The following is a 57,299-nucleotide window of genomic DNA, read 5'->3' on the forward strand; positions in this document are numbered from 1 at the left end:
GTCATGGTCGCCCGCGGTGACCTGGGCGTCGAGCTTCCGCTGGAGCAGGTGCCGCTGGTGCAGAAGCGCGCGATCCAGATCGCGCGGGAGAACGCCAAGCCGGTCATCGTGGCCACCCAGATGCTGGACTCGATGATCAACAACTCGCGTCCGACGCGCGCGGAAGCCTCCGACGTGGCGAATGCGGTGCTCGACGGCGCCGACGCCGTGATGCTCTCCGGCGAGACGAGCGTGGGCCGCTATCCGATCGAGACGGTTCAGACGATGGGCCGGATCGTGGAGGCGGTCGAGACCGATTCACCCACCGTGCCGCCGCTGTCGCACGTGCCGCGCACGAAGCGGGGCGTCATCTCCTACGCGGCGCGGGACATCGGCGAGCGGCTCAACGCCAAGGCGCTGGTGGCGTTCACGCAGTCCGGCGACACGGTGCGCCGTCTGGCGCGGTTGCACACGCGGCTGCCGCTGCTGGCGTTCACGCCCGAGGAGAGCGTGCGCAGCCAGCTGTCGATGACCTGGGGCACGACGACGCACATCGTGGCGAAGGTCGGCTCGACCGACCAGATGATCCAGCAGGTCGACCACGCGATGCTGGAGATGGGCCGCTACCAGCCGGGTGACCTGGTGGTCATCGTGGCCGGTTCGCCCCCGGGCACCGTCGGGTCGACCAACCTCATCCGGGTGCACCGCCTCGGTGAGGACGACCACGCCTGATGCGGGTGGTTAGTCTTCCCGCATGACTGAGCTGGCGAGGGACGCGGCCGCCGGGCTGGACACCTCGGAAGGTGCCGGTGGTCAGCCCGTGCTCGACCGTCTTGTCGCGCTGCTGGACCTGGAGAAGATCGACGAGAACATCTTCCGTGGGGTGAGCCCGGCGCAGTCGCCGGTGCGCGTGTTCGGTGGGCAGGTGGCCGGGCAGGCGCTGGTGGCCGCCGGGCGCACCGTGCCGGATGAACGGAAGGTGCACTCGCTGCACGCCTACTTCATCCGTGGCGGTGACCCCCGCATCCCCATCGTGTACGAGGTCGACCGCATTCGTGACGGCCGTTCCTTCACGACGCGCCGCGTGACGGCCGTGCAACATGGGAAGGCGATCTTCGCGCTGTCGGCGTCGTTCCAGAAGGTGGAGACGGGCATCGACCACGCCGACGAGATGCCGGACGTGCCCGCACCCGAGACCCTGCCGACGTACACCGAGCGCATGGAGGGTTACCCCGAACTGGCGGAAGCGCGACGCCGTCCCCGGCCGATCGACATCCGCTACGTGAACGACCCGCCCTGGGTGACGAGGAAGCACGGCCCGGCGGGCCCGAACAACCGGGTGTGGATGCGCGCGGACGGCACCCTGCCGGACGAGGACCTGCTGCATGTGTGCGTGCTGACCTACGCGTCGGACATGACGCTGCTCGACTCGCCACTGGCGCGGCACGGCGTGTACTGGGACGTCGATCCTGTGATCGGTGCGAGCCTGGACCACGCATTGTGGTTCCACCGCCCTTTCCGCGCCGACGAGTGGTTCCTCTACGACACGGCGTCCCCATCGGCCTCGGGCGGGCGCGGTCTGGCGACCGGCAGGTTCTTCGCCCGGGACGGCACCCTGATCGCGACCGTCGTGCAGGAAGGCCTACTGCGGCTGAGGAAGCAGTAAGGCGAGCGGCGCCGAACACCCAAGCGACGCAACCGGGCCGGGCAGCAGCACCATAGGGCAGCAGCACCGTAGGGCACGCGGCGGACGACGATGGCGAAGCCGAGTGAACGCCAGACCTCCCCCGCCCCGATCCCCAGCCGAACAACGCCGTGCGCTGCCCGAGCGCGGCGTAAAGATGCCTCCCCGGCGGGCAGGCTCCGGGATGACCCACACCTGGCGGCTTCGTTTGTTCGATGGGTGCTGAGCGCTGGGTTCTGTTTCGCTGGTACGCGGGCTCTTACCCGACCGAGTGCAGGTGGGTGGGCCTGCGGTGGCGGCTCTGCTTGCGGTGAGTGACCGCGTCTTCGATGGTGCCAAGGCGAAGTTGCACCGCGAGATAAGCGCGGCACGGGAGGCGACTGCGGCGGCGGAAGAGGAGCTTCGACCCGCGATCACGGCAGACGCGGCAGCGGCCCCGGGCGTCGGGTTCGTGTGCGGCCAGTGCTGCCCGCAAGGCGTCCGCGAGTAAGGGAATTTCGCGGCGGGCGAGGTCGGCTGCGTGGTCGGTGTCGCACAGACCAGCCGAACGGGTGAGAGTTTCAAGTCGCTGGTGTACAGAAGTCTGTAATGGGCCGACCATTGTGTCGTGTTCGAGCACGGCCGTCCTTCCGCGAATCCCTCGAAATGGTGAGGTGCTGAGCGTCGCCAGTCGACGCACGATGCAGCTTACAACCGCAATCTGCAAATTGCAGGGGCCAGTAAGTGAAACTAACCCGTTCGGGTAGGTCAGGCAGCGTCCGAACGCCGAACCGGCTGGTTAGATAGAGCGCGTCGCTGACACGACGAGCCGGGGGAATTGCGCGGACGAACGCGGAGGTGCAACACGTGAAACGGGGTCAGGGACCCACCATTCGCCGCCGCCGGCTCGCTAGCGAGTTGCGCAGGCTGCGCGAGGCCGCCGATCTGACGATCGACGAGGTCGGTGAGAAGCTCGAGTGTTCGGCATCCAAGATCAGCCGTATCGAGACCGGGCATGTCGGGGTCACTCCGCGTGACGCCAGGGACATGCTCGAGCTCTACGGCCTCACCGGCGACGAACGGGAAGCTCTGGTGCAGCTGGCCCGCGAGGCTCGCAAGCCCGGCTGGTGGCACGCGTACAAGGAAGTGTTCACCGGCACCTTCGTGGGGCTGGAGGCCGACGCGAGTTCGCTGCGCGCGTTCCAGGCGCTGCTCGTGCCCGGCTTGCTGCAAACCGAAACCTATGCACGTGCGGTGATCCGCGCGATGCGCCCGGACGCGGACGAATCGGACATCCAACGCCGTGTGGCCGCCCGCACCGCCCGCCAGGAACTGCTTTCGGACGCCAGCCCGCCCCAGTACTGGGCGGTGATCGACGAGGCCGTGTTGCACCGCGAGGTCGGCGGTCCCGAGGTGATGGCGAAGCAGGCCAACCGCCTGCTCGAACTCGGGCAGCTCACGCACGTCACCATTCAGGTGGTGCCGTTCGCGGCGGGTGCGCATCCCGGAATGGAGGGCCCGTTCCTCCTTCTCGGATTCCCCGAGCCTGCCGATCCCGACGTTGTTTATGTGGACAGCACTTCCGGCGGGTTCTTCTTGGAAGCGCCCCCCGATGTCGAGCGCTACACGTACATGTTCGATCATTTGCGTGCCGCGGCACTCAAGCCTGACGACTCGCTGGACGTCATCGCGGCGGCCGCGGAACGTTACTCACGTTGAAAAGAACCATTCAACAAGCATTGGCCGCGAGAAAGTAAGGAGCGGGGAGAATGGCGAAAACCGAATCGTCCATCGGCATCTGGCGTAAGAGCAGCTACAGCGGTGGCGGCAACGACTGTGTCGAGGTCGCGCTCTTCGCACAGCACGTGGGCGTGCGTGACTCGAAGAACCCGGACTCGGGCGCGCTGAGCGTGTCCGTGCGGGGCTGGCAGGGCCTGCTCAGCATCGTCGGCCGCGACTGACCACCCTCACGAAGGCCCCTTACACCCGCCGAGCAGGGGCAAGGCGGGAGTAAGGGGCCTTCGCGCGTCCGGGTCCACGTGATCTTCCGATGCCTGGAGTGCCCCCTCAGGACGAACCTGAGGTTCGCGGCAATGCGAACCGAGGAAGAGGGGAACTCCATGCGAAACGACTGGATCTTCGACGCCGTGCAGGCCGAGGTGGTCTACCGGACGGAGGAGCTCTACAAGGCCGGACAGGGGACCCGGCCGCTGCGGCGGCGCCGGTGGCGGCTGGGCAGGAAGCACGCGGAGATCAAGATCCCGGAACAACGGCGGCCGAGCCGGGACGAGTCGCCGTCCCGGGTCTCGGCACAGTGAGCCATGACGCTGAGCGCAAAAACAGTGGCGGAACTGTCGGTGGGGTAGGCCAGAATGCGTCTTGTGCCCCGATTAGGTTCCGGAATCCCGTTGGTCGCGCGTGTCGACGAGATACGCAGGCTCCGAGCCGGCTTCACCCGCGCCGAGCGTGGTGAGGCCGGCGCGGTGCTGTTGTCCGGGGACGCGGGGGTCGGCAAGACGCGGCTGCTGTCGGAGGTGGCCGAGTTCGCGACGGGGCGGGGCGCGCTGGTGCTCACCGGCCGGTGCCTCGACGTGCGGGAAGGCGGTCTGCCTTATCTCCCGTTCGCCGAGGCGCTCGGCCCGCTGGCCACGGCCGAGGAACCGGTGATCGCCGAGGCGGTGCGCACCCGCCCGGCGCTGGGCCGCCTGCTGCCGCTGGCCCAGGCCGGGGTGCCCGCCAGCACCGAGTACGTGGCGGTCAGCTCCGAGCACGAGGTGCCGCACCGGGCCCGGCCCGAACAGGACCTCGGTCAGCTGCAGCTGTTCGACGCGGTGCTGAGCGTGCTCACCGAGATCGCCGTGCACCAGCCCGTGTTGCTCGTGCTCGAAGACCTGCACTGGGGAGACGGTTCCACCCGCAACCTGCTGTCGTTCCTGCTGTCCCGGCTGCGGGCGCAGCGCCTGTTCGTCGTGGCGAGCTACCGCGAGGAGGACGTCTACCGGCGGCATCCGCTGCGCGGGCTGCTCGCCGAACTGGTCCGGCTGCCCGCCATCACGAGGATCGACCTGGCGCCGCTGGGCGACGCGGACGCACGGGCGTTCGTGGAGGCGCTGGCAGACGGGCCGCTCGCGCCCGAGGTCGTGGCCAGCGTCGTCGAGCGGTCCGAGGGCAACCCGTTCTTCGCCGAAGAGCTGCTGGCTTCGTGCGCCGACACCACGGATCTGCCCGCCGGGCTGGCCGAGGTGCTGCTGGCCAGGCTCGAACGGCTTTCGCCGGACGCGCGGCGCGTGCTGCGCGTCATCTCCGTCGCCGGGGAGTCGGTGTCGCACGGCGCGCTGGCCGAGGTGTCCGGCCTCGGTGAGGACGAACTGGACGAGGCGCTGCGGGAGGCCGTGCAGCATTACGTGCTGGTGGTGGAGAAGGGCGCGTACACCTTCCGGCACGCACTGCTGCAGGAGGCCGTGTACGGCGATCTGCTGCCCGGCGAGCGCACCAGGATGCACGCCGGGTACGCGGCCCGCATCCTGCGCACCCCGCAGGGCCGCGGGCACGACGCCAAGCTGGCCTACCACAGCCTGCAGAGCAAGGACCTGACCACGGCGCTGCCCGCCCTGCTCCGCGCCGCCGACGAGGCCGAGCGGCTCGGTGCGCCGGGCGCGGCGTTGCGTCATGTCGAGCAGGCCCTGGAGATCTGGGACGCGGTGCCCGAGGCCGCGCGCCCCGCCGACGTGGACGAGGGGCGGTTGCTGCACGAGGCCTCGTACTTCGCCGGCACGTCGGGTGAGCCGGAGCGGGCGATCGCGTACGCGCGCTCGGCGGTGCAGGCCCTCGGGCCCGACATCGATCCCGAACGCGCGGCGCAGAAATGGCGCAGGCTGGCCGAGGCGCTGATGAACGTCGAGGGCACCATCGACCAGGCCGTCGAGGCCATCGGCCGCGCGTGGGATCTGGTGGCCGAGCGCGCGGTGAGCAAGCCGAGGGTCTGGGTGCTGGCCACGAGGGCGGCCATCCTGCGCGGAATCGGGCGCAGGGAGGACGCGCTGTGGAGTGCGCGCACGGCGGTCGAGGACGCGCGGGCCGTGGGCACCGTCGGTGGCGAGGCCGCCGCCCTGATCACGCTGGGCGCGCTCGCCGACAACGCGGGCGACTTCACCGAGGCCCGGGCCCGGCTGCGGGAGGCCGAACGCAAGGCGCGCGAGGCGGATTCGCTCAACGTCGAGTTGCGGGCGCTGTGTTTCCTCGGCTTCAGCTACGAGGACCAGGCCCAGATCGACGAGGCCATCGAGGTTTTCGAACGCGGCATCGAGCGCGCGGAGCAGACGGGGCTGACGTGGAGCACGTACGGGCTCGAACTCCGCGCCCGGCACCTGTCGCTGCGCTATGCCAGCGGGGACTGGCCGGACGAGACGCTCACCGGCGTGCCCGCGCGCGGCGTGTCCAGCGTGCTCGCGGCGAGGATGACGGCGGCCGCGTTGCCGATCGTGGTGGCGCGCGGCCGGTTCACCGAGGCCGCGAAGCTGCTGGCGGAGCTGCGTCCGCACTGGCGCGCGGAGCCGCTGACGGCGCTCGCGGCGGGCGCGGCCGCGTCGGAGATCGCGTACTGGCAGGCGGAATACGCGACGGCGACCAAACGGCAGGCGGAGGCCTTCGACTTCCTGCGTTCCCTGGACGACGACTACCTGCTCAGCGGAATCCGGCTCGGCGCGCTGGGCATCGCGGGCGCGGTGGCGCAGGCGAAGGCCGCCCGGATCCGCAGTGACGAGAAGGCGGCGCGGGAGAGCGTCGAATCGGGAGAGGCGCTGCTCGTACTCGTGCGGCACTCTGCCGAGCACGGCCGCCCGCGGTCGAGCGCGCTAGGGCCCGAGGGCCGGGCGTGGCTGGCCAGGGCCGAGGCGGAGGCGAGCGGCCTCGGCGGTGCGGCCGATCCGGCGCGGTGGGCCGAAGCGGTGCGTGCGTTCGACTACGGCGCGGTGTACCAGCAGGCCGTGTGCCGCTGGCAGTACGCCGAGGCGCTGCTGGCCGCCTCCGCCGACCCGGACCTCGCGGCCGCCGAGCTGACCAAGGCACATGAGGTCGCGCAGCGGCTCCGGGCGATCCCCTTACGCGACGCGGTGCGCGATGTCGCCCGCCGGGCGCGCGTTTCGCTCGAGGGCGCACCGGAACCGGCGCGGGACACGGCGGTCGTCGATCCGCTGACCGACCGCGAGCGCGCGGTGCTGGAGCGCGTGGCGCTGGGACGCACCAACCGCCAGGTCGGGGACGAACTGTTCATCAGCGAGAAGACGGTCAGCGTGCACCTGTCGCGCGTGATGGCCAAACTGGGCGCGGCCCGCCGGGCGGAGGCGGTCGCGATCGCCTACGACCGCGGCCTGCTCACGAGACCCTCGAACGCCCCGGCCATGCGGATCTGACCGCGGATCCCGGTGGGCGGCCTGCCCTCGCTCCGCCCCACCGCCAGACCTACTGGACCCTGCGCAGCAGCCGCAGCCCCGTGGTCATCACGCGCGCCCACAGGCGGGGCGGCACGACCCGCGGCGGGCGCAGGCGCAGGCCGCGTTGCACGGCGATGGCCTGGGTTTCGGTGTACTTGAGCAGGCCTTCGGGGCCGTTGCGGCGGCCGTAGCCGGACTCCTTCATCCCGCCCATCGGCAGGCCGACGGTGCCGAACGTGGCCGCGTAGCCCTCGTTGACGTTCACGGTTCCCGCCTTGATCCGCGCCGCGACCGCCACACCCGCGTCGGTGTCGCCGCTCCATACGCTCGCGTTCAAGCCGTAGCTGGTGTCGTTGGCCCGCGCGATCGCGTCCTCGACGTCGGTGTAGCCGTAGATCGACACGACCGGGCCGAAGGTCTCGTCGGCGAACAGATCCATCTCCGGCGTCACGCCGGTCAGCACGGTCGGCTCGTAGAACCACGGCCCGAGATCCGGCCGCGCCCGCCCGCCGGTGAGCACCTTCGCGCCCTTCGCCCGCGCGTCCTCCACGTGCGCGGACACCGTCGCGAGCTGGTCTTCCGACGTCAGCGAGCCCATGTCCGCCCCGTACCCCAGCTCGCCGCCGAGCCGCAGCGCCTCGGTCTTGGCCACGAACGCGCGCGTGAACTCCTCCTGGATGCTCTCGTGCACGTAGATCCGCTCGACCGACACGCAGAGCTGCCCCGCGGAGGAGAAGCACGCCGCCACCGCACCCGCGGCGGCCTTCGCCACCGGCGCGTCCGGCAGCACGACCATCGGGTTCTTCCCGCCCAGCTCCATCGAGTACCCGGTCAGCCGCCCGGCGACCTGCTGCGCGAGCGACTTGCCGGTCGGCGTGGACCCCGTGAAACACAGGTAGTCCGACTCCTCCACGAGCGCGTCGCCGATCTTCGACCCGCGTCCCAGCACGATCCGCCACAGTCCGGCGGGCAGCCCGGCCTCCTCGGCCAGTTCGTGCAGCCACAACGCCGACAGCGCGGTCTGGTTGTCCGGCTTCTGCACGACCGCGTTCCCGGCCACCAGCGCGGGAAGCACGTCCATCGCGGTCAGCGCGAGGGGGTAGTTCCACGGCGAGATGATCGCTACGACGCCTTTGGGGTGTCGCAGGCGCGTGGCCTTCGTCAGCACCGGGAGCACACCGGCGACCCGTTTCGCGCCGAGAATGCGTGCGCTGTGCTTGCCGTAGTAGCCCGCGACCAGCGCCGTGGCGCTGACCTCGTCGAACGCGTCGAGGCGCGCCTTGCCGGCCTCCAGCTGCACCAGGTCGAGGATCTCGTCCTGCCGTTCCAGGATCAGCCCGTGCAGCCGGGTGAGCACCTGCTGCCGCTCCCGTGCCGGACGCGATGCCCAGGCGCGCTGGGCATCGCGTGCCTCGTCGAAGGCCTTGCGCACGTCGGCGTCGGTGGCCTGCGGCAGCGTGGCCGAGACCAGACCGGTGAACGGCGCGACGATCTCGACGGGCGCGGAGTCCTGGCCGCCGGTCGCACGGCGCACCAGCTGCGCGGCCCGCGCCGCGGATGGTGCACCGACGAATCCGCCGACGGTGGTCGGTTTGCTCGCTCCGTGGCCGGTGCTCGCGGTCGTACTCGTCATGGCCCCTCCGTTGGCGCGGCTACGTTACCGACGAGTACAGCATACCGGCGGTATGTGAGGCCAGGAGTCAGTCGCGCTGCCCCGGCGGCTCCGGCGGCCACACCGGCGGCCGCGATTCGGTGGATTCCTCGTCGGGCAGCGTTCCTTTGTACGGCGTGTCCTGCCGCGGCGGTGGCCCGTACCCCGGCGGGGGATAGGGCTGCGCGGGCGGCGGATACGCCTGCACCGGCCGCCCGTAACCGGAGGCCGCCGGCGAGATGAACCCTTGCGGGGGAGTCGCGTCGTCCGCCCGCGAGCCGCGGCCGATCGCGAGCAGACCCGCGATCAGTGCGAGCAGACCCGCTCCGCCGAGGATCCAGCCGCCGGTGCCGACATCGTAGGAGGTGAAGGCCTGCCGGGTGCTGCCCTCGGCCCCCTCGTAGCTCAGCGACGACTCCACGTCCATCGCCAGCATGAACACGGCCGCGACGGCGGCGGACGCGGCGGCGATCAGCGCGACGCGCGCGCCCGGACGCCGGGACACCATGATCGCGATGGCCGCCGCGACCAGCCCGGCCGCGATGACGCTGAGCGGAATGCCGTACAGCGCGACATGGCTGTTGGCGTAGAACTGGCCGATCGCTCCCGTCGGCTGCGGATCGAACGTGCGGCCCCACGCGGTGATGGTCATCGTCTGTTCGAGCGTGCTGCCGGAGAAGGCCCGGATCCGCAGCGACGGCAGCAGCGTGCCCACGACGATGGCCGCGGCGGTGAGCACCGCGAGCACGGCGGCGACAAGGGGACGGGCGCTGCGGCTGCGGCCCACCGGCCGCGCATGGGGCGGCGGGAAACCGGGATAGTGCGGCTGGGGAAATGGTCCTGTGCTCATCAGGGACTCCTTCGCCTTCTTCCTGCGAGGACGGCGAATCCCTGCCCGGTGTTCCACGACCGGGGTGAGCGAGATCTCTTCGTAAACAATCGTCACGGACAGCAGACGGCTTCGTCCCTGTGGGTGTCGGGGACCGGCCCGTGTGAGGGCCGGGCCGGCTCCCCGCTCAGCTCGCGTGCCGGACCGCGATCCGCTTCCACTCTTCGAGCAGCTGCTTGCGCCGGGCGGGCGCACCGCCGAGTTCGGCGTCCAGTGCGAGCCCCCGTGCGAGGTTCACGGTGAGCCAGAACAGGGTTTCCACCTGGTCGCCGGGCAGGTCCGAGGCGATCTCCAGTATGTGCGCGAGCGCGGTACGGCCCAGCGCGCGGTCGACCGGCCGGATCGCCGAGCGCAACGCCGGGTCGGTGCGGGCGGCGATCCACAGTTCGGTCGACGCGGTGGCGAGCGTGCCCGAGTAACCGGCCCACAGCATGTCGACCGCCGCCGGAATCGCGTCCACGCCACGAGGCAGCGCGCCGAGCGATTCGGCGAGCGCGTCCATCCGCTTCTTCGTCAGGTGCTCGACCGCGGCCGCCATCAGATCCGCCTTGTCCGCGAAGTGATGCTGGGCGGCACCCTTCGACACTCCGGCACGCGCACAGATCTCCTGCATCGACGACCGCGCATAGCCGAGCTCGACCAGGCACTCGACGGTCGCGTCGAGCAACGCGGTCCTGGTCTGTTCCCGGCGTTCCGCCTGTGTGCGGTGCCCTCTGGCCATTGCGCTCTCCCGGATGTACATTCCACACAGAACTTACCTTCCATTCGTAATGTTTTCTAGGAGGCCACGCCGTGCCGCTGCCGCAGCAGAAGAGTGCCTGGGCCGAGGATCTGGGCGATTTCCGTGACCTGGCCAGGACTTTCTGCCAGAAGGAGCTCGCCCCGCACCAGGACCGCTGGGCCCAGCAGAAGCACCTGGACCGCGAGGTGTGGAACAAGGCGGGCGAAATCGGCCTGCTCGCGCTGTCGATCCCCGAGGAGTACGGCGGTGGCGGCGGCACGTTCGCGCACGAGGCCGTGCTGTACGAGGAGCAGGCGCGCTCCGGTGACGGCGCGTGGGGCGTCAGCGTGCACAACGGGATCGTGGCGCACTACCTGCTCGCCTACGCCTCCGAAGAGAAGAAGAAGGAGTTCCTGCCGAAGTTCGCCAGCGGCGAGATGGTCGGCGCGATCGGCATGACCGAACCGGGCACCGGTTCGGACCTGCAGAACATCCAGACCCGCGCGGTGCGCGACGGCGACTACTACGTCATCAACGGCGCGAAGACCTTCATCACCAACGGCGGGCTCGCCGACCTCGTCGTGCTGGCCGTGAAGACGGATCCGGACGCGGGCGCACAGGGCGTCTCGCTGATCGCCGTGCCGACCGACACGCCCGGCTTCCGCCGTGGCCGGCTGCTGGACAAGGTCGGCCTGCGCGGACAGGACACCGCCGAGCTGTTCTTCGACGACGTGCGCGTGCCCGCCGCGAACCTCCTCGGTGAGCAGGAGGGGCAGGGCTTCATCCAGATGATGATGCAGCTGCCGCAGGAGCGGCTGATCATCGCGGTCACCGCCGTGGCCGGCATGGAGGCCGCGGTCGAGGCGACGATCGACTACACCAAGGAGCGCAAGGCCTTCGGCAAGCCGGTGTTCAACTTCCAGAACACCAAGTTCAAGCTCGCCGAGGCCGCCACCGAGGCCGCCGTCGCGCGGGCGTTCCTCGACCAGTGCATCGAGCGGCACCTCAAGGGCGAGCTGGACGTGCAGGGCGCCGCGATGGCGAAACTGTGGACCACCGAGCGGGTCAACAAGGTCATCGACGACTGCGTGCAGCTCTTCGGCGGCTACGGCTACATGACCGAGTACCCCATCGCGCGTGCCTGGGCCGACGTCCGGATCAGCCGGATCTTCGGCGGCACCAGCGAAATCATGAAGGAAATCATCTCCCGCACGCTGTGAGGAACGACCACATGAAGCCAGGGCCGCTTTCCGGGCTCAAGGTCGTCGAACTGGCCGGACTGGCGCCGGCCCCGTTCGCCGCGACCATGCTCGCCGACCTCGGCGCCGACGTGATCCGGGTCGACCGGGCCAAGCCCGGGCACGACGTGCTCTCCCTGCCCAACGATCCGCTGACCCGTGGCCGCCGCTGGATCGGGGTGGACACCAAGAAACCCGAGGGCGTCGAGCTCGTGCTGCGCCTGGCCGAGCGGGCCGACGTGCTGATCGAGGGTTTCCGTCCCGGGGTGGCCGAGCGCATGGGGCTGGGACCGGAGCAGGTGCACGCCCGCAACCCGCGCGTCGTCTACGGCCGGGTGACCGGCTGGGGCCAGGACGGACCGATGGCCCCGGCCGCCGGGCACGACATCAACTACATCGGCCTGTCCGGCGCGCTCGAGCCGATCGGTCGCGCCGGAGGCAAGCCGGTGCCGCCGCTGAACCTCGTCGCGGACTTCGCGGGCGGCGGGATGCTGCTGGCGATGGGCGTGCTGGCGGCGTTGCACGAACGCACGTCCTCCGGGCGCGGGCAGGTCGTGGACGCGGCCATGGTGGACGGCGCCGCGTTGCTGACCACCCAGCTGCACGGCATGCATGCCGCGGGCCTGTGGCCGGGCGAGCGGGGCACGAACCTGCTCGACACGGGCGCGCCGTTCTACGACACGTACGAGACCGCGGACGGCAAGTACGTGGCGGTCGGCGCGATCGAGATGCGGTTCTGGGGTGAGCTGGTCAAGGTGCTCGGCCTCGAAGGCGAGGACCTGCCGGCGCACCTCGACGCGCGCGAATGGCCGCGGCTGCGCGAGACCCTCGCGGCCGCGATCGGCAAGCGCACCCGCGACGAACTGGTCGCGCTCGCCGGAGGCACCGACTCGTGCCTGACGCCCGTGCTCAGTCCCTGGGAGGCCGCCGAGCATCCGCACAACGCGGCACGCGGCACGTTCGTCGACGTGGGCGGTGTCGTGCAGCCCGCGCCGGCGCCGCGCTTCGACCGGACGCCGCCGGCGACGCCCGAACCGCCACGCGAGCGGGGCGCCGACACCGAGGAAGTTCTCACCGAACTCGGTCTCGGAGCCGGGGAACTCGCCTTCCTGCGCGAGTCCGCCGTGATCGCCTGAAATGCCGGGAGGGACCCTTCGCCTGCCGTGAAGGGTCCCTCGCGGCACGCGGACTCTGCGTGTCACACGGCGGCCTCGCGCTGGTGTGGTTAGGGTGGTGAGGCCTCCCTGCCGGGTACGCAGAGTCGCGGAGCACAGCCACACGGGTGAAGTTCCAGCGAAACGCCGACGCGCCGGGCAGGATTGCGGGTATCCCTGGGGCGTACGGGCCGACCAGGCCAGCCAAGCGGACGGATGGAGCGTATGTCGGCGAACGTCAAGAAGATCCTTATCGTCGCCGTCGTCGCGCTCGTGCTCTTCTTCCTGATCACCAAGCCGAACCAGTCGGCCGACGTCGTGCGCAACGCGCTGGGCTGGCTCCGTGACGGCGCCGAGGCGATCGTGACTTTCGTACGCGCTCTGTTCTCCTGACCCCACATCGCGGCTCCCGGCACCCGCTCGGCAGGTGTCGGGTAAAGGTGCGCGTGCCCGAATATGCGCTACTCAGCGTCACCATTTCCCGGTAATTCCCCCTTGATTCGACCATCCGGGTGGATTGGCGTGATTAAACCGCTGGTCACCGAATTCGTCGTCATAAGGGTCTGGCGTCCGAACGCGAATTCCCCCTACGGTGCTCACATTGCGTGACCAGCTGGTTCTGGCACGTTCGATCAGTCGATCATCGCGGTTTCGAAGTCAAGACTTGTCAGTTGGGGCACAAGGAGGCAGGGATGACCGGAGATCCTGGAGTTGATGCGGTCATTGCGCAGTGGGCAGCCGAGCGCGAGCAGACGGCCGAGGAGCAGGAGATCAATCGTATCGCCTCCGCCTGGCTTGCCGAGGCGCCGCCACAGCCACCAGGCATTCCCGGTCAGCGCGGCCGCGGCGGCGCCCGCGGTTTCGCACCGGTGTCCACCGCCGACCCCGACTACCTCGACGCGATGCGCAAGAGGCTGCCGGAGGTCCCCCACGAGCTCCTGGTCGCCGCCGCGGGCTGGTGGCAGATGATCGGGGACGTTTCCGAGGCCGAGCAGTGGTGGGACGCGGGTATCAGCCCGCTCGACCAGCGCGCGCTCGACTACCGCGCCGCGGGCCTGACCCCCGGCGACCTTTCCCGCAGGCTCGGTCCGATGACCGTGCTGCAGCACCTGCGCCGCGGCAGTGCCGCCGCCTGGTGTGTCGCACGTCTCGCCCGGCAGCAACGCGCCAGCTGAGTCCGGCGACCTCGTTGGCGTAACGTAAGCCCGAGTGCCGTCGTTGGTTGACTAGACGTTGTCGCCGGAAGGGCTTTGGTTTTGGGCACGGAGCAGGTCGAGCAGGATGTCGCAGAAGTGCCCGCGACCGAGCCGGCGGACAACGACGAAGTCACCACCCCGCCCCGGCGCGCGGCCGGACTGGCGGTACTCGGGCGGCTCGGCATCGTGTTCGCGGTGCTGACGCTGGCGGTCGCCGGCGTGTGGATCACCAGTCGGGTGAGCACTCCCACCGCGAGCCCGACCACGACGGAGATCCCCGCACTGCAGGTGCAGGCGGCGGACGTGCAACCGGGGTCGAGCGCCCCGGTCGGCGCCACGGTGGAGGGTGACCCGGTGGCGTCCACCCAGCAGCCCGCGCAACAACCACAGCAACAGCAGCCGGGCGGGAACCTGCTCCAGAAGTGGGCGGCCAAGGTCGCCGACGTGACCGGCATCCCGGCCCGCGCGCTCGTGGCGTACGGCAACGCCGAACTCGCTCTGCGGGACACCCAGCCGAAATGCCGGATCTCGTGGGCCACGCTCGCCGGGATCGGGCGCATCGAGTCCAACCACGGGCAGTACGGCGGCGCCGTGCTGCTGGACAACGGCATGCCGTCAAAGCCGATCATCGGTGTTCCGCTCGACGGATCGGCCGGTGTCCGCGCCATCCCCGACACCGACGGCGGCCGCTTCGACGGTGACCCGACGGTCGACCGGGCGGTCGGGCCGATGCAGTTCATCCCCAGCACGTGGGTCAAGTGGGGCGGCGGCTACAACCCGCAGCAGATCGACGCGGCCGCGCTCGCCGCCGCGAAGTACCTGTGCGCGGGCGGCCGCGACATGGGCAGCGCGCAGGGCTGGTGGGCCGGTGTGATGTCGTACAACAACTCGGTCGAGTACGGCCAGAAGGTCTTCGGCCTCGCGGACTCCTATGCGAAGGCCGCCCAGGTCGTCAAGGTGTCTTAACAACCCGGGTGCTAGCGTCGGTGGTGTGCCAGCCGGGTTCCTCACGCCACGACGCATCGCGATCGGGACGCTCTGCCTGATCGCCCTGATCGTGTCCTGCGGCCTCGCGTGGTGGCAGTGGGACCGCTTCGAATCGGCCAGCGGCACCTTCCAGAACCTCGGCTACGTCCTGCAGTGGCCGCTGTTCGGCCTGTTCCCGGCGTTCATGGTGTGGCGTATCCGCAAGCTGCGCCGTGAGGCCGCGGCCGAAGACGCGCAGCGGCCCGCGCCGGACGACAACCGGGCGACGTGGGGACACAAGCCCGTCTCCGAGGTGCCCAGGCCGAGGCCGGCGCGGATCGTCGCCGATGACGAGGACGACGAACTGGCCGCCTACAACCGCTATCTCGCCGAGTTGAACGCGCGAGACCAGGAGAACAGCTAGAAAGAGAGCTCGAATGGTGAGCACGGAAGAACGCGACGGTGCGGCGAAGGTCGCGGCCCCGCTCAAGGGCCCGCTGGTGCGCTACCGGGTGCTGGCCTACGTCACCGGTGTCGCCCTGCTGCTGCTGACCGTCGCGTTCATCCTGAAATACGGGTTCGACTCGGCGGGCATGATGAGCTGGGCCGGTGTCACGCACGGCGTGTTCTACATGATCTACCTGGTGCTGGCCGTCGACCTCGCGCTCAAGGCCCGCTGGTCGATCAAGGGCACCGTTCTCGTGCTGCTCGCCGGCACGATCCCGTTCCTGTCCTTCGTCGCCGAGCGCGTGGTCACGCACCGCGTCGAGGTCGGCCGGAAGCTCTGACCCGCAGCGGCGGGATCGTCGAGGCACGCAGGCTGTCCGCGTCCACCGTCTCCGGACGGCGGGGCGCGGCGGCCAGGCGTCCAATCATGCCGCCCACCGGGTCGCCGACCTCGTCGAGCCGCCCGGACAGGAAAGCCCACTCGTGCTCGGCGGAGCCGTAGTACACCGGCGTGCCGAACAGCTCGCCGAAGCGCCGCCACGCCGCGATCAGCGTGTCGTCGCGCCACATCGTCGGGCAGCCGGCCTGGCTGCAGACCACCCCGCCCGGTGCGAGCAGATCGGCGCAGCGGCGCAGGAAGTCCTTGCCGTACAGGCGGTTGTGCTGCGCTTCGGCGTCGTCGTTCTCGTCCGGCAGGTCGATCACCACGACGTCGTAGCCGGGTTCGGCGCCGGCGAGGAACTCCCACCCGTCGCGGTAGTGCAGCCGCACCAGGCCATCGCCGCGCTCGGCGGCCGCCAGCTCGTCGGGGGTGTAGCCGTAGGGCAGGTACCCGGCGCAGGCCCGTACCGCCTCGCGGTCGATGTCGACGTGATCGACCACCGACGCGCCGTGCGCCACCGCGAGCTGGCTCGCGACACCTTCGCTGGACCCGATGATGAGCACCCGTCGCACCTCGTCGGCCAGCAGCAGCGGCGGCACCATCAGCGCCTCGTGGTAGGTGAGCTGGGTGGCCTCGGTGCTCTGCCGCTCACCGTCGCAGAACAGCGAGATGCCCTGCGCGGTCCGCCCGATGAGCAGGTCCTGGAAGCCGGTGCGCGTGCTGAACAACACCTCCGGCACGTCCCAGGAGCGGGTCAGCCCGGCGCCGACCGGCTCGCTGAGCATGCCGCCGTTGCCGCGTTTCGTGGTGCTGGTGCGTACCGAGGCCGTGCCGAGCGCGCGGGCGAGCAACCGCACGGCCAGCTCCGGATCCGCCTTGTCGCCGCAGGTGAACACGTCGGCGAACGCCGCACCCAGTTCGGGATAGGTGTGGATCGAGGCGTGGGACTCCGCCAGCAGCGCCAGCACGGTGACCCCGTGGGGTGCGAACCGGTGCGCGATCACGTCGCACACCACCGCGCCCGCCTCGGTCACGGTCGAGCGCAACGCCTCCCGGAGGAACTCCGGATCGTCGAGCAGAGCCGCCTCGACGTCCTCCAGTTCGGCCAGTACGTGCTTTCCCGAGAAGGTGCCGATCTCAGTCAATGCAGTAGGTCTCCAGCGGTTCTATGCCGTTGAACGACACCGAGGAGTAGCTGGCCGTATAGGCGCCGGTGTCGAGGATGTCGAGGCGGTCGCCCGCGCGTAGCGCCAGCGGCAGCTCGTACGGCGTTCGTTGGTACAGCACGTCGTCACCATCGCACGTCGGTCCGGCGATGACGACAGGCCCCCTTGGTCCTTCGCACGGCTCGAACCGGTAGGGGATCGCCTCGTTCTCGGTCTCGGCCAGCCCGTTGTAGCGGCCGATGTCCAGGTACACCCAGCGGTGCCCGTCCCGGTTCGCGACGAGTACCACCTCGGTGCGGATGAGCCCGGCCTCGGCCACGACGGCGCGCCCGGGTTCGAGCACGATCTCCGGCGTGTGCGGGAAATGCGCCCGCAGGCACGCCCGGATCGCCGACGCGTAGGCCTGCGGCGTGGGTACGGGGGAGCGGTAGGTGATCCCGAACCCGCCGCCGATGTTGAGCCGGCGCAGGCCGTCCACCTCGGCGAACACCTTGGCGGCGGCCGCGATTCCGTTGTCCCACGCGGAAGGATCGGCCTGCTGCGAACCCGGGTGGAAGGCCACGCCCGCCGCGTCGAGGCCGAGACTGGCCGCGCGGCGCAGCAACGGCGCCGCTTCGGCGGGATCGCAGCCGAACTTGCGGCCGAACGGGGTCGCCGAGGCGGGCGCGTCCACCAGCATCCGCACCGTCACCGACGCGCCCGGCGCGAGTTCGGCGAGGTGCTCGATGTCGGATTCGGCGTCGGTGGTGAACTCCCGCACGCCACGGGAGAACGCGTAGGCGATGTCGGCCGGTTTCTTGATCGTGTTGCCGTAGGACAGCGTCTCGGGCGCCGCCCCCTGAGCCAGGCACGTGTCGATCTCGCCGGGGCTCGCGACGTCGAAGCCGCCGCCCGCGGCCAGCACCGCGCGGAGCACGGCCGGCTCCGGATTGGCCTTCACCGCGTAGCGCAGCCGCGGGTGCGGGAACCCGGCGATGAGTTCCCGCACCCGCGCCGCGACCACCGAGGTGTCGATGACCAGGCAGGGCGTCCGGGGCTGGTGCTCGCCGAGGAAACGGCGGATCCGGTCGTGACTCACGCCTTCTGGTTACCAGGCACGATCCCGGTCAGCGCGCGGACCTCCATCTCGGCGTACTTGCGCGGGTCCGCCTTGTCCTTGCCGAGCATGGTGCCGACGAAGCCGCACAGGAACGAGAACGGGATCGACACCAGGCCGGGGTTGGTCAGCGGGAACCAGTGGAAGTCCACGCCCTTGATGATCGAGTTCGACGCGCCGGACACGACCGGGGAGAAGAGCACCAGCAGCACCGAGCAGGCCAGGCCGCCGTAGATGCCCCACAGCGTGCCGGTGGTGTTGAACTTCTTCCAGAACAACGAGTACAGCAGCGTGGACAGGTTCGCCGAGGCGGCGACCGCGAACGCGAGCGCCACCAGGAACGCCACGTTCTGCCCGTTGGCGAGGATGCCACCGAGGATCGCGGCCACGCCGATGCCCAGCGCCGTGCGGCGGGCCACCCGCACCTCGTCGGCCGGATCGGCCTGGCCCTTCTTGAAGATGTTGGCGTACACGTCGTGCGCGAACGAGGCCGACGCGGTGATCGTCAGCCCGGCGACCACGGCGAGGATCGTCGCGAACGCGACGGCCGCGACCAGGCCGAGCAGCACCGTGCCGCCGATGTGCAGCGCGAGCAGCGGCGCCGCCGAGTTCTCGCCGCCGGGCGCGGCCTTGATCTCGCTGGTGCCCACCAGCGCGGTCGCGCCGAAGCCGATCACCAGGGTGCACAGGTAGAAGACGAACACGCAGGCCGTCGCCCAGACCACCGAACGGCGGGCTTCCTGCGAGTTGGGCACGGTGTAGAAGCGCATCAGCACGTGCGGCAGACCGGCGGTACCGAGGATCAGGGCGACCGCCAGGGAGATGAAGTCGAGTTTGGTGACCCCGCTCTTGCCGTACTGCGCGCCCGGTTCGAGGAGTTTGTGCCCGAGTGGGCTGCGGTAGGCGGCCGAGTCGAGCAGGTTGGAGATGCTGAAGCCGAATTTACCGAAAAGGAACACGGTCATCAGCACGACGCTGCCGATCAGGATCGTGGCCTTGATGATCTGCACCCACGTGGTGCCCTTCATGCCGCCGACCAGCACGTAGAAGATCATGACGAGGCCGACGACCGCGATCACCAGCGACTGGCCCCACCTGCTGTGCACGTTGAGCAGCAGCGCGATCAGCGCGCCCGCGCCCGCCATCTGCGCCAGCATGTAGAACAGCGAGATCACGAGCGTGGAGGTGGCCGCCGCGGCGCGCACCGGACGCTGCCGCATGCGGAAGCTCAGCACGTCGCCCATCGTGAACCGGCCGGTGTTGCGCAGCAGTTCCGCGACCAGCAGCAGATCCACCAGCCAGGCGACGAGGAATCCGATGGAGTAAAGGAATCCGTCATAACCGTTGATGGCGATCGCGCCGGCGATTCCGAGAAACGACGCGGCCGAGAGGAAGTCGCCGGAAAGCGCTATCCCGTTCTGCCGCCCGTTGAACGCGCTGCCGCCGGCGTAGTAGTCCGACCGGGACGATTTGCCGCTGCTGACCCGGTAGACGACGTACAAGGTGATCGCGACGAAGATCACGAAAACCGCGGTGTTGAGCACCGGGTTGATTTCGGAGTTCTCGCTGGCAGCGAGGAAGTTGACCATGATGCTACTGGACTCCTGCCTGGCGCCGCACCTGCTCGACCTGGGGGTCGACACGACGCTTGGCGTAGCGCAGGTAAGCGATCGTGATGGCGGCGGTGGAAACGAACTGGAGAATGCCCATGATGATCGCGACGTTCACCGACCCGATGACCCGGACGCTCATGAAAGCCGGCGCGTAGGCGGCCAGCAGAACATAAACCAGGTACCAGGCGATGAAAAGCACGGTCATGGGAAAAGCGAAACGGCGGAACCGTCCGCGCAGTTCGCCGAATTCGGCGCTGCGCTGGATGGCGAGGTAGTCCGGTCCGGTGGGCTGGGCCTGCTCGGAAGCCTCGTCCCCGGTCGAGAACAGAGCCGGCATCTGGCCGGTCTCCTCTGCGGGGTTCCGCGTCTCTGCGGGGTTCCGCGTCGCGGAGGACTGCTCGACGCGCTGCATTGGTGCCTCCCGTGTGGCTGGGGACCTTCGGGGCGCACATGCTAGCCACGGCGGGCAAAGCTCTACAGAGCAGCCCACCAGCGCTGCGTGAGCGTCGACAGTCTGGCTAGCAATGGCAATGCGCCGAACGGGGGATCGAGGATCGAGGAATGCCGAGAATTGGTGACTCCCCGTAATATGCCCCGTGAAATTGATAACCGGAAAAGCCTAACGGTGCTTATTCGCATATTCGGAGCGTAAGCCGGAAAAGTGCTGGCGAATAAGGGCAATTCGTCAGAATTGGACGCCTTATCCCTGATTGTAAAAGCCACGAGATCGGGCGTTATTCTTCTGTAACCCCCACTTGGGACAGTACCGTCCGTAGAAGTTTGCCCGCGGGCGCCAGGTGCTCCTGGGCTGAGTGGGTGACAGTGAAGGGAGGTGCCCCAACCAGGTCAGTAACCGAATCGGATGATCTTGGCCGTCAGCCGCCCGTGTGCGCGTTAACCCCCTATTACGGCGGGTATTTCCGCAGGTCAACCTCGATTTATCGGGCAGGGTCGAGATCAGCCTGATTGGTGTACGCTTCCTTGGCCACGTTGACTCACGGTGATCGAAGGTCACGGATCTTGTCCGGAACATGCTGCACAACGCATGATGCACGGACGAATGAGGCGGCGTGGCCGTGGACAGCCGGGCCTGGTGGGGCCGGGACCACCCGAACGGACAGCGCAGCGGTACCACCGGTGACGAGGAGAACCATGCGGTCGACGCGGAGCAGAGCCGAGTTGCGCAGGGCTGTCGCCAGGTGGCCGCTGCGCACGAACCGTGGACGCGCACACGTAACGCCGGACAGGGAGTCACTTTCGTGACTGTTGCAGGACAGGGCCAAGTGCCTGTTGGACAGCTCTTAGGCCAGCAGCCGCGTCGGCCGTCGAAGTGGCGCGGCCTCGCGGACTGGCGCGACTGGAAGATCTCGGTCAAGCTGGCCGCGGTCACGCTGGTGCCGATCATCATCGCGCTCGTGCTCGGCGGCATCACGATCAGCAACCAGGTCAGCCGATCCGGCAACTACGAGCGGATCGACCGGCTGGTCAAGCTCAGCACGGACGTGCGCTCGCTCGTCGACGCGTTGCAGCAGGAGCGCATCGGCACCACCGCCCTGCTCACCCAGGGCACCGTCGGCAGCTCGCCCCAGCTGGACGCGGCGCGCGCCGCCACCGACAAGGCACTGCAGCCGATCGCGGCCGACACCTCCCGCGTCACCCAGCTCGACACCGCCGCCAGCGCGCCGGGCACGGCCGCCAACAACGCGCTCGCGCGCCTCGGCCAGGTCCGCCAGCAGGTCGCAGGCGGTCGCCTCGACTCGCTGCAGGCGCTGGACGCCTACTCGGCGATGACCGGTCCGCTGCTCACCCTCGACACCTCGCTCGTGGCGGGCGTCAGCGACGACGCGCTGTCCGGCACGGCGAACGCGCTGCACGACCTGCTCGTCGCCAAGGAAGAGGTGTCCACCTCCCAGAGCCTGGTCACCTACGGCATCTCGCGCGGCATGCTGCCGCCGACCCAGCTCAACCAGGTGCGCGCGGGCGAGATCCGGCTCGCCGACCGGCTGGAGGACTTCCGCGCCGCCGGCGACGGCGCGCAGGAGCAGGATTTCGACCGATCGGTGATGGGCCCGGAGTTCGACACCCGGGGCAGGCTCGTCGGCAGTGTGCTCAACACGCAGAGCTCGTCGGCCAGTGACGTGCTCGCCGGGCTGTCGGCCCAGCAGTGGACCGCCTCCTCGACGGCCGTCGTCAACGGCATGCGCGGGCTCAGCGACCGGATGGGCGCCCAGCTCAGCGGCCAGTCCACCGATCTCGTCGAAAGCAGCGGCAGCGACGCCGGCCTGCTGGCCGTGCTGTTGTTCGCCGCGCTGATCGTGACCGGCGTGGTGGTCTTCCTGATCACCCGCCAGCTGCTGCGCTCGCTGCGGCTGCTGCGCACCAGCGCGCTCGACGTCGCCGACCGCCAGCTGCCCGCCGCCGTGCAGAACATCCAGGAAGGGCGCGAGCAGAGCGCCGAGGTCAGTCCGGTCGCCGTCGGTTCGGCCGACGAGATCGGCGAGGTGGCCAAGGCGTTCGACGCGGTGCACAGCCAGGCCCTGCGGCTGGCGATCGAGCAGGCTGCGATGCGTACCGGCTACTCGAGCGTGTTCATCAACCTCTCCCGCCGCAGCCAGAGCCTGGTGCAGCGGCAGCTGCAGCTGATCGAGCGGCTGGAGCGGGACGAGGAGGACGCCGACCAGCTGGCGACGCTGTTCCAGCTCGACCACCTCGCCACCCGGATGCGCCGCAACAACGAGAACCTGATGGTGCTCTCCGGCGCCGAGCCCGGCCGCCGCTCCGGCCAGCCGGTCTCCACCGGTGACGTGCTGCGCGCCGCCGTGTCGGAGATCGAGCAGTACCAGCGGGTGGTCGTGCAGACGCCGCCCAACGCGCGGATCGTCGGCTATGCGGCCAGCGACCTGATGCGGCTGATCGCGGAGCTGCTGGACAACGCCACCGCGTTCTCCGCGCCGGAGACGCAGGTGACGGTCTCGACGCGGGTCGCCGACGGCGGCAGGCTGCTGATCGACATCATGGACAAGGGCATCGGCATGAACGAGGCCGAGGTCGCCGAGGCCAACGCCCGGCTGACCGAGGCCGCGAGCGTCGACCTCGCCACCTCGCGCCGGATGGGCCTGTTCGTGGTCGGCCGCCTCGCCGGACGGCACAACATCGGCGTCGTCCTGCACGGTGGCAAGGACATCGTCGGCGTGCGGGCGACCGTGTCCGTGCCCGCCGACCTGGTGATGGACCTGCCCGAGCAGACCACGACGACGACTCCGCCGCCGGAGGCCGGTTCGCTGCCGCGCCGCGGGATCAACGGCACGAGCCGTCCCGGTGCGCTGACGAGCCTCGCCGGTGCCACGTCCGGCACCCTCGGCGACGGCGCCGCCGCGCCTGGGGCGTGGACGCAGAACGGGCACTCCGGGATGCTGCCGCCGCGCCCGCCGTCGGACGTGGAGGTCTCGGGCACCGCGCTGTTCAGCCCGATATCGCCGGAGGACATGCCGGAGCCGCAGGCTCTCGCACCCGAACCGCCGTTGCCCGCGGTGCCGGAGCAGGCCGCCGAGCCGGAGCCGGGTGAGCTGCCGTCCGGCAAGGAGCTGTTCGAGGCCAACGTCAGCCCCGGCGCGCTGACCGAGTGGTGGAGCGCGGCCGCCGCCGAGCCGAAGCCGCCCGTTCGCGAGCCGCGGCCGGACGAGACGACCCCGATCTTCGACGAGACGCTGTCCGCGTGGTTCCGCAGCGAGCAGCCCGCCCCGGCCGAGGAGAAGGAGGCCGAGGACAAGCCCGAGACGAAGCCGGAACCGAGGGCGACGACGGGCTGGGACTTCGCGGTCGACGAGAGCTGGCGCACGGTCCAGCAGGTTTCGCAACACGAGCCGACGAGCTACACCGAGGCCGGTCTGCCGCGGCGGCGCCGTGGCGAGCAGCTGATGCCGGGCAGCGCGGCGCCCGGTGGTGTCACGCCGAGCAGCCCCGCACCGGGTGCCGCCCCGGAGGGTTCCCAGCCGGCGCCCGAGGAGGCCAAGCCGGCGCTGCCGTCACGCAACGCGGCCGACGTCCGCGGCCGGCTGAGCAGCTTCCAGCACGGGGTGAACCGCGCCCGGCACGCCAAGGACCAGCCGGCCCCCGGTGCGGAGACCGCTCCCGCCGACGCCGCTGCGGCGGAGTCGCGGCAGGCCACACCGCTCCCGCAGCGGCGTGCGCAACCGCAGCCCTGGCCCGCCGCGGAGCCCCAGCAGCCTGCCGAGAGCGAGCAGCCCTCGGCAGGACCGGGTGCGCTTCCGCAGCGGCGGCCCCGGCCGCAGCGCCCGCAGGGGGCGCCCGAGAACGTCCAGGCACAGCCGGAGGAAGCGCTTCCCCAGGCCGGTTCCGCGGCCGAGGGCGGGCTCCCGCAGCGCCAGAGCGAAAGCGGCCAGTTGCACGGCGACACGGGCCGCACGGACTCCGGCCTCCCGCGACGCGAGCCCGTTCAGGCGGCCGACAGCGGCCTGAGCGAGCAGCAGGCCGACACCGGCGCACCGCAGCGTGCCGCGGACACCGGCCTGCCCCAGCGGGGGACGGATTCGGGTATGCCGCGGCGCGAGCCCGCGCAGGCGGCCGACACAGGCCTTCCGCAGCGTCAGACCGGCTCCGGGCTGCCGCAGCGGGGTGTCGGCGCGGGCCTGCCGCAACCGGGCTCCGGTTTGCCTCAGCGCCAGCGGGCGCAAGCCCCCGAGACCGCCGCGCCCCATGGCCAGGCCGACCCCGGCCTGCCCCAGCGGCAGCCGGGTCTGGACAACCCGCTTCCGCGCCGCAGGCCCGGTGCGGAGCGTCCAGCAGAGACGTCGGGTGCGTTCCTGTGGCAACCGTCGGAGCCGGCCCCGGCGGCACCAGCCCCGGCCGCACCGGCCGAGGACTCCGCATGGTCGTTCGCGACCGACGAGAGCTGGCGGACCGTCGAGGCGGTCAGCCAGGCCGGTCCGACCGGCTACACCGCGGCCGGGCTGCCCCGCCGCCGTCGCGGCGAGCAGCTCATGCCGGGAAGTGCGTCTTCTGCGGGCGCGCCGGGTCCGCGAGCCCAGCGCGACCCACAGGATGTGCGAGGCAGGTTAAGCAGTTTCCAGCAAGGTGTCAGGCGTGGACGACACCGGACTACTCAGCCTGTCGACTCTGAACACGAAACCATGGAGGGTGAATGACCTCGCCGCAGCCACAACAGAACCAGTTCGGATGGCTGGTCAATGACTTCGCCGAGCGTGTGCCGGGTGTGGCGCACGCGGTGGTCGTGTCGGCCGACGGCTTGCTGCTGACGGCGTCGAACCGGCTGCCCCTCGACCGGGCCGACCAGCTCGCCGCCGTGGCCTCCGGGCTGGTGAGCCTCACGCAGGGCGCCGCGCGCTGCTTCGAGGCCGGCGCGGTCAACGAGACGGTCGTGGAGATGGAACTCGGCATCATGGTGCTGATGTCCATCAGCGACGGCTCGTGCCTCGCGGTGCTGGCCGCCCCGAACTGTGACATCGGGCAGGTCGCCTACGAGATGACCATGCTGGTCGACCGGGTGGGCCAGATCCTCACCCCCGAGCTGCGAGCACAGCTGCAGGGCGCCGGCAGTGCCCTGATCTCAGAACCAGTGGGATGATGCCGCGATGAGCACGGGATCCGGAAGCGGCTCCCCTCCGGCCGGTGACGACGACGCGACCTTCGCGGACGTCCTCAACGGCTTCAGCCTGGACTCGGGACGAGCCCGCCGGAAGCGCAGGAAGGCCAAGCAGGCCGAACCGGAAGCCGCGCGTCCGCAGCAGCAGCCCGAGGTGCAGGAGCAGGCGCCTCCACCGGCCGCCGAGCCCGCCGAGCCAACCCAGGGCCTGCCGGGGTTCGCCGAGCCGGGGCAGGGCACGGGGCTGTTCGAACCCGCCGTGTCCAGCAGCGGACCGATGCTGCCGGAACGCCCCGACTACGGCGGTTTCGACGAGGAGACGGCGGTCGTCCGCCCGTACGCGCTGACGGGCGGCCGCACGAAAGCCAGCTACGCGCTGGAACTGGAGACTTTGATCTCCGTCGACGACGCTGTCGCCGCCCGCATCGATGCGGGGATGACAGTGCAGTTCGAGCACCGCTCGATCATGGAAGAATGTCGGAAGCCGCGTTCGGTCGCGGAACTCGCGGCGGTGCTGCGGGTCCCGATCGGGGTGGCTCGGGTGCTGATCAGTGACGCTGCGGACGCCGGTCTTGTCACGGTGCACAGGACCGTGTCCGGCAACGACGACGCCGAGGCGCATCTCATGTTGATGGAAAGGGTGTTGAGTGGACTCCGTCGGCTTTAAGGCACCGCGGCAGGCCCCGCCGCAGACCATGACCTCGGCGAAGATCGTGGTCGCCGGTGGCTTCGGGGCAGGCAAAACCACCTTTGTCGGGTCGGTGTCGGAGATCGTGCCGCTCACCACCGAGGCGATGATGACCGACGCCAGCCGTGGCATCGACAACCTCGATGCCACCCCGAACAAGGCGACCACCACGGTGGCGATGGACTTCGGGCGCGTGTCGCTGGACAGCGATCTGATCCTGTACCTGTTCGGTACGCCGGGTCAGCAGCGGTTCTGGTTCATGTGGGACGACCTGGTCCGCGGTGCCATCGGTGCGGTGGTACTCGCCGACACCAGGCGGCTCGCGGACTCGTTCGCGCCGGTGGACTTCTTCGAGGACCGCAGGCTGCCCTACATCGTCGGGGTCAACACCTTCGACGGCGTCCTGCACCACGATCTCAACGACGTGCGGGAAGCGCTGGCGATCGACTCCAACGTGCCGATCGTGCGGTGCGACGCCCGTGACCGCGAATCGACCAAGCAGACGCTCATCACGCTGGTCGAGTACGCGATGCGGCAGTGGATCTCGATGCGCGGTACCGCGAACGCACGCTGACGCGCGGCCTTCGTGGCCGGGTGAGACGGGCGGGCCACCGCCCACGGCGCGCTGAAGCGCGCCCGCGATTCGCCGACATGCATGGGTGCTGGGGGCGCCCGCATGCCGGAGCTTTCTGCTGCCGGGCGCCGGGAGTTCTCTTTCACCGGCCTGCCCGCCCTTCCCGCGCTGGTCGCAGCGCGAAATCCGTGATCAACCAGCCAATCGGTGTTGTGACCACGGTGACACTTGGAGTTGAAACAGTAGGAAGTCCGAGTATTTTGGAGGCATGAACGCTCCGCTGCACAAGGCCGTCAACCCGGTCCGGTTCGTGACCGCGTCGAGCTTGTTCGACGGGCACGACGCGTCGATCAACATCATGCGCCGCATCCTGCAGGCGCAGGGTGCCGAGGTCGTGCACCTCGGGCACAACCGCAGCGTGGACGAGGTCGCCACGGCCGCGATCGCCGAGGACGCCCAGGGCGTCGCGATCAGCGCCTACCAGGGCGGTCACGTCGAGTACTTCACCTACCTCGTCGAGCTGCTGCGCGAGCGGGGTGCCGGGCACATCAAGGTCTACGGCGGCGGTGGCGGCGTCATCGTGCGCGAGGAGATCGACCTGCTGCACTCGCGCGGCGTCGCGCACATCTTCTCCCCGGACGACGGCCTGGAGATGGGCCTGCCCGGCATGATCAACTCGATGATCGAGGCCTGTGACTACGACCTGGCCGCCGAGACGGTCGGCACGCCGGACGATCTGCTTTCCGGCGATGTGCGGGCGCTGTCGCGGGCGATCACCCAGCTGCAGGCCGGTTCGCTCGCCGACGAGTGGAACTCGGCCATCACCGAGGCGGCGAAGGGCCGCACCGTGCCGGTCCTCGGCATCACCGGCACCGGCGGTTCGGGCAAGTCGTCGCTGACCGACGAGCTGATCCGCCGGTTCCGCCAGGACCAGCAGGACAAGCTGCGGATCGCCGTGCTGGCGGTGGACCCGACGCGCCGTCGCGGCGGCGGCGCGCTGCTCGGCGACCGGATCCGGATGAACTCCCTGGACGGCTCCCCGGTCTACTTCCGGTCGCTGGCCACGCGGACCAAGTCCGGCGAGATCCCGCAGGGCCTCGAAGAGTCGATCGTGGCGTGCAAGGCCGCCGGATACGACCTGGTGATCGTCGAGACGCCGGGTATCGGCCAGGGCGACGCCGGCATCGTCGACTACGTCGACCACTCGCTGTACGTGATGACGCCGGAGTTCGGCGCCGCGTCGCAGCTGGAGAAGATCGACATGCTCGACTTCGCCGACGTGGTGGCGATCAACAAGTTCGAGCGCCGCGGTGCCGAGGACGCGCGCCGGGACGTGGCGCGCCAGCTCGTGCGCAACCGCGAGGCGTTCGGCGCCGCGCCCGAGGACATGCCGGTTTTCGGCACCAGTGCGGCGAAGTTCAACGACGACGGCGTGACGGCGCTGTACCAGCACCTGCGGGATTCCCTTGCCGAGCAGGGGCTTCCGGTGTCGGCCGGCACGCTGCCGCACATCGAGGGCAAGGTGTCCACGGGTGCCTCCACGGTCATCCCGAACTCGCGCGCCCGCTACCTCGCCGACGTCTCCGACACCGTGCGCGGCTACCACGCCCGCACGAACGAGCAGGTCGAGGCGGTGCGCGAACGCGATCAGCTGGCGGCGGCGAAGGCCGCGCTGGAGCGCGTGAGCGCGGACACCGAGGCGATCAGCGAACTGCTGGCCGAAGCCGAGTCGCGTGTGGACGATGGAACCAGGAATCTGCTGGCGGACTGGCAGCGGATCTCGGAGGAATACCGCGGCGAGGAGCTCGTCTTCAAGGTGCGGGACAAGGAACTGCGCACGCAGCTGTGGCGGGACACCCTGTCCGGCAACAAGGTGCCGCGGGTCGCGCTGCCGCGCTATACCGAGAACGGCGAGCTGGTCTCGTTCCTGCGCCGCGAGAACCTGCCCGGTTTCTTCCCCTACACCGCAGGGGTTTTCCCGTTCAAGCGCGAGGGCGAGGACCCGGCCCGGATGTTCGCGGGCGAAGGCGACGCGTTCCGCACGAACCGCCGGTTCAAGTACCTGTCCTCGGAGTCGGAGGCCAAGCGCCTGTCGACGGCGTTCGACTCGGTGACGCTCTACGGCCGTGACCCGGACACCCGTCCCGACATCTACGGCAAGGTCGGCACGTCCGGCGTTTCGATCGCGACGCTGGAGGACATGAAGGTCCTCTACGACGGCTTCGACCTGACCGCGCCGAGCACCTCGGTGTCGATGACGATCAACGGCCCGGCGCCGACGATCCTCGCGTTCTTCCTCAACACCGCGATCGACCAGAAGATGGAGGCCTTCCGCGCCGAGCATGGCCGCGAGCCGAGCCCGCAGGAGGCCGAGGAGCTGCGCGAGTGGACGGTGGCCAACGTGCGCGGCACCGTGCAGGCCGACATCCTCAAGGAGGACCAGGGGCAGAACACCTGCATCTTCTCCACCGAGTTCAGCCTGCGGATGATGGCCGACATCCAGGAATGGTTCATCGAGCACGGGGTGCGCAACTTCTACTCGGTGTCGATCTCGGGCTATCACATCGCCGAGGCCGGGGCGAACCCGATCTCGCAGCTGGCGTTCACGCTCGCCAACGGCTTCACCTACGTCGAGTCCTATCTCGCGCGCGGGATGGACATCGACGACTTCGCGCCGAACCTGTCGTTCTTCTTCTCCAACGGGATGGACGCCGAGTACACGGTGCTCGGCCGGGTCGCGCGGCGGATCTGGGCCACCGCGATGAAGGACCGCTACGGCGCGAACGAGCGCTCGCAGAAGCTGAAGTACCACGTGCAGACCTCGGGCCGGTCGCTGCACGCGCAGGAGATCAGCTTCAACGACATCCGGACCACGCTGCAGGCGCTGTGCGCGTTGTACGACAACGCGAACTCCTTGCACACCAACGCTTTCGACGAGGCGATCACCACGCCGAGCGAGCATTCGGTGCGCCGCGCGATGGCCATCCAGATGATCATCAACAAGGAGTGGGGCCTGGCGAAGAACGAGAACCCGCTGCAGGGCGCGTTCATCGTCGACGAGCTGACCGACCTTGTCGAAGAGGCGGTGCTGACCGAGTTCGACCGGATCTCCGAGCGCGGCGGCGTGCTGGGCGCGATGGAGACCGGCTACCAGCGCGGCAAGATCCAGGACGAGTCGATGCTGTACGAGCGGCTCAAGCACGAGGGCACGCTGCCGATCATCGGCGTGAACACGTTCAAGAACCCGAACCCCGAGGAGGACGAGGCCGAGGTCGAACTCGCCCGTGCCACCGAGGAGGAGAAGCAGTCGCAGCTGAGCAGGCTGGCCGATTTCCAGCAGCGGCACGCCACCGACGCCGAGCAGGCCCTCAAGGCCCTGCGCGAGGCGGCTCAGCGCGGCGAGAACCTGTTCGCCGTGCTGATGGACGCCGCCCGCGTCTGCTCGCTGGGCCAGATCACCGAGGCGTTCTTCGAGGTCGGCGGTCAGTACCGCCGCAACGTCTGACGCCGCCTCGCCGCGAGCTTCAGGGCCGGCGCACCGCGGTGAGCTGCCAGACCGGCATGAGGAACCGGCCGTGCTCGTCCTGCGGTACGTCGGTGGGGAAGCCCTCGGGCAGCATGTTCGTGGTGAAGGCCGTGGTGTACGTGCGCCGTTCGAGCCGCGTGATCTCCCAGCCCTCGCGGAAGGACGCGCGCAGGTGGTGCTCGGGCACCGCGCGCGGGCCGGGCGCGGTGCCGAGGAGCTCCGAGCGGCAGAACAGGTGCAGTGTCGCGCCGGGGCGGCAGACCCGGTGCAGCGCGGTGACGTAGGCACGCTGCTCGTCGTCGTTGAGGCAGTGGTAGAGCGCGCTGTCGAGGACCGTGTCGAAGCGGTCGTCCAGACCGTCGAGCCGGGTGGCGTCGGCCACGGCGAACTCCACGTCCAGCCCCCGGTCGCGGGCCTTCGCGCGGGCGCGGTCGATGGCCGTGGGCGAGGCGTCGATGCCGGTGACGCGGTAGCCGCGGCCGCCGAGGAACAGCGCGTTGTCCGCCAGCCCGCAGCCGGCGTCGAGCAGGTCGCCGCGCAGTTCGCCGGCGGCCTCCACCTCGACGAGCAGCGGCTGCGGTTCGCCGATGTCCCACGGTACGAAACCGGCGGGCCCGATCTCGGCGTTTCCCTGGTACAGCTGGTCGAAGTCGAGCGATTCAACGTCAGGTGTGCTCACGTCCCCGACCCTCCTCGGCTCGCGTAGCGGCGTCAAGGGAATACACACGGTGCGAGGTCAGTTGCCCGCTGGTATGAAGTTCGGAATCGCTACCTTCGTGACCGACGAGGGCATCGGCGCCGCCGCGCTGGGCAAGGCGCTGGAAGAACGAGGCTTCGACTCGCTGTTCCTCGCCGAGCACTCGCACATCCCGGTCAGCCGCGAGAGCCCGTACCCGGGCGGCGGCGACCTGCCGAGGCGCTACTACCGCACCCTCGACCCGTTCGTCGCGCTCGCGGCGGCCGCGTCCGTCACCGAGCACCTCCTGCTCGCCACCGGCATCGCCCTGCTGCCACAGCGCGACGTGATCCACACGGCCAACGAGGTCGCGAGCCTGGACCACGTGTCGAACGGCCGAGCGATTTTCGGGGTCGGCGTCGGCTGGAACCGGGAGGAGATGCGCAACCACGGCACGGATCCGCGCACGCGTGGAGCGTTGATGGACGAGCAGTTGCAGGCGCTGAAGGCGATCTGGACTCAGGAACAGGCCGAGTTCCACGGCAAGTTCGTCGACTTCGCCCCGATCTTCGCCTGGCCCAAGCCGGTGCACCCGGTGCCGGTCTACGTGGGCGGTGAAAGCCCGGCCGCGATCAGGCGGCTGATCGACCACGGTGACGGCTGGCTGCCGAGGCCGGGCACCGAACCCGGGGAACTGCGCCGGGTTCGCGCCCTGCTGGCCGAACGGGGCCGCACCGATGTGCCGTTCACGATCTTCGGCGCCGGCCGCGATCGGGCGCGCCTCGAAGGCTGGGCCGAGGGCGGCGCGGACCGCGTCACCTTCCTGCTGCCGACGCTATCCGAGGCCGAGACGCTGAGCTGGCTGGACGAGACCGCCCAACTGGTGGCGAAGCTGTGAAACCCGGCGTCTCGACCTTCGTCACCGACGAGCGGTTTCGACGCGTTGTTCGCGATACGCCTAGGGACTGACCAAAGAGGACAGTGCGGCGGCGGCCGAGGTCAGTGCCGTGGGCAGCGTGCCGTAGGAGGACAACGGGCCGGAGCTCAGCAGCACCACGACGTAGCGCGAATCGGTGCCGAGCACGCCGGTCGAGTTGTAGTAGGCATCCGAACCGCTGCTGCCCCAGCCCTGTTTGATCGCCCACGTGGTGCCGCGAAGGCCGTCGGGAATGCCGAAGTACTGGTCCGTCCCGTCGGCTGCGTCCTCGGACGCGTGGTACATGGCGTCGTAGAGCAGGCTTCGCGCGGGGGCGGGCAGTTTGTCCAGCACGTAGTCGTACACGGTCACCATGTCCTGCGCGGTGATCTCCGTGCTGCCCCATTCGCCTGCCGAGGTGGGTGCCGCGGTGCCGGTGAGGCCCATCAGCGCGACGTCCCGCGTGATGATCGACGTGCCGCCCTCGCTGACCCAGAACGAACTGGCGATCGCGTCGTCGCTGGTGGACAACATCTGGGTGATCTGGGTCTGCGTGGCCGTGCTGGGCAGTTCGAACTGGTTCTGCGCCAGGACGTCGATCGCGATGAGCAGCTTCACCACGGACATGCTGGCGAACTGCTGGTCGGCGTTGAGGCTGGTCAGCACGGTCGAGGTCTGCCGGTCGTAGACCTCCATGCCGAGCGTCGCGCCGGGCACGCTCTCGCGCAGTGCCTGCTGCGCGCTTTCGGCGAGCGCCTGCGACTGTTGCGCGGACAGCGTGCTCGCGGCGGGCGTGGTCGCGGGTGTGGTCTCAGGCGTCGTGGTGACCGGTGCGACCGTTGTGGACGGTGGTGAGGCGACGCTCGCCGTGGACACGACGGCGCTCTTCTCGGCGCTGAAGATCACCATGAGGGCGGCGCCGACGGCGGCCGCGGCTAGTACGGCCGTAGCGGCCGTCGCGCGCTTCATGTCCACCAAACGACACGAGAGCGCCGATCTGTTGCGTTTTTTCGATCATCACAGGGAACTCCCAGTGACCTGACAGCCAGCCCACAGCTTCGGTCACGTCACGTGCGCGGGTGATCACCGATCGAGCAGCAAGTGCACCGAAAGCTCGAGCCGGTTCGCCACGTCCGCCGCGGACGCGCGCCGCGTCACCCAGGCTACGAGGTTGGCCATCCACACGTCCGCGATGAGGTGGAACACCGCGCGGTCGTCCTCGGTGGGGTCCTCGATCTCCATCGCCCTGGCGAACATGTCCTCCATGAGCCTGCCGACCTGCTCGACCTCGGCGGCGGCCGTGGTGTCGGCGAACATGAACGCGCGGACCATCGCCTCGGTCAGGTGCGGATCGCGTTGCATGGCGCGCGTGTTGCGGTTGAGCACGAAGATCAGCCGCTCGGCGGGCGTGTCGCCGGGGATCGTGCCGCGGTCGAGCTTCTCCTTGGCGCGTTCGAACTCGCGGGCGAGGCCGGAGACCAGCAGGTGGATCTTCGACGGGAAGTACCGGTAGAGCGTGCCGAGCGCGACGTCGGCGCGTTCGGCGACGGCCCGCATCTGCACGGCGTCGTAGCCGCCCTTCGAAGCCAGCCCGAGCGTGGCGTCGATGATGCGCCGCCTGCGATCACGTTGCGCAGCGGAGCCCAGCTCGTCGCCCGCGAGCCCGTTCTTGCTCTGGGAGGTTGCCCTCGTCTTTCCGGCCATCGGCACCTGCTTCGAAACTTGTTCCACTGTCTTCGGGTAGCTTACCTAACGGGATTCTTCCGGAAAAATTGAAACACGTTCTATAGTGGTCCGCATGGCTATCGCGGTGACGCAGGAACAGCGGGCGTTGGCGGAGTCGGTCAGGGCATGCGCGAAGCGCCGGGACGACCTCGCCGAGGTCGGGCTGTTCGCCGTCGCACTGCCCGAGGAGCTGGGCGGGGCGGGCGGCACCGTCGCCGACCTGGCCGCCGGACTGGAGGAGGCCGCGGCCGCCCTGGTCCCAGGACCGGTGTTCGGCACGATGCTGGCGGGGCTGGTGCTGGCGCGGGAGCCCGGCTCGCCGCTGGCCAGGGAACTGGCCCCGAGGCTGGCCGAGGGCAGCGCGCACTGCGCCGTCGCGCTCCAACCGTGCGAGGCCGACGGCCTGGTCCTGCGGGGCCGCACCGGCCCGGTGCTCGAAGCCGACGACTCCACCCATCTGCTGCTGTCCACGACGAACGGCACGTGGTTCATCCTGCCGCCCCAGGCGGTCGACGAGGCCACCCCGCTGGACTTCTCACGCGGGATCGGGTTCTACGACCTCGACGGGGCCGAGGTGCCCGAGTCGGCGGTCCTGCACGCACCTCCGGTCGAGGACCTCGCCGCGACGCTGGCCGCGGCCGAAGCCTCCGGGATCGCGCGCTGGTGCCTGGACACCGCCGTCGAGTACGCGAAGGTGCGCGAGCAGTTCGGCCGGCCGATCGGCGCGTTCCAGGCGGTCAAGCATCTGTGCGCGGAAATGCTGTGCCGCGCCGAACTCGCGGCCACCCTGGCCTGGGACGCCGCGCGGGCGTGGGGCGGCCCGGAGCATCCGCTCGCCGCCGCGGTGGCCGCAGCCGGCGCGCTGGACGCGGCCGTGGACAACGCGAAGGACTGCATCCAGGTGCTCGGCGGGATCGGGTTCACCTGGGAGCACGATGCCCACCTGTACCTGCGGCGGGCCGTGTCGATGCGGCAACTGCTCGGCGGTACCGCGCGGTGGCGCCGCCGGGCCGCGGAACTCGCGCTGTCCGGCATGCGGCGCAGCCTCGACATCGATCTCGGCGAGGACCCGCAGGTGCGGGAGACGGCCGCGGAGATCGCCGGGGCGGAGAACCAGCGCGCCAAGCTCGCCGAGACCGGGTACCTGATGCCGCACTGGCCGAAGCCGTACGGCCTGGACGCGCCCGCGGCGCAGCAGTTGCGGATCGACGCCGAACTGGAGAGGGCCGGGGTGCGGCGGCCGGATCTGGTGATCGGCGCGTGGGCGGCACCGACGATCCTGGAGCACGGCACGGCCGAGCAGCGGGAGCACTTCGTCGGCCCCACTTTGCGCGGCGAGATCGTGTGGTGCCAGCTGTTCAGCGAGCCCGGCGCCGGATCCGATCTGGCTTCGCTGCGCACCAAGGCCAGCAAAGTGGACGGTGGCTGGCTGCTGTCCGGGCAGAAGGTGTGGTCCTCACTGGCGCACCGGGCCGACTGGGCGATCTGCCTCGCCCGCACCGATCCGTCCGCACCCAAGCACAAGGGGATCACGTATTTCCTTGTCGACATGACGTCACCGGGAATCGAGGTCCGGCCGTTGCGCCAGATCACCGGCGACGCCGACTTCAACGAGGTGTTCCTCGCCGACGTGTTCGTGCCCGACGATCACGTGGTCGGCGAGGTCAACGGCGGCTGGCGGCTGGCACGGACGACGCTGGCGAACGAACGCGTCGCGATGGGCAGCGGATCGTCGGTAGGGGAGGCCGTCGAGCACCTGCTCGCCTCCGAATCCGCCGATCTGGAACGGCTCGGCGCGCTGGTCACCGAGGGCTCGGCGTGCTCGCTGCTGGACCTGCGCACGACGCTGCGGCGGCTGGACGGACAGGACCCCGGTGCGGAGTCGAGCGTGCGCAAGCTGCTCGGCGTGCGGCACCGGCAGTCCGTCGCGGAAACCGTGCTGGACCTGCGGGGACCCATGGGCGTGGTGGACGCCGCGGCGCAGCACGAGTTCCTGCTCACCCGGTGCCTGAGCATCGCCGGCGGTACCACGCAGGTGCTGCTGAACGTGGTCGCGGAACGGCTGCTCGGGCTGCCTCGCTGAGATGTCGGTGCCCGCTTATATCGTGGCCAGGTGGAGCTGACAGCCGACACCAGGGCCATCTTCGTGCCCTCCGACCCGCCGCGCGAAGGCGTGCTCGCGCTGTGGGGCGACGGTGCCGGTGCCACACCCATCGAGCTCGTGCTGCCCCGCGGGAAAGCGTTTCACCGCACCAAGGTCGACGCGCACGTGGTGCCGCTGGCGGAGGCGATCCCGCGGCTGCTCGCGTTGAGCGAACCGGTGAGCCCCGCGGTCGACGCGCTCGCGGCCGCCGTGCGCGCCGCGCTGACCCTCGTCGCGCGCGGGCGGCTGCTGCCCGCCGCCACACCGGGCGGGGTCGACGCGTGGCGCGTCGGCCCGCTCGACACGGCGGACGAGACGCTGTTGCGCGGGCTGGCCGCCGCGCTCCCGCCGGAGGCGCACGCGTTGCCCCTGTCCGGGCTCAAACGGATCCGGCTGCACTCGCCCGAATCGCTGATCCGGGCGTTGTGGGACGCCACCGCCGACGTGCTGGCGCGCACCCCGGCCGCGCGGCTGGCGGCGGGCGGGCCCGCGTTCGCCGCGCCGGAGCCCACGCTGCTCGACAGCGTGGACGCCGAATGGCTCACCGCGCAGCAGCCCGCCGGTGCGCAGTTGCTGCTGCGCGTCGAGATCCGCGAGGACGGCGAAGACCTCACCTTCGCCGGCGTGCTGGCGTTGCGCAGCGAGGCCGATCCGAGCCTGGTGATCGACGCGACCACGCTGTGGGACGCGCCCGACGCGGTGCTGGCCAGGCTCGGCGAGCAGGTCGAGGCGCAGCTGCTGATCGGGCTGCGGCGCGGTGCGCGGGCCTGGTCACCGCTGAAGCGGGCACTCGAAGCCGCCACACCCGGCGAACTGATCTTCACCGACGACGAGATCGTCGAGCTGCTGGACTCCGACCCGTTGCGTTCGGCGGGCGTGGAAGTGTTGTGGCCCAGGGAAATGTTCGCCGACAGCGTGCGGATGAAGGCGAGCACCACCGCCGCACCGGGCAGCGACGCGCAGGGTGCCTTCCGCATCACCGACCTGCTGAACTTCCGCTGGCAGCTCTCCATCGGCGAGCAACCCCTGACCGAGGAGGAGGTCACCGCGCTCGCGGAGGCCAAGCGTCCGATGGTGCGGCTGCGCGGCCGGTGGGTACGTGCCGACTCCGGCATGCTGCGGCGGTTGCGGGCCCGGTCCTCGCGCGCGCTGAGCGTCGCCGAAGCGCTCGCCGCGGCACTCACCGGGAGCCTGGAGGTCGACGGCGAGGACGTGGATTTCTCGCCGCCGCAAGCACTTTCCGGTCTCGTCGAGCGGCTGCGCGCGGCGGACGGGGCGCCGGTCGAGCCGTCGCGGGACCTGGAGGCGACGCTGCGGCCGTATCAGCGGGCGGGGCTCGGCTGGCTGGCGAAGATGACCGAACTCGGGCTGGGCGGCATCCTGGCCGACGACATGGGGCTGGGCAAGACGATCCAGCTCATCGCGCTGCACCTGCACCGGCGGCCGCTCGCGGCGGGTCCGACGCTCGTGCTGTGCCCGACTTCGCTGCTGGGCAACTGGGAGCGCGAGTTCGCGAAGTTCGCGCCGAAGATCCCGGTGCGACGCTTCCACGGCGGCGGGCGGCATCTGGAAGGCGTGGCGCCCGACGAGGTCGTGCTCGCCACGTACGGCGTGCTGCGGCGGGACCGTGAGTCGCTGTCGGAGGTCGGCTGGGGGCTGATCGCCGCCGACGAGGCGCAGCATGTGAAGAACCCGCATTCGGTGACGGCGAAAGAACTCCGGCGCATCCCGACGGCCTCCCGGGTGGCGCTGACCGGTACCCCGATGGAGAACCGGCTCACCGAGCTGTGGTCCATTGTGGACTGGACAACGCCGGGCCTGCTCGGCACCCTCGAACACTTCCGGCGCACGATCGCCCGGCCCGTCGAGCGCAACCGCGATCCCGCAAGTGTCGAACGGCTGGCCGCCACGGTGCGCCCGTTCTTGTTGCGGCGCCGCAAGACCGATCCGGACATCGCGCCGGAACTGCCGCGCAAGACCGAGACCGACCAGTACGTTCCGCTCACCGGCGAGCAGGCCACGCTGTACGAGGCGGTGGTGCGGGAGAACCTGGCCGTGATCCGCGAGTCGAAGGGCGTGCAGCGGCGCGGGCAGGTGCTCAAGCTGCTCACCGAGCTGAAGCAGATCTGCAACCATCCGGCGCAGTACCTCAAGGAAGGCGGGCCGCTCACCGGCCGGTCCGGCAAGCTGGCCGCGTTCGAGGAACTGCTCGACGTGATCCTCGACGAGGGCGAATGCGTGCTCGTGTTCAGCCAGTACGTGCAGTTGTGCAAGCTGCTGCAGGCGCGGCTGGCCGAGCGCGGGCTGCCCGCCGCACTGCTGTCGGGCGCCACGTCGCCGAAGCGGCGCGAGGAGATGGTCGAGCGGTTCCAGGGCGGCGACATCCCCGTTTTCCTGTTGTCTCTCAAGGCGGGCGGCGTCGGGCTCAACCTGACCCGGGCCACGCACGTGATCCACTACGACCGGTGGTGGAACCCCGCGGTGGAGGATCAGGCCACCGACCGTGCGTACCGGATCGGGCAGGACCGGCCCGTGCAGGTGCACCGGTTGATCGCCGAGGGCACGCTGGAGGAGCGCATCGCCACGGTGCTGGAGACCAAACGCGGGCTGACCGAGGCCGTCGTCGGCGCGGGCGAGGACTGGATCACCGAACTGTCCGACGACGAGCTGGCCGATCTCGTGCGGCTCGGTGCCACGCCGTGAGCCCGCGGCGCACCTTCGGGTCCACGTGGTGGGGCCGGGCCTGGGTGGAGGCGCTGGAAGGCCGCGCGAAACTCGACCCGAACCGCCTGCCGCGCGGGCGCACCTACGCCAGGCAGGACAGGGTGAGCGCGCTGGACGTGAAGGCGGGCGAGGTGCGTGCATGGGTACGGGGCAGCCGCGCCGTGCCCTACCGCGTGACCATCCGCGTGCGGACGTTCGGTGAGGAACAGTGGACGGTGCTGCTGGACACGATCGGGCGGCAGCTCGGATACACCGCGGCACTGCTCGACGGTGAGCTGCCGCCGGAGCTGGCGTCAACCGCGCGGGAGGCGGGCGCGGATCTCCTGCCGGGGCCGGGTGATCTGCGGCCGCGGTGTTCGTGCCCGGACTCGGCGGACCCGTGCAAGCATTCGGCGGCGGTGTGTTACCTGGTCGCGGACGAGGTCGATGCGGATCCGTTCGTGTTGTTCCTGTTGCGCGGTCGGGGCCGGGATGCCGTGCTGCGGGAACTACGCGCGAGGCGGCGGCGCCCCGCGGTCGCTGGTGCCGAGGTGGAGGAGGGCATCGAACCCCAGGACGCCTTCGCACGCGAGACCGCTCCGCTGCCGAAGCTGCCCGCCCCGCCGCGCGTGCCCGGCGCGCCGTCGCTGCTGCCGGCCGATCCGCCCGCGGGCTCGTCGTTGCGGACGGAAGCGTTGGCAGAGCTGGCTTCTGGAGCGGCGGATCTGGCGTGGGAGTTGCTGACCGGCAGGCTGGCCACGCCACTGACCGAGGACGAAGACCTCGCCCGGCGTGCCTCGCGGGGCGATGTGGCCGCGCTGGCCGCCGCGTCGGGCAGGTCGCGTGCGGAACTGGTGCGCTGGGCGGCAGCGTGGCGGACCGCCGGCCGCGGTGGTTTCGCCGCCCTGCGCGAGACGTGGCAACCCCCACGCGCCCGCTTGGCGGAAGCGCAGACCGCACTGTCGGAAGCGGAGCTGCCCGGCGAGACGAAGACGTGGCGCAACCGCCTGACTCGCGGCACGGTGCAATTACGCCTGGGCCAGGACGACCGCTGGTACCTGTTCCACCAAACCCCCGACGGCTGGCTCCCAGCAGGCCCAGGCACCGACTCACCCCTGGACGCCCTACCGGAATAGAAGAAAACAAGCCTTCGGCCACCCTGGACACGGTCCTCCCGGCGAAGTGCGGCTGGGGATCGGGGTTGGAGGAGGAGTGGGGTGGGGCGTTGCTTCGCTTGCCGGGGCGGTTCGACTGGGCTTGCTTCACTCGCCGTGTCGGGTCGGCTGGTCTTGCTTCGCTGGCACGTACCAACCCGCGCGGTGACTCAAAACGGGAACGAGCGCCGTTGCCCGGCCAGGGTGACCCACCGCATCTCGGTGAACTCTTCCATCGCGAAGCCTACCCCGAACCGGCCCCACCCACTGTCCTTCACACCCCCGAAAGGCATCTGCGGTTCATCGCGAATCGGCTGGTCGTTGACGTGCACGATGCCTGCCTCCAGGCGGTTCGCCAGCGCCAGGCCCCGCTCCGGATCGCCCGTCAGCACGCCTGCCGTCAGCCCGTAATGCGATTGGTTCGCGAGCTGGAGGGCCTCCTCTGGACCGTCCACAATGTCCGCCATCACGACCGGTCCGAACGTCTCGAGCCGCGCCAGCTCACACGACGGTGGCACATCGACCACCAGCGTCGCGGGGTAGCACGGCCCCCGCGCCGAGCCGCCCGCCAGCACGCGCGCGCCGGAAGCGACCGCCTCGCCGACTCGCCGTTCGACCGTCCTCAATGCATAGTCGTTGATCAGCGGCCCGACCACCGTGGCGGAGTCTTTCGGGTCACCGTAGGGCAAGGCAGCGGTCTTCGCGGCGAATTGTTCCAGGAACCGCGCCGCGATAGGCCGTTCCACGAAGATTCGCCGGGCGCACATGCAAATCTGTCCCTGATGCAGGAACGAACCATAGGCCGCCGCGTCGACCGCGTAGTCCACATCGGCGTCGGCCAGGATGATCAGCGGATTCTGGCCGCCGAGCTCCAGCACCATCCGCTTCAGATGCCGCCCCGCCGCCTCCGCGAGCCGCCTGCCGGTGACCGTCGAACCCGTGAAGTTCAACCGCCGCACCCACGGATGCGCCACGAGCTCCTGCCCGATGACACCGGCCTCGCCCCGCGCGTGCGTCACCACGTTCAGCACGCCCGGCGGCAGCCCGGCCTCGGTGAAGATTTCCGCCCACACCAGACCGCCCGCCCACGGTGACTCCTCCGAAGGCTTGAGCACCACGGTGTTCCCGAGCGCGAGCGGAGCGGCGACCGCGCGGCACGACAGCACGAGCGCGGCATTCCACGGTGCGATCGCCGCCACGACACCGACCGGATGCCGCAACGCCATCGCGAACGCGTCCGGTTCGTCCGAGGGAATGACCTGCCCGATCGCCGCGTACGCCGCGCCGGAAGCCTGTCGCAGCAACGAGATCACGAAATCCAGCTGGATCGAGCCGAACGCGTAACCACATCCGGTCTCCGCCGCCAGCCACGACATCACCTCGTCGCGCCGTCGCCGCAGTATGTCCGCCGCACGCAGGAAGATCTCCTGCCGCACCCCGGGCGCGGTGTTCTTCCAGCCGGCAAACGCGGCGTGTGCGGCCTCGATCGCCAGCCGCGCGTCGTGCGCGTCGCCCGCGGGCACCCGATCGAGCACAGCACCGCTCCACGGGTCGAGATCGTCGAACTCGCGGCCCCCGCCGGCGGCCACCCACCGGCCGCCGATGAACTGCTTCATTTCCGGACCAGCCGGTGCCCGAGCGGCAGCAACCGCACGCGCACCACGCCCCACAACCCGCGCGGCACGACCAGCGCGAACAGGATCGCGACCGCGCCGAGCCCGATCAGGTACCAGGCACCGTAGTCGGCGAAGACGTTCTGTACCACGAAGAACACGATGGCGCCGATGATCGGCCCCTCGAACGTGCCGATCCCGCCCACCAGCACCATGAACAGCATGTACGCGGTCCACTGCACGCCGAAGATCGACTGCGGTTGGATGTAGAGCGAGTTCGCCACGGTCAGCGCACCCGCCGCGCCACAGCCGAAAGCGGCGATCAGGAACAGCAAACGCTTGCTGGGCAACACTTTCACGCCCAGGGACGCGGCCGCCTCCTCGTCGTCGCGGATCGCCTGCAACGCCGGCCCGGTCCGGCTGCGCAGCAGGACGAACACGACCGCCAGCATCAGCGCCATGAACGCCAGCGCGAGCCAGTAGGTGTAGGCGCGGCGATAGTCCGGCGCGAAGGAGTTCAGGCCCAGCAACGAGGTTCCGGTGCCGCCGCCGAGCGTCTGGTTCAACGTGACCAGCAACGCGAACGTTTCCGCGACCACCCACGTGCCGATCGCGAACTGCCCGCCCCGCAGCCGCAGCACCAGCAGTGAGGTCGGCAACGCGATCACCGTCGCGATCAGCGCGGCCAGCACCATCGCCAGATACGGCATGATCCCCTCACGCGCGAGCAGCACCGTCGCATACGCCCCGATCCCGATGTAGGCCTGCTGGCCGACCGAGACCATCCCGCCGTATCCCGCGAGCGTGTTCCACATCGCCGCGAGGATCACCAGGATGAACAGCGAGGTCAGCTGCTGTACGACGTAACCCGACATGCCGTAGGGCACCGCGGCGAGCACCAGCACGAGCACGACCAGCAGGGGCGCGGAGATCCGGGAAACGGCGGTCCAGCGCCGCACCGCGTACGTCGTCATGGCGCACTCCTCGCCGCCAGCAGCCCGCCGCGCGGCGACGCGAGCACCGCGAGGAACACGATGTGACCGGCCAGGATGGCGTACTGCGGATCGATCTGCGCGCCGACCGCCTGCGCCACTCCCAGCGCGATGCCGCCGAGCAGCGTGCCCCACAACGAGCCGAAGCCGCCGATCACGACCGCCTCGAACGCGAAGATCAGCTGTGTCGGCCCGCTGGCCGGATCGAAGGTCGACCGCAGCGCGAAGAACGCGCCCGCCAGCGCCGCGATGGCCACGGCGAGCGCCGTCGCCCGCGCGTACACCGCCTTCGCGTTCACGCCGACGAGGGCGGCGGTGTCAGGATCCTGTGCGGTCGCCCGCATTTCCCGGCCGAGCGAACTCCGCCGCAGGAACAGCTGCAGCCCGCCGAGCACCGCGACCGCGACCGCGAGCCCGAGCACACCGAGCACCGGGATCGTGAGATCGCCGGTGATCTGCCAGCTCGCGGTGACGATCGATCCCGCGTAGGGCCCGAGGGAACGCACGTCGGGGGAGAAGATCTGCAGCAGCGCGTTCTGGATGACGATCGCCAGCCCGAAGGTCGTCAGCAGCGGCACGAGCTGGCCCGCGCGCAGGCTGCGCCCGAGCAACGTCATCTGCAGCAGATAACCCAGCACGAGCATGACCGGCAGCACGGGCAGGATCGCCACGAACGGCGGAAGATGCCACTGGTCCACCACGAACCACACCACGAACGCGCCGAGGATCGCCAGATCGCCGTGCGCGAGGTTGATGATCCGCATGACACCGAACATCAACGACAGCCCGCACGCCAGCAGTGCGTACATCCCGCCGAGCGCGATGCCCTGGACGACCGCGTTGACCCAGGTCATGCCGGCCTGCCGCGGATCCCGAAGTACGCCTCGGTGACCTGCTCACGGGAGACCTCCGCGGCGGGCAGGTCGAGCACGATCCGTCCCTCCAGCAGGCAGATCACGCGATCGGCCACCGCCAGTGCCCGCGCGAGGTCCTGTTCGACGAGCAGCACCGTCGCGGCGTGCCCGAGCACCGAGCCGAGGCACTCGTACACGGCGTCCACGGCCAGCGGCGCGAGCCCGAGCGAGACCTCGTCGAGCAGCAGCAGCCGCGGGTTGGTCATCAGTGCCCGGCCGATCGCGGTCGCCTGCTGCTCGCCACCGGACAAAGTGGACGCCCGGCGGGCACGGAGCTTCGTCAGCATGGGAAAGATCTCCAGCACCCCGTCGACGTTCCACGGCCCGTCGCGCCGGCGCCTGCCCGCGACGAGCAGGTTCTCTTCGACGGTCAGGTCGGGAAACAGTCTGCGCCCCTCCGGTACCAGTGCGATGCCGGTGCGGACTCGCTGGTGCGTGGGCAGGTCCGTGATCACCTCGCCGTCGAGCACGACGCGGCCCCCGCTCGCCCGCTGCGCTCCGGCGATGGCGCGCAGCAGCGTGGTCTTGCCCGCCCCGTTCGCGCCGACGAGCGCGACCCGTTCGCCCTCGGTCACCTCGAACGACACCGCTCGGACTGCGTGCAGCAGACCGTGATGCACGTCCAGTTCCTCGACCGACAGCAGCGCGCTCATGCCACCCTCCGCCCGAGATAGGCGTCGATCACCGAGGCGTCCTGCAGCACGTCCGACGGCGCGCCGTCGGCGATGATCTGCCCGGCGTTCATGCAGACCAGCCGCTGGACGACCTGCACGAGCACGTGCACGATGTGCTCGATCCACACGATCGCGACCCCGGACCCGTGCAGTCCGCGGATCGTCGCGACCAGTTCGGCGGCCTCGGCGTCGGTGAGCCCGCCGCCGATCTCGTCCAGCAGCAGCACCGACGGACCGGTCGCGAGCGCCCTGGCCAGCTCCATCCGCTTGCGGTGCAGCAAACCGAGGCTTTCCGCGCGCCGGTTCGCGACCTCGGTCAGCGCGCACTCGCCGAGCACCTCGATGCAGCGCTGGTAGGCCGCCTGGCCGCGCAGGCCCGCGCCGTGGGTGGCGCCGACGAGCACGTTCTCCAGCACGGTCATTCCGTCGAACGGCCGCGGGATCTGGTACGCGCGGGCGATTCCCTTGCGACAGCGGCGATCCGCGCGCAACCGGGTCACGTCCTCGGCCTGGAATCGCACCGTGCCCTCGTTCGGGCGCAGCGTTCCGGCGAGCACCGAGAGCAAGGTGGTCTTGCCGGCGCCGTTGGGGCCCACGACGCCGACGGCCTCGCCGGCGCCGACCGCGAAGTCGACGTCCTGTAACACGGCGAGCTCACCGAAGCGTTTGCTCACCTTGACCGAGGAGATGAGCGGCTCAGGCATAGGGCTGCAGGCGGGAGGCGACGGGAACGTTGGGGTCGTTGGCGTTTTCGCAGATCACGTACTCCAGCGGGAACCGTCCCGTGCCCTTCCGCCACTGCCCGGCCAGGATCGGGGTGGCCACGACGTTGGGCACCGGGCCCTTGCCCCACGCGAGCGTGCCCACCGGCGTGTCCACGGTGAGCGTGCTGATCGCTTTCGCCAGCGCGGTCTTGTTCTTCGGATCCGGTGCGGCCTTCAGTGCCGCGGCCGCCACGTCGAACAGCGCGACGCTGGGACCGAGCTGCTGGTTCCACTGCTTGTTGAGCGCGTTGCTGTATCCGTCGCCGAGCTGCTGCGAGGTCAGCCCGGTCAGCGACGACTTGTACGGCCACGTCGGTGCCCAGTAGGTGGCACCCGCCAGCCCGATCCCCAGCTGCCCCTGCGCCTCGATCTGCGACGAGAACAAGCCCGTCTTCGCGATCTGCGCGATCTTCGGTTTGTATCCCTGTTGCGCGGCCTGGCGCCAGAACGTCGCGAAGTCCGGCGGCAGCGGGAAGGTGTTGAAGATTTCGCAGTTCTCGGCCTTGAACTGGGCGATCTGCGCGGAGAAGTCGTTGGTGCCGTCGGTGTAGGCGCCGGGGTCGACGATCGTGTAGCCGGACTGGGTCAGCAACGGCCCCAGCGATTTGCGCACGGCGTTGCCGTCGGCGTCGTTGGGCCACATCACGCCGACTTTCTTGTTCGTCGGGACCTGCGGCCACAGGCTCGTGTACGACTTGTGGAACTGCTCGGTGCCGAAGCAGAAGTGGTAGGTGAACTTGAACGGCGAGGGCTGTCCCTCCTTCGCGCCGCGCCCGAAATACCAGGCCTCCCAGGGCACAACACTGGAAATGCACGGCACACCCGCCGCCTCGCACGCGTCCGAGACGGGGTTGACCGTCTCCGGGGTGGACGTCGCGAGCATCAGGTCCACGCCGTTGGAATTGATCAGATCGTTGGCGACCTGAGCGCTGCGCTGCGGGTTGGACTGGCTGTCCTTGTCCACCACCTCGACGGCGTAGGACTTGCCCGCCACCTGCAGGCCGTTCGCGAGCGCCTTGCGTGCCTGGTCGAGCACCCACCCGTCCGGTTCGCCGAAGCCCGCTGCCCCGCCGGTGCGCGGGCTGACGAAGCCGATCGTCAGCTTGGTCGAACCACCTCCGGAACCGCCGAGGCCGCCCGAGCACGCGGCCAGCACGGGCCCGGCCACCGCCAGCACCCCGGCCTGCCGGAGGAATGTTCTTCGTGGCACGGAAAGCGGCTCGCGGGACAAGGGACACCTCCGTCGTCGCAGGCGAACTTCGAGGGCGGTGAGCATTGCGCCAGGAGTCCGGACTGTCAATACTTCGGTTCGACTATGCGGAACGCGTGACCGGTCCGATGCCGGGCCATCCGCAGGATTGGGGTCGACGATGCCCGAAAATCCACGAGGCCAGTCCCAGTCTCTCGAACGCGGCCTCGCCATCCTGTCCTCGTTCGGCGAAGCGCGCCCGGTGCTCGGCGCGGTCGAACTCGCCAGAACGGTCGGGCTCAACAAGAGCACCACGCACCGGTACCTGGCGACGCTGACGAATCTCGGCTACCTGCAACAAGATCCGGGCACGCGGAAATACCGGCTGGGCCCGCGCGTGGTCGATCTCGGTTTCGCGGCGATCAATTCCATGGAGATCACGCGTGTCGCCGCGCCGCATTTGCAGGCGCTTTCCGACGAAACCGGATACGCGGTCAGCATGGCGGTTCTCGACGGCACGGAAATCCTCTACATCCAGCGCTGTCGCAGTGTTCGGGAAGGTCGTTTCGGAATCGATCTGAATTTGCACGTCGGGTCCCGGCTGCCCGCGTACTGCACCTCGATGGGAAAGGTCCTGCTGGCGTATCAGGACCCCGATCGGTTACGCGTGCTGCTCGACCGCACCGATTTCGCCCGCCGTGGCCCGAACACGCTGACCGCACGCGAAGCCGTGCTGGCGGCGCTGAGCCGGGTGCGCCAGACGGGACTGGCGGTCAACGACGAGGAACTCGCGCCGGGCCTGCGTTCGCTCGCCGTGCCCGTGCGCGACGGCTTCGGTGACGTGATCGCGGCGGTCAACATCGCCGTGCACCTGTCGATCTGGCACGCGTCGATGGAGTCGATCCTGCGCAGGCTGGAAAATCCCCTACGGCACACGGCCGCGGAGATCTCCCACCGGATGGGCTACTCGGCCAGCGACCGCAGGTAGGTCCACTCCAGGAACCGTTCCACGCCGCGCACGACGTGCGCGCTGCGGATCGAGGGGAAGATGTCGAAGGCGTGCTGTGCGCCCGAGATCTCCGCGTAGGCAACGGGATTGGGCGAGGTTTCCCGCAGCCGCCGGACGAACTCACGCGCTTCCCGCACCGGAACCAGGGTGTCCCGCTGACCGTGGATCACGAAGAACGGCGGGGCCTTCTCGGTGATGCGATCCAGCGGTGACGCGGCGACGTACTCGTCGAGGAACTTCACCGGGTCCTTGCCGACGACGTAGCGCGCGAGCAGGGTTTTCAGCCGGTACTCGCTGGATTTCGCACCGCTCGTCGCGGCGAAGTCGTAGACGCCGTAATGCGGCACGCAGGCCTGGATCGTGGTGTCGGCTTCGGCGAAACCGGGCTGCAGCGACGCGTCGTTCGGGGTGAGCGCGAGCAGCGCGGCGAGATGACCGCCGGCGGAACCGCCGGTGGCGGCGAGAAAGGACGGATCGCCGCCGTAGGAGGCGATGTTGTCGCGGATCCACGCGACGGCCCGCTTCACCGCGACGATGTGCTCCGGCCAGTGCGCCGAGGGCGAGAGCGGGTAGTTGATGGCCACGCAGATCCAGCCGCGCTGCGCCATGTGCTGCATCAGCGGGATGCCCTGATGGTCCTTGCTGTCGACCATCCACGCGCCGCCATGGATCTGCAGGAGCACCGGCCGGGGGCCTTCGAACTCCCGCGTCGGCCGGTAGATGTCCATCAGGAACCGCTTGCCGCCCGGCGCGTACGCGACGTCGCGGTCGCGCCGCACCTGCGGGTTGTGCATGCGGAACGGCAGCACCAGCTGACCCCAGGGCGTGGCGAGGTCCTTCGGGTCCGGCGGGCGGCGCAGGTCGTCGGCGTAGTGCGGGCCGAGCGTCTCCGCCAGCGCCTGCTCGACCTCGCCGCGTGCCCGCTGCGCGTCGGCGATCAGCGCGGACAGCCCGGCCACGGACAGCCCGGCGACACCGAGCGCGACCTTGTCCCGGAGGCCGGTGCGCGCCACGTGCGCGGCTGTGTCCGCCACGGTGAGTGCGAGCAGGTGCGGCGCCAGCTCACCGGTCAGCCAGCCGGCGAAGAACGCGGGAATCGAGGCCCGCTCGCCGGACAGCGGTCGCAGTGCGTTCGCGGTCAGCGCGAGCTGGATCGCCCGACGGGTGAGGAATCGCGGTCGCATGATGTGATCATAGTTGTGCTCGCTTAACCTGGTCTTGTGCAACCGCTCAGTGGGCTCGACGCCAGTTTTCTCTACCTGGAAACACCTTCGCAGGTACTGCACATCTGCGGGCTGCTGACCCTCGACGGTTCGACCATGCCCGGCGGTTATCGCTTCGCCGACTTCCGGGACAGGCTGGACGCCCGCGTTGCCGAGATTCCGGAATTCCGGCGGAAACTGCACGATTCGCCGTTCAACCTCCTGCATCCGGTGTGGGTCGAGGACGAGACGTTCTCGATCGACCGGCATCTGCACCGGGTCGCGGTGCCCAGCCCCGGCGACCGCGAATCGCTGGCCGAGCTGTGTGCGCACTTCACGAGCCAGCCGCTGGACCGGGCGCATCCGCTGTGGGAGATGTACGTCATCGAGGGGCTGCCGGACGATCGCCTCGCGGTGCTGGTCAAGATGCACCACGCCACGGTCGACGGCGTGAGCGGCGCGAACCTGATCGCGAACCTGTGCGGGCTCGAACCGGACTCGCTGCTGCCGCTGCCCGAGCAGGCCGCGAACCCGGCACCGCCGAGGGAACTGGACTTCCTGCGCTCCAGCGTCGCCGAGATCGCGCGCCGCCCGGTCGAGGTCGCCAAGCTGCTGCCGGATCTGCTGAACATGGCGCCACGCTGGATCGGCAGGGCCTTGCGCCGCACCGGGATGCCGGTTCCGTTCACCGCCCCGCGCACGCCGTTCAACGCCACCATCACCGGGCTGCGCAGCGTCGCCTTCACCTCCGTCGAGCTGGACGAGGTCAAGAAGGTCAAACAGGCGTTCGGGGTGACCGTCAACGATGTCGTGCTCGCGCTGTGCGCCGGCGCGCTGCGGCGCTACCTCGAGTCCCGCGACGAGCTGCCCGGCGAACCGCTGGTGGCGACGGTGCCGGTGTCGACCATCGGCCGGTCGGAACGCGAGGACGGCGGGACCAACCAGGTGTCGGCGTTCTTCGCCTCCCTGCCCACGCAGCTCCCCGATCCCGCAGCGCGTATCTACGCGATCGCGGAGAGCAACCGTGTGGCGAAGGATCACCACTTCAGCATCAAGGCGGACATGCTGGCCGACTGGGCGCAATTCGCCGCGCCCGGGATCTTCGGCCTGGCCGTGCGCGCGTACTCGGCGCTGCGGCTGGCGGAGAAGCACCCGGCCGTGCACAACCTGGTCATCTCCAACGTGCCCGGCCCGCCCATGCCGTTGTACCTGCTCGGCGCGCGGATCACCGGGCTGCATCCGATGGGGCCGGTGTTCCACGGCGCGGGGCTGAACATCACGGTCATCTCGAACGCGGGCAGGGTCGACGTGGGCCTGCTCGGTGCGCGAGAACTTGTTCCAGATCTGTGGCCGCTGGCCGACGCGATCCACACCGAACTGAAAGAGCTTCTCAACGCGGCCGCGGGGGTTGCTTAGCAGCGCGCACTCGGCTAAGACTAGAACAGGTTTCAGTCTTAGCCCTGAGGAGTCTGCGTGGACTTCACCCTCGACGAGACCCAGCGAGACATCGCCGGGCTCGCCGCCGACATCGTGCGCCGGGAGGCCGGGCCACCCGGCGAAGGCGGCTACGACGAGCAACTGTGGCGAGCGCTGGGGAAGGCGGGCCTGCTGTCCCTGGCGCTGCCACCCGACCTCGGCGGAGACGGGCTGGGCGTCGCCGAGGTGGCCGTCCTGCTCGCCGAACTCGGCCGCGCGGCGGCCGCCGTGCCCGCGCTGTCACTGGCGTTCGGCGCGCTGCCGCTGGACTTTCTCGGCACATCCGATCAGCGGGCGGCGCTACTGCCCGCGATCGCGACCGGTGACGCCGTGGTCACCGCGGCGGCGCACGAACCGTCCGCGCCGCTGGTCGTCCATCCCTCGACCAGGGCAGTGGCCAGGGCCGGCGTGTGGGAGCTGACCGGCGTCAAGACGGCGATACCGCATCTCGCGCAGGCGACGCACGTGCTGGTGCCCGCGTCGTTGTCCTCGCAGACCGGCATCTTCGTGGTCGACCCGAAGGCGGCCGGCGTGACCGTCGCGGGAAACACGATGCGGCTCGACGGCGTCGCCGTGGGCGAGGCCGACCTGTTGCGGGGCGGCGAACCGGGCGAGGCGCTGGCGACCCTGCACACCTACGCACTGGCCGGGGCGCTCGCGTTCGGTGACGGGGCACTGGCCGGCGCGCTCGCGCTGACCACCGAGCACATCGGTGGCCGCGAGCAGTTCGGCAAGCCACTGGCCACGTTCCAGGCCGTCGCGCAGCAGATCGCCGACGTCTACATCGCCTCGCGGACCGTGCACCTGGCCACGTTGTCGTCGGTGTGGCGGCTCTCGGCCGGGCTCGATCCGGAGCTGGACATCGCGGCGTACTGGTTCGCCGAGGAGGCCCCGAAGGCGCTGGCGATCTGCCACCACCTGCACGGGGGGATCGGCGTGGACATCACCTATCCGCTGCACCGGTACTACGCGCTGGTCGAGGAGGTGAGCAGGCTGTGCACATCGAACTGACCAGTGACCAGCGGGACCTGCGGGCCGAACTGCGGGGCTATTTCGCCGGGCTGATCTCGCCCGAGGAACGGCACGCGCTGATGCGCGAGCGGCACGGCGAGGTCTACCGGCGGATCGTGCGCCGGATGGGCAGCGACGGCTGGCTGGGCGTCGGCTGGCCGCACGAGTACGGCGGCCGCGGTTTCGGCGACATCGAGCAGCACATCTTCGTCGACGAGGCCGCCAGGGCGGATGTGCAGCTGCCGTCGGTGACGCTGCAGACCGTCGGGCCCACGCTGCAGGAATTCGGCACCGAGGAACAGAAAAAACTGTTCCTGCCCCGCATTCTCGCCGGTGAGGTGCACTTCGCGATCGGGTACACCGAGCCGGACGCGGGCACGGATCTCGCGTCGCTGCGCACCACCGCCGTCCGCGACGGCGACTCCTATGTGGTGAACGGGCAGAAGATCTTCACCACCGGCGGCCACGACGCCGACTACATCTGGCTCGCGGTGCGCACGGACCCGGACGCGCCGAAGCACAGGGGCATCTCGATCCTGATTCTCGACACCAGCGATCCGGGCTACTCGTGGACGCCGATCATCACCTGCGACGGCGCGCACCACGTCAACGCGACGTACTACTCCGATGTCCGTGTTCCGGCGAACATGCTGGTGGGCAAGGAAAACCAGGGCTGGAAGCTGATCACGACACAGCTCAACCACGAACGCGTCATGCTCGGCCCCGCCGGACGCATCGGCGGCCTGTACGACCGGGTCCACGCGTGGGCCGAGGCGCGGAATTTGCTGGACGAGCCGGATGTGCGGCGCGTGCTACGCGAGACGCATGCGACGGTGCGGATCAACGAACTGCTGAACTGGCAGGTCGCGGTGACGCATCCGGTCGACGTCGCGGACGCGTCGGCGACGAAGATCTTCGGTTCGGAACGCATCCAGCGGATCGGCCGGATGCTTGGTGAAATCGTTGCCCGGCATGGCGATCTGACCGATCCGGAGACCGCCGCGCTGGCGGAATGGCTGGACGTGCTGGCGCGACGGAACCTGGTGCTGACGTTCGGAGGCGGAGTGAACGAGATCCAGCGGGAGCTGATCGCGATGATGGGGCTGGGGTTGCCGAGGGTGCCGCGATGACGATCGAAGAGCAGGCGCAACGCATCGCCGCGCTGGGGGAATCGAAGCCGAAGCCGGCCCGGGACCCGGTCAACCAGGCGATGATCAACAACTGGACCGAGGCGATCGGGGACACCAACCCGCGCTACACCGAGGTCGCGCCGCCCGCGATGCTGCAGGTGTGGTCGATGGGCCGCCGCCTGTCGGACGATCCGCTGTCGCTGGCGATGAAGATGCTCGACGAGGCCGGCTACACGTCGGTGGTCGCGACGAACTCGGAACAGACCTACCATCGTTACCTCAGGCACGGGGAACATGTCTCCTCGTCGACAAAGCTCGAAAACGTCATCGGTCCGAAAAGGACAGCGCTCGGTGAGGGCTGGTTCGTCACCACGCGCACGTTCTGGTACGTCGGCGACGAGCTGGTCGGCGAGATGATGTTCCGGGTGCTGAAGTTCGCGCCACCTTCGCCGAAGCCGCCGGCGGCTCCGGTGCTGCGGCCGGTGATCAGCCGGGACACGGAGTTCTTCTGGGAGGGCACCAAGGCCGGGCAGCTGCGGATCCAGCGGTGGGGTGACAAGCTGCGGCATCCGCCCGGCTCGATGCCGCCCGACGGTGATCTGGACGCGAAGCCGGACTGGATCGTGGCCGGCGGGCGCGGCACCGTGTACAGCTACGTGGTGCACCACAATCCGCCGGTGCCGGGCAAGCAGTTGCCCTTCGTGATCGCGCTGGTCGAACTGGACGAGGGCGTGCGGGTGCTGGGCGAGGTGCTCGACGTGACGTCGGTCCGGATCGGACAGAAGGTGGAGGCCGCTTTCGTGAAGGTGGACGAGGATCTGACGTTGCCGGCGTGGCGGGTGGTCGAATGATCGGCACGGAGCTTCCGCCGCTGACGATCGACGTCACTCCGACGTTCATCATCAGCGCCGCGCTCGCGACACGGGACTTCCAGGACGTGCACCACGATCGCGACGCCGCCGTGCGCCGCGGTTCCAAGGACATCTTCATGAACATCCTGACCGACACCGGCCTGGTGCAGCGTTTCGTGACCGACTGGGCAGGCCCTGACGCGCTGGTGCGGTCGATCAAGATCAGGCTCGGGGTGCCGTGTTATGCCTACGACACGCTGGTGCTGCGCGGCACGGTGACCGAGCAGGACGGCGACGAGGTCACGGTCCGCGTCACCGGCACCGGTGAGCTGGGCGAGCATCTCAGCGGCACGGTCACCCTGGGAGGTATGTCGTGACGTTGTCCGGCAAGGCGGCGATCGCCGGTATCGGCGCGACGGAGTTCTCGAAGGACTCCGGACGAAGTGAGCTGCGCCTGGCGTCGGAGGCGGTACTGGCCGCCCTGGGCGACGCGGGTCTCGAACCGTCCGATGTGGATGGTCTGGTCTCGTTTACAATGGACACCAACAGCGAGATCTCGCTGGCCCGTGAACTGGGCATCCCGGAGCTGACGTTCTTCAGTCGCATTCATTACGGAGGCGGCGCGGCGGCGGCGACGGTCCAGCAGGCGGCGATGGCGGTGGCCACCGGGGTGGCCGATGTCGTGGTGGCGTACCGGGCGTTCAACGAGCGGTCGGGGCACCGGTTCGGTCAGGTGTCGGCCGCGGCGGCGCAGCAGGTGAACTCCTCGGGGATCGACAACAGTTTCCACTATCCGATGGGCCTGGGCACCCCGGCGGCGACGGTGGCGATGGTCGCGCAGCGGTACATGCACAACTACGGTGCGACGAGCGCGGATTTCGGCCGTGTGGCGGTGATGGACCGCAAGCACGCGGCGACGAACCCGAACGCGTGGTTCTACGGCAAGCCGATCACGCTCGCGGAGCATCAGGCGTCACGGTGGATCGCCGAGCCGCTGCATCTGCTGGACTGCTGCCAGGAGACCGACGGCGGGGTGGCGCTGGTGATCACGAGCGTCGAGCGCGCGCGGGACCTGCCGCAGCCGCCGGCCGTGATCGCCGCGGCGGCGCAGGGCAGCGGGCCGGACCAGTACGTGATGACGAGCTACTACCGGGATGAGCTGGCGGCGCTGCCGGAGATGGGCGTGGTGGGCAGGCAACTGTGGGCGCAGTCGGGCCTCGCGCCGGCGGACGTCTCGGTCGCGGTGCTCTATGACCATTTCACGCCCTACGTGCTGATCCAGTTGGAGGAACTGGGCTTCTGCGCCCGCGGCGAAGCGCGGCACTTCATCGCGGACGGTGCGCTGGAACTGGATGGTGCCCTGCCCCTGAACCCCCACGGCGGCCAACTGGGCGAGGCGTACGTCCACGGGATGAACGGCATCGCCGAGGCGGTGCGCCAGGTCCGCGGCACGGCGGTGAACCAGGTGGCCGAGGTCGACCACGCGCTGGTCACCGCGGGCACCGGCGTCCCGACGAGCGCGCTCATCCTGACGACGGCCGCCTGAACCCTGCCGAGGCGGGTTGGGGCCGTCGTCGGAACCCTGCCCGGGATGGGTGGGGCGGTCGGGTGAGCCGTGCCCGGGATGGTTGGGGCGGTCGGGTGAGCCGTGCCGCCGGCGGGGTTGAGGTGGTCGGGTGAGCCCTGCCACCGGGCGTGGTTGAGACAGCCGCCTGAATCCTGCGGAAGATGTGCCGCGGCTGCCGCCTGAACCCTTGTCCCGGCGTGGTTGAGACGGCCGGGTGAGCCGTCGTCCGCGAGGGCAGATCGATCAGGGCAGGACTCCATGGAAGGCCGCCCCGCCATCGTTCTTCGGTCCGCGCGTACCGACCGCTCGCCGGCTCGCTGTCACCACGAGTGCACACGCGTGACCAGGTGTGACAGTGTGAAATCGGTCTATCACCTGCTTGACCTCTAGCCTCTCCGGTGAGCTGTCGGTGAACGTAAGGCATGCACATTCCCGACGCGCTCGCGTGGAGCCTGACGGTGCTCTTCGCGTTGCTCGCCGTGCCGAGTGTGTACCGGCTGGTGCGTATGCAGCCGTTGGCCGACCCGGACATCCGGCAGATGGATCTCGCCGAACTGCTCATGGTCACGGCGATGGTCGCGATGGTCTCGCCGCTCGGTGGGCCCATTCCGGCGGCAGGCTGGCAGGCCGTCTTCGGACTCATGGCGGGCTGGTTCTTCGTGGCGGCGCTGCGTGGGCGGCGTTGCTGCGCCGTGCACCACCTGATCTCCGCGATCGCGATGCTCTACATGATCACCGCGATGCCGCGGGCGGGCACGAGCCACGGCCCGTGGCTCACAATGTCGGAGATGCCCGGTAAACTGGCCTGGCCCGCACTCGCCGTGCTCGCCATCGCCTACTTCGCCTTCGACGTGCTCAAATCCGGGTTCACCGCCGCCCGGGTGGTCAAAGGCGCCCCGATCCGCGAGGCGATCACCGCCCGCCCGATCTACCGTGCCGCGATGGGGCTCGGCATGGCATACATGCTCGTGGCCGCGATCTAAACCGTCCCGAGCACCGCGTCGGACAGCACGGGCGCGTCGTCGCGGTCCGGGGCCGTCGTGGTGACCAGCAGCCGTGTGCCGTCGCGCCATATCCGGGTGCGCAACGTTTCGCCGGGCAGCACGATTCCGGCGAACCGCGCCGAGAACGACGACACGCGTGCGGTGTCGGCGTCCAGCAGCGCGTCGGTGACAGCCTTGGCGACCACGCCGTAGGTACACAGGCCATGCAGGATCGGCACGTCGAATCCGGCGGCCCGCGCGAACTCGGGATCGGCATGCAGCGGGTTCCGGTCGCCGCAGAGCCGGTAGAGCAGCGCCTGCTGCGGCAGCGTAGGCGTGTCGATCACGACGTCGGGCTCGCGGTCGGGCAGCTCGACCTTGTCCGACTCGCCACGCTTGCCGCCGAAACCGCCTTCGCCGCGCGCGAAGATGCTCGACCGTTCAGTCCATAACGGACTGTCGGACGAGTCGTGCACGGTGGTCTCCTTGACGATCACCGCTGCCTTGCCCTTGTCGAGTACGTCGACGATCCGGGTGCGGGCGACGGCTTTGCCCTCGACCGGAATCGGCTGGTGCACGGTGACGGCCTGTGTGCCGTGCACGACCTTCGCCAGGTCCACCTCGATTCCGGGAAACGACACCGCGGGCGGTTCGTACGTGCGCAGGTTCACCGCGACTGTCGCGAACGTCGGCAGCACCTGAAGGTCCCGTTCGTAGGTGTAGCGCAGCTCCTTGGCATCGGTCGGGTTGCCGCCCGCGCCGAGGGCGAGGTGGTAGAGCAGCACGTCCGACTGTGTCCACGCGAAGGGAACCTCGTCGAGCTCGGCACCGATGGCGAGGTCGGGATCGATGGGCACCGCACACTCCTACTCGTAGGTCACCGAGACGTCGTCGGTCAGCGGCACCGACTGGCAGGCCAGCACGATGCCCTCGGCGATGTCCTCGGAATCCAGGATCTCGTTGTTGAGCATCTTGACCTCACCGGAGGTGATCCGGCAAGCACACGCACTGCACTGCCCCTCCCGGCACGAGTACGGCGCGTCCAGCCCCTTGTCGAGCAGGAAGTCGAGCAGCTTCTGCTGCCGCGGCCACGTGAACTCGTGCCGCGTGCCGTCGAGGTCGACCGCGAGCGCCGTGGTCTCACCGCCCTCCGGCACCGGCGCCGACTCGAACGGGTTGTCGCCGAGCGAGACGAACTTCTCGATGTGGACGCGGTCCCCGGGCACGCCGAGGTCGGCCAGTGCGCGTTCGGCCGCCGCCATGAACGGTGCCGGCCCGCAGAGGAATGCCTCGTGCCCGGCGAACGGTTTCGCGAGCGCACGCAGTTGCTCCGTGCCGGGCAGCCCCTGCACGGTCTCGAGCCAATGGATCACCACGAGCCGCTCGTGCTCCCGTGCCAGCGCGGCCAGTTCGTCGCCGAAGATCACCGACCGCTCGTCGCGGTTGGCGTAGATCAGCACGAGCTGTCCTGTTCCCTGCCGCAGCGCGGTTTTCAGGATCGACATGACCGGCGTGATTCCGCTGCCGCCCGCGAACAGCAGCAGGTCTTCGTCGAACGACTCCGGCGTGAACACACCGCCTGGCGGCAGGACCTCAACGGTCGCGCCCGCCCTGACGTTGTCGCAGATCCAGTTCGAGCCGTAGCCGCCCACAGTGCGCTTCACGGTCACCTTGAGCCGCGAACCCTCGTGTGGCGCGCTCGACAGCGAATAGCATCGCGCCGCGTCGCCCGCGCGCAGCGTGAGAAACTGACCCGGCCGGTAACGGAAAACCTCGGCGTGCTCCGGCGGAACCTCGAATACCAGCGACCTCGCGTCGGCGGTCTCTTCGACGACCTCGGCCACGGTGAGCGTGTGCACCCTACTCATCGAGCTCCCCGAACTCGCCGGAGCGGACCGACTCGGCGATGCTGCCCATCAAGCGCTCGCACGTGTCGAGCAGTGCCGTGTTCTCGCCGGCGGCGGCGTGCTCGGCGAACACGGGGCAACTGCTGGCGGCGTCGCTGATCCACTGAATGCTCGTGTGCTTCCAGCTGTTCTTCTTCACCAGCACGCACGTACCGCACGCCGAACATGTATGCGGCCGTAACCCGCCGGTGAGGAACTCAGCCGTCGTCACGTCACACTCCCGCCTGCTGCCGGGCGAGATTGTCGGCGACCTCCGCGGCCCACGCCTCGTTCGCCTTGGTAGTGTCCACTTCGAACTCGAAGCGGCGCGTCATGTCCTCGGTGACCTCCTCGACGTCCACATAGAACTGTTCGTACCAGCGGCGCAACTGGTAGACCGGACCGTCTTCCTCGCACAGCAGAGGATTGTCGATCCGGCTCTTATTCTTCCAGATCTCGACATCCTGGAGGAAGCCGACGCCTATGCTCTTAGCGAACTTCCCGGCGATCTTGTCCGCCTGCTCGTCGGACACCCCGGGCAGCTTCTTCACGCTCACACCCCATTGCAGCACAAAGGAATTCGGTGTCACGGGGTAGTGGCAGTTGATCAGCACGTTCTCGATCTCGAAGCCCTTGAACGTGTTGAGCAGGTAGTTGATCATGTACGAGGGCCCGAAGTACGAGGCCTCGGACCGCAACAGGTTGTCCTCGCCGCCG

The 57,299-nt window shown here is 69.7% G+C and carries 51 protein-coding genes and 1 pseudogene (2 of these 52 only partly in view); 30 read left to right on the forward strand and 22 right to left on the reverse strand.

The genetic code is table 11. The annotated features are described in order from the left end of the window. The 6 genes from pyk to HFP15_RS09235 form a co-directional block, all read left to right on the forward strand. Positions 1–711, forward strand: partial view of a pyruvate kinase gene (gene pyk, locus HFP15_RS09205; RefSeq protein ID WP_168513606.1) — the 3' portion only. 714 nt of this gene lie to the left of the window's left edge; only the last 711 of its 1,425 coding nucleotides appear in the window; its start codon lies beyond the left edge, outside the window; its stop codon occupies positions 709–711. A gap of 22 nt (positions 712–733) precedes the next feature. Continuing rightward, a complete protein-coding gene (tesB, locus tag HFP15_RS09210; RefSeq protein WP_168513609.1) occupies positions 734–1,645 on the forward strand; it encodes an acyl-CoA thioesterase II in 912 nt (303 codons plus the stop codon). A gap of 864 nt (positions 1,646–2,509) precedes the next feature. Then, positions 2,510–3,361 (forward strand): helix-turn-helix domain-containing protein, encoded by an 852-nt coding sequence (locus HFP15_RS09220; RefSeq protein ID WP_168513612.1) that lies wholly within the window; start codon positions 2,510–2,512, stop codon positions 3,359–3,361. A gap of 50 nt (positions 3,362–3,411) precedes the next feature. Continuing rightward, the gene (locus tag HFP15_RS09225; protein WP_168513614.1) at positions 3,412–3,603 is read left to right on the forward strand and encodes a DUF397 domain-containing protein; all 192 of its coding nucleotides are present in this window, start codon (positions 3,412–3,414) and stop codon (positions 3,601–3,603) included. A gap of 159 nt (positions 3,604–3,762) precedes the next feature. Continuing rightward, a complete protein-coding gene (locus HFP15_RS09230) occupies positions 3,763–3,960 on the forward strand; it encodes a hypothetical protein (protein WP_168513616.1) in 198 nt (65 codons plus the stop codon). 54 nt (positions 3,961–4,014) lie between these two features. Continuing rightward, positions 4,015–7,053, forward strand: coding sequence for a helix-turn-helix transcriptional regulator (locus HFP15_RS09235; protein ID WP_168513619.1), 3,039 nt, complete (start codon positions 4,015–4,017; stop codon positions 7,051–7,053). 49 nt (positions 7,054–7,102) lie between these two features. On the opposite strand, the gene HFP15_RS09240 is transcribed toward HFP15_RS09235, so the two are convergent. From HFP15_RS09240 to HFP15_RS09250, 3 genes are all read right to left on the reverse strand, one after another. Beyond that, positions 7,103–8,707: a succinic semialdehyde dehydrogenase gene (locus HFP15_RS09240; RefSeq protein ID WP_168513621.1), complete on the reverse strand. Its 1,605-nt coding sequence runs from the start codon at positions 8,705–8,707 to the stop codon at positions 7,103–7,105. A 67-nt stretch (positions 8,708–8,774) separates the two neighbouring features. Beyond that, a complete protein-coding gene (locus HFP15_RS09245) occupies positions 8,775–9,575 on the reverse strand; it encodes a hypothetical protein (RefSeq protein ID WP_168513623.1) in 801 nt (266 codons plus the stop codon). A 166-nt stretch (positions 9,576–9,741) separates the two neighbouring features. Then, complete coding sequence (locus tag HFP15_RS09250) at positions 9,742–10,335, reverse strand: TetR/AcrR family transcriptional regulator (protein ID WP_168513625.1); 594 nt, start codon at positions 10,333–10,335, stop codon at positions 9,742–9,744. A gap of 71 nt (positions 10,336–10,406) precedes the next feature. Between HFP15_RS09250 and HFP15_RS09255 the strand changes: the two genes are divergently transcribed. The 7 genes from HFP15_RS09255 to HFP15_RS09285 all read left to right on the forward strand — a co-directional run bounded on the left by HFP15_RS09255 (position 10,407) and on the right by HFP15_RS09285 (position 15,677). Beyond that, complete coding sequence (locus tag HFP15_RS09255) at positions 10,407–11,555, forward strand: acyl-CoA dehydrogenase family protein (protein ID WP_168513627.1); 1,149 nt, start codon at positions 10,407–10,409, stop codon at positions 11,553–11,555. An 11-nt stretch (positions 11,556–11,566) separates the two neighbouring features. Continuing rightward, positions 11,567–12,709 carry a CaiB/BaiF CoA transferase family protein gene (locus tag HFP15_RS09260; RefSeq protein ID WP_168513629.1) on the forward strand — a complete coding sequence of 381 codons (1,143 nt, stop codon included), beginning with the start codon at positions 11,567–11,569 and terminating at the stop codon, positions 12,707–12,709. A 243-nt stretch (positions 12,710–12,952) separates the two neighbouring features. After that, entirely contained in the window at positions 12,953–13,120 is a 168-nt protein-coding gene (locus tag HFP15_RS09265) for a hypothetical protein (RefSeq protein WP_168513631.1), read from the forward strand. Between the two features lie 299 nt (positions 13,121–13,419). After that, entirely contained in the window at positions 13,420–13,902 is a 483-nt protein-coding gene (locus HFP15_RS09270) for a helix-turn-helix transcriptional regulator (protein ID WP_168513633.1), read from the forward strand. A 117-nt stretch (positions 13,903–14,019) separates the two neighbouring features. Continuing rightward, complete coding sequence (locus tag HFP15_RS09275; protein WP_168513635.1) at positions 14,020–14,889, forward strand: lysozyme family protein; 870 nt, start codon at positions 14,020–14,022, stop codon at positions 14,887–14,889. 25 nt (positions 14,890–14,914) lie between these two features. Then, a complete protein-coding gene (locus HFP15_RS09280; protein WP_168513637.1) occupies positions 14,915–15,313 on the forward strand; it encodes a hypothetical protein in 399 nt (132 codons plus the stop codon). 13 nt (positions 15,314–15,326) lie between these two features. Next, positions 15,327–15,677, forward strand: a complete 351-nt coding sequence (locus tag HFP15_RS09285; RefSeq protein WP_168513639.1) for a DUF3817 domain-containing protein — start codon at positions 15,327–15,329, stop codon at positions 15,675–15,677. Here HFP15_RS09285 and HFP15_RS09290 read toward each other — a convergent pair. The 5 genes and pseudogenes from HFP15_RS09290 to HFP15_RS09305 form a co-directional block, all read right to left on the reverse strand. Beyond that, positions 15,643–16,503 carry a spermidine synthase gene (locus HFP15_RS09290; protein WP_246271570.1) on the reverse strand — a complete coding sequence of 287 codons (861 nt, stop codon included), beginning with the start codon at positions 16,501–16,503 and terminating at the stop codon, positions 15,643–15,645. The genes HFP15_RS09285 and HFP15_RS09290 overlap by 35 nt on opposite strands. A gap of 21 nt (positions 16,504–16,524) precedes the next feature. After that, positions 16,525–16,863 (reverse strand): annotated as a pseudogene (gene speD / locus HFP15_RS42640) (adenosylmethionine decarboxylase); the annotation flags it as partial. Next, on the reverse strand, positions 16,856–17,962 hold the full coding sequence (locus HFP15_RS09295) for a type III PLP-dependent enzyme (RefSeq protein WP_168513643.1): 1,107 nt from the start codon (positions 17,960–17,962) through the stop codon (positions 16,856–16,858). The gene HFP15_RS09295 and the pseudogene speD, both read right to left, overlap by 8 nt. Beyond that, positions 17,959–19,569 (reverse strand): monocarboxylic acid transporter, encoded by a 1,611-nt coding sequence (locus HFP15_RS09300; protein ID WP_168513645.1) that lies wholly within the window; start codon positions 19,567–19,569, stop codon positions 17,959–17,961. Before HFP15_RS09300 ends, HFP15_RS09295 begins: the two co-directional genes overlap by 4 nt. A 4-nt stretch (positions 19,570–19,573) precedes the next feature. Next, complete coding sequence (locus tag HFP15_RS09305; RefSeq protein WP_168513647.1) at positions 19,574–20,005, reverse strand: DUF485 domain-containing protein; 432 nt, start codon at positions 20,003–20,005, stop codon at positions 19,574–19,576. Between the two features lie 847 nt (positions 20,006–20,852). Here HFP15_RS09305 and HFP15_RS09310 point away from each other — a divergent pair. The 5 genes from HFP15_RS09310 (at position 20,853) to icmF (ending at position 29,983) form a co-directional block, all read left to right on the forward strand. After that, on the forward strand, positions 20,853–24,758 hold the full coding sequence (locus HFP15_RS09310) for a sensor histidine kinase (RefSeq protein WP_312871521.1): 3,906 nt from the start codon (positions 20,853–20,855) through the stop codon (positions 24,756–24,758). Beyond that, positions 24,755–25,198 (forward strand): roadblock/LC7 domain-containing protein, encoded by a 444-nt coding sequence (locus HFP15_RS09315; protein ID WP_168513651.1) that lies wholly within the window; start codon positions 24,755–24,757, stop codon positions 25,196–25,198. Before HFP15_RS09310 ends, HFP15_RS09315 begins: the two co-directional genes overlap by 4 nt. A 7-nt stretch (positions 25,199–25,205) precedes the next feature. Further along, on the forward strand, positions 25,206–25,883 hold the full coding sequence (locus HFP15_RS09320) for a DUF742 domain-containing protein (RefSeq protein WP_168513653.1): 678 nt from the start codon (positions 25,206–25,208) through the stop codon (positions 25,881–25,883). Beyond that, positions 25,864–26,478 (forward strand): GTP-binding protein, encoded by a 615-nt coding sequence (locus tag HFP15_RS09325; protein WP_168513654.1) that lies wholly within the window; start codon positions 25,864–25,866, stop codon positions 26,476–26,478. The genes HFP15_RS09320 and HFP15_RS09325 overlap by 20 nt, the downstream gene beginning before the upstream one ends. A gap of 268 nt (positions 26,479–26,746) precedes the next feature. Continuing rightward, positions 26,747–29,983 carry a fused isobutyryl-CoA mutase/GTPase IcmF gene (icmF, locus tag HFP15_RS09330; RefSeq protein ID WP_168513656.1) on the forward strand — a complete coding sequence of 1,079 codons (3,237 nt, stop codon included), beginning with the start codon at positions 26,747–26,749 and terminating at the stop codon, positions 29,981–29,983. Positions 29,984–30,002: 19 nt separating this feature from the next. On the opposite strand, the gene HFP15_RS09335 is transcribed toward icmF, so the two are convergent. Next, positions 30,003–30,683, reverse strand: coding sequence for a class I SAM-dependent methyltransferase (locus HFP15_RS09335; RefSeq protein WP_168513658.1), 681 nt, complete (start codon positions 30,681–30,683; stop codon positions 30,003–30,005). 73 nt (positions 30,684–30,756) lie between these two features. Between HFP15_RS09335 and HFP15_RS09340 the strand changes: the two genes are divergently transcribed. Beyond that, on the forward strand, positions 30,757–31,578 hold the full coding sequence (locus tag HFP15_RS09340; protein WP_168513660.1) for an LLM class F420-dependent oxidoreductase: 822 nt from the start codon (positions 30,757–30,759) through the stop codon (positions 31,576–31,578). A gap of 60 nt (positions 31,579–31,638) precedes the next feature. Here the strand turns inward: HFP15_RS09340 and HFP15_RS09345 are convergent, their stop codons facing one another. Both HFP15_RS09345 and kstR read right to left on the reverse strand, forming a co-directional pair. Beyond that, on the reverse strand, positions 31,639–32,565 hold the full coding sequence (locus HFP15_RS09345) for a serine hydrolase (RefSeq protein ID WP_246271541.1): 927 nt from the start codon (positions 32,563–32,565) through the stop codon (positions 31,639–31,641). Positions 32,566–32,679: 114 nt separating this feature from the next. Next, on the reverse strand, positions 32,680–33,300 hold the full coding sequence (gene kstR, locus HFP15_RS09350; protein ID WP_168513662.1) for a cholesterol catabolism transcriptional regulator KstR: 621 nt from the start codon (positions 33,298–33,300) through the stop codon (positions 32,680–32,682). Between the two features lie 94 nt (positions 33,301–33,394). Between kstR and HFP15_RS09355 the strand changes: the two genes are divergently transcribed. From HFP15_RS09355 to HFP15_RS09365, 3 genes are read left to right on the forward strand one after another with little or no spacing between them, the layout of a single operon-like run. Beyond that, positions 33,395–35,404 carry an acyl-CoA dehydrogenase family protein gene (locus HFP15_RS09355; RefSeq protein WP_168513664.1) on the forward strand — a complete coding sequence of 670 codons (2,010 nt, stop codon included), beginning with the start codon at positions 33,395–33,397 and terminating at the stop codon, positions 35,402–35,404. Positions 35,405–35,434: 30 nt separating this feature from the next. Further along, on the forward strand, positions 35,435–38,167 hold the full coding sequence (locus tag HFP15_RS09360) for an SCO1167/SCO6262 family helicase (protein ID WP_168513666.1): 2,733 nt from the start codon (positions 35,435–35,437) through the stop codon (positions 38,165–38,167). Then, positions 38,164–39,303 carry an SWIM zinc finger family protein gene (locus HFP15_RS09365; RefSeq protein WP_168513668.1) on the forward strand — a complete coding sequence of 380 codons (1,140 nt, stop codon included), beginning with the start codon at positions 38,164–38,166 and terminating at the stop codon, positions 39,301–39,303. The genes HFP15_RS09360 and HFP15_RS09365 overlap by 4 nt, the downstream gene beginning before the upstream one ends. Positions 39,304–39,491: 188 nt before the next feature. Here HFP15_RS09365 and HFP15_RS09370 read toward each other — a convergent pair whose 3' ends face one another. Genes HFP15_RS09370 through HFP15_RS09395 form a run of 6 tightly spaced genes read right to left on the reverse strand, consistent with a single transcriptional unit; the run spans position 39,492 to position 45,488 of the window. Continuing rightward, positions 39,492–40,937 (reverse strand): aldehyde dehydrogenase family protein, encoded by a 1,446-nt coding sequence (locus tag HFP15_RS09370; RefSeq protein ID WP_168513670.1) that lies wholly within the window; start codon positions 40,935–40,937, stop codon positions 39,492–39,494. Beyond that, positions 40,934–41,908, reverse strand: coding sequence for a branched-chain amino acid ABC transporter permease (locus tag HFP15_RS09375; RefSeq protein ID WP_168513672.1), 975 nt, complete (start codon positions 41,906–41,908; stop codon positions 40,934–40,936). The genes HFP15_RS09370 and HFP15_RS09375 overlap by 4 nt, the downstream gene beginning before the upstream one ends. Further along, positions 41,905–42,780 (reverse strand): branched-chain amino acid ABC transporter permease, encoded by an 876-nt coding sequence (locus tag HFP15_RS09380; protein ID WP_168513674.1) that lies wholly within the window; start codon positions 42,778–42,780, stop codon positions 41,905–41,907. The genes HFP15_RS09375 and HFP15_RS09380 overlap by 4 nt, the downstream gene beginning before the upstream one ends. Further along, on the reverse strand, positions 42,777–43,493 hold the full coding sequence (locus HFP15_RS09385; protein ID WP_168513676.1) for an ABC transporter ATP-binding protein: 717 nt from the start codon (positions 43,491–43,493) through the stop codon (positions 42,777–42,779). Before HFP15_RS09385 ends, HFP15_RS09380 begins: the two co-directional genes overlap by 4 nt. Next, the gene (locus HFP15_RS09390) at positions 43,490–44,218 is read right to left on the reverse strand and encodes an ABC transporter ATP-binding protein (protein ID WP_168513678.1); all 729 of its coding nucleotides are present in this window, start codon (positions 44,216–44,218) and stop codon (positions 43,490–43,492) included. Before HFP15_RS09390 ends, HFP15_RS09385 begins: the two co-directional genes overlap by 4 nt. After that, the gene (locus HFP15_RS09395) at positions 44,211–45,488 is read right to left on the reverse strand and encodes an ABC transporter substrate-binding protein (RefSeq protein ID WP_210716962.1); all 1,278 of its coding nucleotides are present in this window, start codon (positions 45,486–45,488) and stop codon (positions 44,211–44,213) included. The genes HFP15_RS09390 and HFP15_RS09395 overlap by 8 nt, the downstream gene beginning before the upstream one ends. 160 nt (positions 45,489–45,648) lie before the next feature. On the opposite strand from HFP15_RS09395, the gene HFP15_RS09400 reads away from it, so the two are divergent. Then, positions 45,649–46,455 (forward strand): IclR family transcriptional regulator, encoded by an 807-nt coding sequence (locus HFP15_RS09400; RefSeq protein ID WP_168513682.1) that lies wholly within the window; start codon positions 45,649–45,651, stop codon positions 46,453–46,455. Here the strand turns inward: HFP15_RS09400 and HFP15_RS09405 are convergent. Beyond that, positions 46,431–47,660 (reverse strand): alpha/beta hydrolase, encoded by a 1,230-nt coding sequence (locus tag HFP15_RS09405; protein ID WP_168513684.1) that lies wholly within the window; start codon positions 47,658–47,660, stop codon positions 46,431–46,433. The two genes, HFP15_RS09400 and HFP15_RS09405, sit on opposite strands and share 25 nt — an antisense overlap. 36 nt (positions 47,661–47,696) lie before the next feature. Between HFP15_RS09405 and HFP15_RS09410 the strand changes: the two genes are divergently transcribed. The 7 genes from HFP15_RS09410 (at position 47,697) to HFP15_RS09440 (ending at position 54,696) form a co-directional block, all read left to right on the forward strand. Further along, positions 47,697–49,094: a WS/DGAT/MGAT family O-acyltransferase gene (locus tag HFP15_RS09410; RefSeq protein ID WP_168513686.1), complete on the forward strand. Its 1,398-nt coding sequence runs from the start codon at positions 47,697–47,699 to the stop codon at positions 49,092–49,094. A gap of 57 nt (positions 49,095–49,151) precedes the next feature. Next, a complete protein-coding gene (locus HFP15_RS09415; RefSeq protein WP_168513689.1) occupies positions 49,152–50,165 on the forward strand; it encodes an acyl-CoA dehydrogenase family protein in 1,014 nt (337 codons plus the stop codon). After that, positions 50,150–51,295: an acyl-CoA dehydrogenase family protein gene (locus HFP15_RS09420; RefSeq protein ID WP_168513691.1), complete on the forward strand. Its 1,146-nt coding sequence runs from the start codon at positions 50,150–50,152 to the stop codon at positions 51,293–51,295. The genes HFP15_RS09415 and HFP15_RS09420 overlap by 16 nt, the downstream gene beginning before the upstream one ends. Further along, a complete protein-coding gene (locus HFP15_RS09425) occupies positions 51,292–52,146 on the forward strand; it encodes a bifunctional MaoC family dehydratase N-terminal/OB-fold nucleic acid binding domain-containing protein (RefSeq protein WP_168513693.1) in 855 nt (284 codons plus the stop codon). The genes HFP15_RS09420 and HFP15_RS09425 overlap by 4 nt, the downstream gene beginning before the upstream one ends. Then, positions 52,143–52,523: a MaoC family dehydratase gene (locus HFP15_RS09430; protein WP_168513695.1), complete on the forward strand. Its 381-nt coding sequence runs from the start codon at positions 52,143–52,145 to the stop codon at positions 52,521–52,523. The genes HFP15_RS09425 and HFP15_RS09430 overlap by 4 nt, the downstream gene beginning before the upstream one ends. Beyond that, positions 52,520–53,692, forward strand: a complete 1,173-nt coding sequence (locus HFP15_RS09435) for a lipid-transfer protein (protein WP_168513697.1) — start codon at positions 52,520–52,522, stop codon at positions 53,690–53,692. Before HFP15_RS09430 ends, HFP15_RS09435 begins: the two co-directional genes overlap by 4 nt. 443 nt (positions 53,693–54,135) lie before the next feature. After that, a complete protein-coding gene (locus tag HFP15_RS09440; RefSeq protein WP_168513699.1) occupies positions 54,136–54,696 on the forward strand; it encodes a DUF5134 domain-containing protein in 561 nt (186 codons plus the stop codon). On the opposite strand, the gene chsH3 is transcribed toward HFP15_RS09440, so the two are convergent. The 4 genes in view from chsH3 to HFP15_RS09460 are tightly spaced (at most 9 nt apart) and all read right to left on the reverse strand, a layout consistent with a single transcriptional unit that may run on beyond the window. After that, entirely contained in the window at positions 54,693–55,553 is an 861-nt protein-coding gene (gene chsH3 / locus HFP15_RS09445; RefSeq protein WP_168513701.1) for an enoyl-CoA hydratase ChsH3, read from the reverse strand. The genes HFP15_RS09440 and chsH3 overlap by 4 nt on opposite strands. A 9-nt stretch (positions 55,554–55,562) precedes the next feature. Then, complete coding sequence (locus HFP15_RS09450; RefSeq protein WP_168513703.1) at positions 55,563–56,564, reverse strand: ferredoxin--NADP reductase; 1,002 nt, start codon at positions 56,562–56,564, stop codon at positions 55,563–55,565. Continuing rightward, entirely contained in the window at positions 56,557–56,814 is a 258-nt protein-coding gene (locus tag HFP15_RS09455; RefSeq protein ID WP_168513705.1) for a hypothetical protein, read from the reverse strand. Before HFP15_RS09455 ends, HFP15_RS09450 begins: the two co-directional genes overlap by 8 nt. 1 nt (position 56,815) lies before the next feature. Next, positions 56,816–57,299: the 3' end of a 3-ketosteroid-9-alpha-monooxygenase, oxygenase component gene (locus HFP15_RS09460; protein WP_168513707.1), read on the reverse strand. 641 nt of this gene lie beyond the right edge of the window; the window shows 484 of its 1,125 coding nt (coding positions 642–1,125); its start codon lies beyond the right edge, outside the window; it ends in the stop codon at positions 56,816–56,818.

This window comes from Amycolatopsis acididurans, from assembly GCF_012328925.1.
In the GTDB taxonomy this organism is placed as follows: domain Bacteria; phylum Actinomycetota; class Actinomycetes; order Mycobacteriales; family Pseudonocardiaceae; genus Amycolatopsis_E; species Amycolatopsis_E acididurans.

What these genes read in the sequence shown, in the direction of transcription:
- tesB (WP_168513609.1), top strand. Translation starts at nt 734, where the DNA reads ATGACTGAGCTGGCGAGGGACGCGGCCGCCGGGCTGGACACCTCGGAA.
- HFP15_RS09225 (WP_168513614.1), top strand. Translation starts at nt 3,412, where the DNA reads ATGGCGAAAACCGAATCGTCCATCGGCATCTGGCGTAAGAGCAGCTAC.
- HFP15_RS09230 (WP_168513616.1), top strand. Translation starts at nt 3,763, where the DNA reads ATGCGAAACGACTGGATCTTCGACGCCGTGCAGGCCGAGGTGGTCTAC.
- HFP15_RS09235 (WP_168513619.1), top strand. Translation starts at nt 4,015, where the DNA reads ATGCGTCTTGTGCCCCGATTAGGTTCCGGAATCCCGTTGGTCGCGCGT.
- HFP15_RS09240 (WP_168513621.1), bottom strand. Translation starts at nt 8,707, where the DNA reads ATGACGAGTACGACCGCGAGCACCGGCCACGGAGCGAGCAAACCGACC.
- HFP15_RS09245 (WP_168513623.1), bottom strand. Translation starts at nt 9,575, where the DNA reads ATGAGCACAGGACCATTTCCCCAGCCGCACTATCCCGGTTTCCCGCCG.
- HFP15_RS09250 (WP_168513625.1), bottom strand. Translation starts at nt 10,335, where the DNA reads ATGGCCAGAGGGCACCGCACACAGGCGGAACGCCGGGAACAGACCAGG.
- HFP15_RS09260 (WP_168513629.1), top strand. Translation starts at nt 11,567, where the DNA reads ATGAAGCCAGGGCCGCTTTCCGGGCTCAAGGTCGTCGAACTGGCCGGA.
- HFP15_RS09265 (WP_168513631.1), top strand. Translation starts at nt 12,953, where the DNA reads ATGTCGGCGAACGTCAAGAAGATCCTTATCGTCGCCGTCGTCGCGCTC.
- HFP15_RS09270 (WP_168513633.1), top strand. Translation starts at nt 13,420, where the DNA reads ATGACCGGAGATCCTGGAGTTGATGCGGTCATTGCGCAGTGGGCAGCC.
- HFP15_RS09285 (WP_168513639.1), top strand. Translation starts at nt 15,327, where the DNA reads ATGGTGAGCACGGAAGAACGCGACGGTGCGGCGAAGGTCGCGGCCCCG.
- HFP15_RS09290 (WP_246271570.1), bottom strand. Translation starts at nt 16,503, where the DNA reads ATGCTCAGCGAGCCGGTCGGCGCCGGGCTGACCCGCTCCTGGGACGTG.
- HFP15_RS09300 (WP_168513645.1), bottom strand. Translation starts at nt 19,569, where the DNA reads ATGGTCAACTTCCTCGCTGCCAGCGAGAACTCCGAAATCAACCCGGTG.
- HFP15_RS09305 (WP_168513647.1), bottom strand. Translation starts at nt 20,005, where the DNA reads ATGCAGCGCGTCGAGCAGTCCTCCGCGACGCGGAACCCCGCAGAGACG.
- HFP15_RS09315 (WP_168513651.1), top strand. Translation starts at nt 24,755, where the DNA reads ATGACCTCGCCGCAGCCACAACAGAACCAGTTCGGATGGCTGGTCAAT.
- HFP15_RS09320 (WP_168513653.1), top strand. Translation starts at nt 25,206, where the DNA reads ATGAGCACGGGATCCGGAAGCGGCTCCCCTCCGGCCGGTGACGACGAC.
- icmF (WP_168513656.1), top strand. Translation starts at nt 26,747, where the DNA reads ATGAACGCTCCGCTGCACAAGGCCGTCAACCCGGTCCGGTTCGTGACC.
- HFP15_RS09340 (WP_168513660.1), top strand. Translation starts at nt 30,757, where the DNA reads ATGAAGTTCGGAATCGCTACCTTCGTGACCGACGAGGGCATCGGCGCC.
- HFP15_RS09345 (WP_246271541.1), bottom strand. Translation starts at nt 32,565, where the DNA reads ATGAAGCGCGCGACGGCCGCTACGGCCGTACTAGCCGCGGCCGCCGTC.
- kstR (WP_168513662.1), bottom strand. Translation starts at nt 33,300, where the DNA reads ATGGCCGGAAAGACGAGGGCAACCTCCCAGAGCAAGAACGGGCTCGCG.
- HFP15_RS09355 (WP_168513664.1), top strand. Translation starts at nt 33,395, where the DNA reads ATGGCTATCGCGGTGACGCAGGAACAGCGGGCGTTGGCGGAGTCGGTC.
- HFP15_RS09370 (WP_168513670.1), bottom strand. Translation starts at nt 40,937, where the DNA reads ATGAAGCAGTTCATCGGCGGCCGGTGGGTGGCCGCCGGCGGGGGCCGC.
- HFP15_RS09375 (WP_168513672.1), bottom strand. Translation starts at nt 41,908, where the DNA reads ATGACGACGTACGCGGTGCGGCGCTGGACCGCCGTTTCCCGGATCTCC.
- HFP15_RS09380 (WP_168513674.1), bottom strand. Translation starts at nt 42,780, where the DNA reads ATGACCTGGGTCAACGCGGTCGTCCAGGGCATCGCGCTCGGCGGGATG.
- HFP15_RS09385 (WP_168513676.1), bottom strand. Translation starts at nt 43,493, where the DNA reads ATGAGCGCGCTGCTGTCGGTCGAGGAACTGGACGTGCATCACGGTCTG.
- HFP15_RS09390 (WP_168513678.1), bottom strand. Translation starts at nt 44,218, where the DNA reads ATGCCTGAGCCGCTCATCTCCTCGGTCAAGGTGAGCAAACGCTTCGGT.
- HFP15_RS09400 (WP_168513682.1), top strand. Translation starts at nt 45,649, where the DNA reads ATGCCCGAAAATCCACGAGGCCAGTCCCAGTCTCTCGAACGCGGCCTC.
- HFP15_RS09405 (WP_168513684.1), bottom strand. Translation starts at nt 47,660, where the DNA reads ATGCGACCGCGATTCCTCACCCGTCGGGCGATCCAGCTCGCGCTGACC.
- HFP15_RS09425 (WP_168513693.1), top strand. Translation starts at nt 51,292, where the DNA reads ATGACGATCGAAGAGCAGGCGCAACGCATCGCCGCGCTGGGGGAATCG.
- HFP15_RS09430 (WP_168513695.1), top strand. Translation starts at nt 52,143, where the DNA reads ATGATCGGCACGGAGCTTCCGCCGCTGACGATCGACGTCACTCCGACG.
- HFP15_RS09440 (WP_168513699.1), top strand. Translation starts at nt 54,136, where the DNA reads ATGCACATTCCCGACGCGCTCGCGTGGAGCCTGACGGTGCTCTTCGCG.
- HFP15_RS09450 (WP_168513703.1), bottom strand. Translation starts at nt 56,564, where the DNA reads ATGAGTAGGGTGCACACGCTCACCGTGGCCGAGGTCGTCGAAGAGACC.